47 protein-coding genes (1 of these 47 running past the window's edge) are annotated in these 57671 nt (G+C 44.1%); 16 read left to right on the forward strand and 31 right to left on the reverse strand.

Annotated elements, in window-relative coordinates; genetic code table 11:
- Positions 1–453: 453 nt before the first annotated feature.
- The gene (gene tdh / locus ACED59_RS00005) at positions 454–1485 is read right to left on the reverse strand and encodes an L-threonine 3-dehydrogenase (protein ID WP_009845596.1); all 1032 of its coding nucleotides are present in this window, start codon (positions 1483–1485) and stop codon (positions 454–456) included.
- A gap of 109 nt (positions 1486–1594) precedes the next feature.
- Positions 1595–2788 carry a glycine C-acetyltransferase gene (locus ACED59_RS00010; RefSeq protein ID WP_017098369.1) on the reverse strand — a complete coding sequence of 398 codons (1194 nt, stop codon included), beginning with the start codon at positions 2786–2788 and terminating at the stop codon, positions 1595–1597.
- A gap of 504 nt (positions 2789–3292) precedes the next feature.
- Here ACED59_RS00010 and ACED59_RS00015 point away from each other — a divergent pair.
- Together ACED59_RS00015 and ACED59_RS00020 are read left to right on the forward strand one after the other, a co-directional pair.
- Positions 3293–4225 (forward strand): LysR family transcriptional regulator, encoded by a 933-nt coding sequence (locus ACED59_RS00015; RefSeq protein ID WP_017098370.1) that lies wholly within the window; start codon positions 3293–3295, stop codon positions 4223–4225.
- Positions 4225–4608 carry a VOC family protein gene (locus ACED59_RS00020; protein WP_017098371.1) on the forward strand — a complete coding sequence of 128 codons (384 nt, stop codon included), beginning with the start codon at positions 4225–4227 and terminating at the stop codon, positions 4606–4608. The genes ACED59_RS00015 and ACED59_RS00020 overlap by 1 nt, the downstream gene beginning before the upstream one ends.
- A gap of 113 nt (positions 4609–4721) precedes the next feature.
- On the opposite strand, the gene ACED59_RS00025 is transcribed toward ACED59_RS00020, so the two are convergent.
- The 4 genes from ACED59_RS00025 to ACED59_RS00040 form a co-directional block, all read right to left on the reverse strand.
- Positions 4722–6257, reverse strand: a complete 1536-nt coding sequence (locus ACED59_RS00025; protein WP_017098372.1) for a PepSY domain-containing protein — start codon at positions 6255–6257, stop codon at positions 4722–4724.
- Positions 6258–6368: 111 nt separating this feature from the next.
- Complete coding sequence (locus tag ACED59_RS00030; RefSeq protein WP_012600384.1) at positions 6369–6719, reverse strand: hypothetical protein; 351 nt, start codon at positions 6717–6719, stop codon at positions 6369–6371.
- Between the two features lie 346 nt (positions 6720–7065).
- Positions 7066–7461: a cytochrome b562 gene (locus tag ACED59_RS00035; RefSeq protein ID WP_012600383.1), complete on the reverse strand. Its 396-nt coding sequence runs from the start codon at positions 7459–7461 to the stop codon at positions 7066–7068.
- A 166-nt stretch (positions 7462–7627) separates the two neighbouring features.
- Entirely contained in the window at positions 7628–8374 is a 747-nt protein-coding gene (locus ACED59_RS00040) for a phosphatase (protein WP_017098373.1), read from the reverse strand.
- Positions 8375–8652: 278 nt separating this feature from the next.
- Here ACED59_RS00040 and ACED59_RS00045 point away from each other — a divergent pair, with 278 nt between their 5' ends.
- Positions 8653–11676 (forward strand): HD domain-containing phosphohydrolase, encoded by a 3024-nt coding sequence (locus ACED59_RS00045; protein WP_017098374.1) that lies wholly within the window; start codon positions 8653–8655, stop codon positions 11674–11676.
- 45 nt (positions 11677–11721) lie between these two features.
- Here the strand turns inward: ACED59_RS00045 and ACED59_RS00050 are convergent, their stop codons facing one another.
- Positions 11722–12750: a DMT family transporter gene (locus tag ACED59_RS00050; RefSeq protein WP_017098375.1), complete on the reverse strand. Its 1029-nt coding sequence runs from the start codon at positions 12748–12750 to the stop codon at positions 11722–11724.
- Between the two features lie 91 nt (positions 12751–12841).
- On the opposite strand from ACED59_RS00050, the gene ACED59_RS00055 reads away from it, so the two are divergent.
- Together ACED59_RS00055 and ACED59_RS00060 are read left to right on the forward strand one after the other, a co-directional pair.
- Entirely contained in the window at positions 12842–13756 is a 915-nt protein-coding gene (locus tag ACED59_RS00055; RefSeq protein ID WP_017098376.1) for a LysR substrate-binding domain-containing protein, read from the forward strand.
- An 87-nt stretch (positions 13757–13843) separates the two neighbouring features.
- Positions 13844–14164, forward strand: a complete 321-nt coding sequence (locus ACED59_RS00060) for a heavy metal-binding domain-containing protein (protein WP_004730185.1) — start codon at positions 13844–13846, stop codon at positions 14162–14164.
- A gap of 100 nt (positions 14165–14264) precedes the next feature.
- On the opposite strand, the gene ACED59_RS00065 is transcribed toward ACED59_RS00060, so the two are convergent.
- From ACED59_RS00065 to ACED59_RS00095, 7 genes are all read right to left on the reverse strand, one after another.
- Positions 14265–15521 (reverse strand): peptidoglycan DD-metalloendopeptidase family protein, encoded by a 1257-nt coding sequence (locus tag ACED59_RS00065; RefSeq protein WP_017098377.1) that lies wholly within the window; start codon positions 15519–15521, stop codon positions 14265–14267.
- A 147-nt stretch (positions 15522–15668) separates the two neighbouring features.
- Complete coding sequence (locus ACED59_RS00070) at positions 15669–16508, reverse strand: tetratricopeptide repeat protein (RefSeq protein ID WP_009845608.1); 840 nt, start codon at positions 16506–16508, stop codon at positions 15669–15671.
- Between the two features lie 119 nt (positions 16509–16627).
- Positions 16628–18406, reverse strand: a complete 1779-nt coding sequence (locus tag ACED59_RS00075; protein ID WP_017098378.1) for an ABC transporter ATP-binding protein — start codon at positions 18404–18406, stop codon at positions 16628–16630.
- Positions 18400–20163 carry an ABC transporter ATP-binding protein gene (locus ACED59_RS00080; RefSeq protein ID WP_017098379.1) on the reverse strand — a complete coding sequence of 588 codons (1764 nt, stop codon included), beginning with the start codon at positions 20161–20163 and terminating at the stop codon, positions 18400–18402. Before ACED59_RS00080 ends, ACED59_RS00075 begins: the two co-directional genes overlap by 7 nt.
- A gap of 226 nt (positions 20164–20389) precedes the next feature.
- On the reverse strand, positions 20390–20923 hold the full coding sequence (locus ACED59_RS00085; RefSeq protein WP_017098380.1) for a hypothetical protein: 534 nt from the start codon (positions 20921–20923) through the stop codon (positions 20390–20392).
- A gap of 12 nt (positions 20924–20935) precedes the next feature.
- The gene (locus ACED59_RS00090) at positions 20936–23047 is read right to left on the reverse strand and encodes an LruC domain-containing protein (RefSeq protein ID WP_017098381.1); all 2112 of its coding nucleotides are present in this window, start codon (positions 23045–23047) and stop codon (positions 20936–20938) included.
- Between the two features lie 504 nt (positions 23048–23551).
- Positions 23552–24070 (reverse strand): NUDIX hydrolase, encoded by a 519-nt coding sequence (locus tag ACED59_RS00095; protein ID WP_009845614.1) that lies wholly within the window; start codon positions 24068–24070, stop codon positions 23552–23554.
- Between the two features lie 370 nt (positions 24071–24440).
- Between ACED59_RS00095 and ACED59_RS00100 the strand changes: the two genes are divergently transcribed.
- Positions 24441–24695, forward strand: coding sequence for a DUF333 domain-containing protein (locus ACED59_RS00100; protein WP_009845615.1), 255 nt, complete (start codon positions 24441–24443; stop codon positions 24693–24695).
- 211 nt (positions 24696–24906) lie between these two features.
- Here the strand turns inward: ACED59_RS00100 and ACED59_RS00105 are convergent, their stop codons facing one another.
- Positions 24907–25785, reverse strand: coding sequence for a YdcF family protein (locus ACED59_RS00105; RefSeq protein WP_017098383.1), 879 nt, complete (start codon positions 25783–25785; stop codon positions 24907–24909).
- 375 nt (positions 25786–26160) lie between these two features.
- On the opposite strand from ACED59_RS00105, the gene ACED59_RS00110 reads away from it, so the two are divergent.
- The 4 genes from ACED59_RS00110 to ACED59_RS00125 all read left to right on the forward strand — a co-directional run bounded on the left by ACED59_RS00110 (position 26161) and on the right by ACED59_RS00125 (position 32814).
- On the forward strand, positions 26161–27531 hold the full coding sequence (locus ACED59_RS00110; protein WP_017098384.1) for an L-serine ammonia-lyase: 1371 nt from the start codon (positions 26161–26163) through the stop codon (positions 27529–27531).
- A 408-nt stretch (positions 27532–27939) separates the two neighbouring features.
- The gene (locus ACED59_RS00115) at positions 27940–29418 is read left to right on the forward strand and encodes a peptide MFS transporter (protein WP_371704954.1); all 1479 of its coding nucleotides are present in this window, start codon (positions 27940–27942) and stop codon (positions 29416–29418) included.
- 268 nt (positions 29419–29686) lie between these two features.
- The gene (locus ACED59_RS00120; RefSeq protein ID WP_017098386.1) at positions 29687–31849 is read left to right on the forward strand and encodes a collagenase; all 2163 of its coding nucleotides are present in this window, start codon (positions 29687–29689) and stop codon (positions 31847–31849) included.
- A 182-nt stretch (positions 31850–32031) separates the two neighbouring features.
- On the forward strand, positions 32032–32814 hold the full coding sequence (locus ACED59_RS00125) for a siderophore-interacting protein (protein ID WP_017098387.1): 783 nt from the start codon (positions 32032–32034) through the stop codon (positions 32812–32814).
- Positions 32815–32928: 114 nt separating this feature from the next.
- Here ACED59_RS00125 and gntR read toward each other — a convergent pair whose 3' ends face one another.
- The 13 genes from gntR to ACED59_RS00190 form a co-directional block, all read right to left on the reverse strand.
- On the reverse strand, positions 32929–33930 hold the full coding sequence (gene gntR, locus ACED59_RS00130) for a gluconate operon transcriptional repressor GntR (protein ID WP_029223991.1): 1002 nt from the start codon (positions 33928–33930) through the stop codon (positions 32929–32931).
- Between the two features lie 310 nt (positions 33931–34240).
- Positions 34241–34972 (reverse strand): dipeptidase PepE, encoded by a 732-nt coding sequence (gene pepE / locus ACED59_RS00135; protein WP_029223992.1) that lies wholly within the window; start codon positions 34970–34972, stop codon positions 34241–34243.
- A 476-nt stretch (positions 34973–35448) separates the two neighbouring features.
- Positions 35449–36957 carry an NADP-dependent phosphogluconate dehydrogenase gene (gene gndA, locus ACED59_RS00140; RefSeq protein WP_371704955.1) on the reverse strand — a complete coding sequence of 503 codons (1509 nt, stop codon included), beginning with the start codon at positions 36955–36957 and terminating at the stop codon, positions 35449–35451.
- 3 nt (positions 36958–36960) lie between these two features.
- A complete protein-coding gene (locus ACED59_RS00145) occupies positions 36961–37458 on the reverse strand; it encodes a gluconokinase (RefSeq protein WP_009845623.1) in 498 nt (165 codons plus the stop codon).
- A 118-nt stretch (positions 37459–37576) separates the two neighbouring features.
- The gene (locus ACED59_RS00150; RefSeq protein ID WP_017059512.1) at positions 37577–38899 is read right to left on the reverse strand and encodes a TRAP transporter large permease subunit; all 1323 of its coding nucleotides are present in this window, start codon (positions 38897–38899) and stop codon (positions 37577–37579) included.
- Positions 38892–39449, reverse strand: coding sequence for a TRAP transporter small permease subunit (locus tag ACED59_RS00155; RefSeq protein ID WP_017079674.1), 558 nt, complete (start codon positions 39447–39449; stop codon positions 38892–38894). The genes ACED59_RS00150 and ACED59_RS00155 overlap by 8 nt, the downstream gene beginning before the upstream one ends.
- A 65-nt stretch (positions 39450–39514) precedes the next feature.
- Complete coding sequence (locus tag ACED59_RS00160; protein ID WP_017098391.1) at positions 39515–40531, reverse strand: TRAP transporter substrate-binding protein; 1017 nt, start codon at positions 40529–40531, stop codon at positions 39515–39517.
- A 200-nt stretch (positions 40532–40731) separates the two neighbouring features.
- On the reverse strand, positions 40732–41634 hold the full coding sequence (locus ACED59_RS00165; RefSeq protein ID WP_017098392.1) for an EamA family transporter: 903 nt from the start codon (positions 41632–41634) through the stop codon (positions 40732–40734).
- A gap of 137 nt (positions 41635–41771) precedes the next feature.
- Positions 41772–42476, reverse strand: coding sequence for a phosphonate utilization transcriptional regulator PhnR (phnR, locus tag ACED59_RS00170; protein ID WP_010428770.1), 705 nt, complete (start codon positions 42474–42476; stop codon positions 41772–41774).
- Positions 42477–42544: 68 nt separating this feature from the next.
- Positions 42545–44254, reverse strand: coding sequence for a putative 2-aminoethylphosphonate ABC transporter permease subunit (locus tag ACED59_RS00175; RefSeq protein WP_371704956.1), 1710 nt, complete (start codon positions 44252–44254; stop codon positions 42545–42547).
- Between the two features lie 21 nt (positions 44255–44275).
- Positions 44276–45385, reverse strand: a complete 1110-nt coding sequence (locus ACED59_RS00180) for a putative 2-aminoethylphosphonate ABC transporter ATP-binding protein (protein WP_102481483.1) — start codon at positions 45383–45385, stop codon at positions 44276–44278.
- Between the two features lie 227 nt (positions 45386–45612).
- Complete coding sequence (locus ACED59_RS00185; RefSeq protein ID WP_017098394.1) at positions 45613–47034, reverse strand: FAD-dependent oxidoreductase; 1422 nt, start codon at positions 47032–47034, stop codon at positions 45613–45615.
- Between the two features lie 184 nt (positions 47035–47218).
- On the reverse strand, positions 47219–48229 hold the full coding sequence (locus ACED59_RS00190) for a putative 2-aminoethylphosphonate ABC transporter substrate-binding protein (protein WP_017094998.1): 1011 nt from the start codon (positions 48227–48229) through the stop codon (positions 47219–47221).
- A gap of 349 nt (positions 48230–48578) precedes the next feature.
- On the opposite strand from ACED59_RS00190, the gene phnW reads away from it, so the two are divergent.
- The 4 genes from phnW to ACED59_RS00210 all read left to right on the forward strand — a co-directional run bounded on the left by phnW (position 48579) and on the right by ACED59_RS00210 (position 53437).
- Positions 48579–49682: a 2-aminoethylphosphonate--pyruvate transaminase gene (gene phnW, locus ACED59_RS00195; protein ID WP_017098395.1), complete on the forward strand. Its 1104-nt coding sequence runs from the start codon at positions 48579–48581 to the stop codon at positions 49680–49682.
- Complete coding sequence (locus ACED59_RS00200) at positions 49682–51121, forward strand: aspartate aminotransferase family protein (protein WP_017098396.1); 1440 nt, start codon at positions 49682–49684, stop codon at positions 51119–51121. Before phnW ends, ACED59_RS00200 begins: the two co-directional genes overlap by 1 nt.
- Positions 51122–51205: 84 nt before the next feature.
- Positions 51206–52024: a phosphonoacetaldehyde hydrolase gene (phnX, locus tag ACED59_RS00205; RefSeq protein ID WP_012600354.1), complete on the forward strand. Its 819-nt coding sequence runs from the start codon at positions 51206–51208 to the stop codon at positions 52022–52024.
- A 351-nt stretch (positions 52025–52375) separates the two neighbouring features.
- Entirely contained in the window at positions 52376–53437 is a 1062-nt protein-coding gene (locus ACED59_RS00210; protein ID WP_009845636.1) for an OmpA family protein, read from the forward strand.
- A gap of 143 nt (positions 53438–53580) precedes the next feature.
- On the opposite strand, the gene ACED59_RS00215 is transcribed toward ACED59_RS00210, so the two are convergent.
- On the reverse strand, positions 53581–53979 hold the full coding sequence (locus tag ACED59_RS00215; protein WP_017098397.1) for an OsmC family protein: 399 nt from the start codon (positions 53977–53979) through the stop codon (positions 53581–53583).
- Positions 53980–54175: 196 nt separating this feature from the next.
- On the opposite strand from ACED59_RS00215, the gene msrB reads away from it, so the two are divergent.
- The gene (msrB, locus tag ACED59_RS00220) at positions 54176–55318 is read left to right on the forward strand and encodes a peptide-methionine (R)-S-oxide reductase MsrB (protein WP_017098399.1); all 1143 of its coding nucleotides are present in this window, start codon (positions 54176–54178) and stop codon (positions 55316–55318) included.
- Between the two features lie 123 nt (positions 55319–55441).
- Here msrB and ACED59_RS00225 read toward each other — a convergent pair whose 3' ends face one another.
- Both ACED59_RS00225 and ACED59_RS00230 read right to left on the reverse strand, forming a co-directional pair.
- Positions 55442–56809 (reverse strand): TrkH family potassium uptake protein, encoded by a 1368-nt coding sequence (locus ACED59_RS00225; RefSeq protein ID WP_017098400.1) that lies wholly within the window; start codon positions 56807–56809, stop codon positions 55442–55444.
- Between the two features lie 20 nt (positions 56810–56829).
- Positions 56830–57486: a TrkA family potassium uptake protein gene (locus tag ACED59_RS00230; RefSeq protein WP_017098401.1), complete on the reverse strand. Its 657-nt coding sequence runs from the start codon at positions 57484–57486 to the stop codon at positions 56830–56832.
- A 183-nt stretch (positions 57487–57669) separates the two neighbouring features.
- Here ACED59_RS00230 and ACED59_RS00235 point away from each other — a divergent pair, with 183 nt between their 5' ends.
- Positions 57670–57671: a 2-nt sliver of a mechanosensitive ion channel family protein gene (locus tag ACED59_RS00235; protein ID WP_017098402.1), read on the forward strand. The gene runs 1111 nt beyond the window's last position; just 2 of its 1113 coding nucleotides fall inside the window; only part of the start codon is in view: it crosses the right edge, with 2 bases visible at positions 57670–57671; its stop codon lies beyond the right edge, outside the window.

Here is a 57671-nt window from a genome sequence, read left to right on the forward strand (position 1 = left end):
GATCAGATCGTAGGTTCTGGATTTAGTTCCACTGAATTACGCAACAAAGCCCCTCAATCCATTAGAGAATTAATGGCGACAAAGTGGCGGTAGACACTGTAAACGACCGTTATTTAGCTGTTTTATTCGTAAAAAAGGCGACAATTTTCACTGTCGCCTTTTGCTATTTAGAGCCTAATTTTTCTATTCCCAATCAAGGAAAACCTTGCCAGAAAGCCCCCTACGTATAGCATCGAAGCCAGCTTGGAAATCATCAATTTTAAAGTGATGAGGTAATGATTGGTGATAGGTCTAACCCTGATTGAATCAAACTTGCCACTATATGCGAAATAAAAAATAACCAATAAATATCAATTAGTTAAATTATTTATAAATTAAATATGGCTACAGAGTGGCGATAAAAAAGGCAACAGTTTTACCTGTTGCCTTCTAACATTCAAAACTGGTAGTAACCTACTCCCAGTCTAAAATTACTTTACCTGACATACCAGAGCGCATCATGTCGAAGCCTTTCTGGAAGTCGTCCACTTTGTAGTGGTGAGTAATGATTGGTGTTAGATCTAGGCCTGATTGAATCAAAGAAGCCATCTTGTACCAAGTTTCGAACATCTCACGACCGTAGATACCTTTGATAACCAAGCCTTTGAAGATGACTTGGTTCCAATCTACTGCCATGTCTGATGGTGGAATGCCTAGTAGAGAAATCTTACCGCCGTGGTTCATGTTAGTCAGCATGCTGTTGAACGCAGATGGGTTACCAGACATTTCTAGGCCTACATCGAAGCCTTCTGTCATGCCAAGATCCGACATTACGTCTTCAAGCTTCTCTTCCATCACGTTTACTGCGCGAGTCACACCCATTTGACGAGCAAGATCTAGGCGGTATTCATTTACGTCAGTGATTACAACGTGACGAGCACCAACGTGCTTCGCAACAGCAGCAGCCATGATACCGATTGGACCAGCACCAGTGATTAGCACGTCTTCGCCTACTAGGTCGAAAGAAAGCGCTGTGTGTACTGCGTTACCAAACGGGTCAAAGATTGATGCTAGATCGTCAGAGATTTCTGCAGGGATCTTAAATGCGTTGAACGCAGGGATCACAAGGAACTCAGAGAACGCACCAGTGCGGTTTACGCCAACACCTGTTGTGTTACGACAAAGGTGAGTACGGCCGCCACGACAGTTACGACAGTGACCACATGTGATGTGGCCTTCACCAGATACACGGTCGCCGATTTCAAAACCACGAACTTCTTGGCCGATGCCAACAACTTCACCCACGTATTCGTGACCTACCACCATAGGTACTGGAATTGTGTTTTGTGACCACTCATCCCAGTTGTAGATATGTACGTCTGTACCACAAATTGCAGTTTTCTTAATACGAATAAGAAGATCATTATGACCCATTTCAGGTTTTTCAACCTCGGTCATCCAGATGCCTTCTTCAGGCTTAAGCTTAGAAAGTGCTTTAATTTTCATAATGTTATCCAGTTCATCTCGCCTAACAGTAAGGCGAGAATCAAAAATCTATATGTTCTATTGGGTGTTGTTCTATCTAATCAAAGGATGCAAAGGCACCCCTTTAAAATTAGATGATAGCCATGTCTTTACCAACTTGGATGAACGCATCAATTGCGCGATCCAGTTGCTCACGAGAGTGCGCAGCAGACATTTGCGTACGGATACGAGCTGCGCCTTTTGGTACTACTGGGAAAGAGAAACCTACCACGTAGATGCCTTTCTCTAGTGCGCGCTCTGCGAATTCAGCCGCAACTTTTGCATCACCCAGCATGATTGGGATGATTGCGTGGTCAGCACCGCCCATAGTGAAACCAGCTGCTTCCATGCGAGTACGGAAGTGAGCAGAGTTTTCCCATAGTTGAATACGTAGGTCGCCAGATTCCGCTAGAAGATCTAGAACGCGGATAGACGCCGATACGATTGCAGGTGCAACAGAGTTAGAGAATAGGTATGGACGAGAACGCTGACGTAACCAGTCGATTACTTCTTTCTTACCAGAAGTGTAACCGCCTGAAGCGCCACCCATTGCTTTACCAAGCGTACCTGTGATGATGTCGATACGGTCAACAACGTTGTGGAACTCGTGAGTACCTGCGCCGTTTTCGCCCATGAAGCCAACTGCGTGAGAGTCATCAACCATCACTAGTGCACCGTACTTGTCAGCAAGGTCACAGATAGCAGGAAGGTTAGCAACTACGCCGTCCATTGAGAACACGCCGTCAGTTACGATAAGCGTGTGACGAGCGCCCGCTTCTTTAGCTGCGATAAGTTGCTGCTCTAGCTCTTCCATGTTGTTGTTCGAGTAACGGAAGCGCATTGCTTTACACAGACGAACACCATCAATGATAGATGCGTGGTTTAGAGCATCAGAAATGATTGCGTCTTCTTTGCCTAGAATCGTTTCGAATAGGCCAGCGTTTGCATCAAAGCAAGATGTGTAAAGGATAGTGTCTTCTTTACCAAGGAACGTAGATAGCTTTTGCTCTAGTTCTTTGTGAGAGTCTTGAGTACCACAGATGAAACGTACTGAAGCCATGCCAAAACCGTGCTGATCCATACCATCTTTAGCTGCTTCGATAAGAGCTGGGTGGTTAGCAAGACCTAAGTAGTTGTTTGCACAGAAGTTTAGTACTTCTTCACCAGTCGAGATAGAAACCGCTGCTTTTTGTGCAGAAGTGATAATGCGCTCAGACTTGTAAAGACCTTCTTCTTTAACTTCTTCGATTTGAGTTTGAATCTGTTGGTAAAATGCAGAAGACATTGTCTATTCCTTCCTAATTATTATTCAGCAGCATCGCGCGCCGCATTATGTAGGGGATGTAAACGATTTCAATTCGATCATTTACACTGTAAAACTTATACCCCTATTCTAGTTGAACATCCCCTTCTCGATTATCCCTTTAGTTGGAAAAACATTAATGAATCGCAGGCACGAATAATGGTTCATCCCAGTGACACAGGGCACATAAACGCGTCTTACCTGCTCTTTTTAACGTCAAATCCCCTTCCGTTTGTGTCTAATTTCACTTTCATATCAGATCTCTATTTTTCATCTCAGAACGATATGGTGATGATTATCCGCTTCTCTTAGAATGTGCATCAGCAACTCCGCTATACAGATGAAAACCGATGAGATGAAAAGCAAAACACGCCAAGCAATCAGAGCAATCACGCCAAGTGATTAATGAAATTGATTCACAAATCAGAAAAGATCACTCACAATTGTCAATAAGCTCACCGTTGCAACTAGCCCTACTGGACACTTATGATTAACCCAAAACTCATCGCCCTACTTCCCGATCTCGCCTCGTTTATCTTAGTTGTGAATGAAGGTAGCTTTACCGCTGCAGCAAAGCAGTTAGGGGTGACACCCTCAGCGTTGAGTAAATTGATCACACGTCTAGAAAAAGCACTCTCAGTAAAGCTGTTTGAACGTACCACTCGTACATTGATCATCACGCAAGCAGGCCAGTTGGTATACGACCAAAGCGTGGTCATGATTAATGCGGCGCAACAAGCGGTTGAGCTGTCTACCTCCGACCATACTGAACCTGCAGGCTCTATAACGGTAGCGGCGCCTGAGGCGTTCTTGAACTCAGTGCTACAGCCTTTTGTTGTTCCATTTTTAAATCAGTATCCAGAGATTCAACTCAAGCTAAGGGCAGCTGATGGCGACATCGACATATTGCGCCAAGGCATCGACATTGCCTTTCGCCTTACCGACAAACCTGACGAGAGCTTGGTATTGAAAGAACTCGGAAAAACAAACCTCGTGTTATGTGCGAGCCCCGGCTATTTAGATGCCAAAGGAATCCCTCACCACCCTACCGAGCTGTCTGAGCACGACTGCTTATACCTTGCAGAAACAGATAAAGACCACATTTGGGACTTCCTTAAAGGTGATGAGTTTTACACAGTCCCCGTCAGCGGACGTTACGCTGTGAACCACTCTCAGATACGATTGAAAGGTGTTAAAGAAGGGCTTGGCGTGGGTATTTTCCATGACTTCGTGATTCAAGATGCATTGGCTGAAGGCTCTGTAGTGCAAGTATTGGAAGATTGGACCATCAAGAGTAATTACCATGGCGCTATCGCGATGCAGTTTGCTCAAACCAAGTACATGCCCGCTCGATTACGTGTATTCATTGATTACGCGATGGAACACTTGAGTGACAAGCTGGCAGGAGAAATAAACTGATGCTGAAAGGAATACACCACGCCGCCATTATTTGCTCAGACTACGAAGTCTCTAAACGCTTTTATACACAAGTTTTAAAGCTTGAAGTGATTGCTGAGAATTATCGTGAAGCGCGCCAGTCGTACAAGCTTGACTTAGCACTGCCTAATGGCGCTCAAATAGAATTATTTAGCTTCCCTGACGCACCTGAAAGACCAAGCTTTCCGGAAGCTCAAGGGCTAAGACATTTGGCCTTTTGTGTTGATGACGTTCAACATGCCAAAAGCTACTTGGAAGAACAAGGTATTGAAGTCGAACCGATTCGAGTTGATGAGTTTACGGGGAAATCATTTACGTTTTTCGCAGACCCAGACGGCCTGCCGCTAGAACTTTATCAGATCTAAAGCTTTATCAGATCTAGAGCCGTATCAAGTCTAAAGTCTTCTTCACAAAAGAAGCGATCATCTGATTAATAAAACGGACCTTCTCAAATAGAGAAAGTCCGTTTGCATGTCAATTAACTCAACGCGGTCTTGAATCTCTCAACGCGTGAAAACAGTAACCAATCCAATAGCATTGCAATCACAATCGTTGCACCCGCGAGTGGAAACAGTACCGAAATAACAACCACAGTCACCAAGCCTGCTTTCCATAAGCCTGCATCACCAAACTTCGGTGGCGTCCCCAACTTTCTTTGGCCTGAAGGCCTGCGCATCCACCACATCACACCACCAGTCACCGACACCAAAATGAATGCCAAACAAAACAACGCATTTAGAAGCTTGTTGATGATACTGATGTCACCTTGGTGCAGAGAAATACCGACGGCTAAAGTTTTGGCGAATAAATTGTAATCTTGCCACGTCACCTCTCCTAGAATGCGCCCTGAATATTGGTCGAGGTGAGTTGTGCGATCTTGGGTTGGGTCGATGATATCGCCTCCCATAGTATTGGCGGCCACGGTGTAAACACCCGTTTCTGAACGCGGGAAATTGACTTTATATTGCGTAAAACCAAGAGATTGAGCTTTTGCTATCACATCATCAATCGAGAAATCACTCGTAGATAATACATGCTGAGAATGATCCTCACCCATCTTAGAATGATCATGAGCTTCAGACGCTTCTTCTACTTGGTGGACGTGTTCGGCTGGCTTATCTTGAGACAAAGGCAGTGGAGTTTGCTCTAGGTTCCAAGGCATTTCTTCTTCAGACCCGTGATTTAAAGAAGCATGCGTTTCGTTAGACAGAGGAATGTCGTCCCACATTTGAGCAGGAAACGTACTCCATGCTTGCACTAGCTTACCGCCCCAAAAACCTGTCCATGATAATCCCGATAGAATAAATAACAGAAGAATGAATGACAGTGTTCCACCGATATTCGCATGCAGATCACGCATTAAAATACGCGTTCCTGAACCAAATCGAAGCTTAAGAAAACCAGCGCGGCTCGCGTTATCTCGAGGAAGCCATAAGTAAATGCCACTGATGAGTAACAGAATAGACAAGCTTATTGCGACTTCAATTAGGTAATCCCCCCAATCACCAATCAACAAAGTGCCGTGAATGTCATTCGCCAGTTGATACAGACTGTCGCTGCGGGGGATTTCTCCTACCACTTCGCCAGTATATTGATTCACCGTGGCGAAAACGGACGTGCCATCTTCAAGTGATACAGAAAATCGGTTCGCAAGATCAGGGACTTTACTCGGTACAAATTGTGTCACCGTACCTTGTGGGTATTGATTTTGTACCGCAGCTAATTGTTGTGACACCTTGATCGGTTCGCCCGATGCAACAATTTCAATCGCGTCTTGATGGAAAACAAGTTCGATTTCATCATCAAACAGCATCACCAAGCCTGTAATGCTCAGCATTAGCATAAACGGGATAACGAATAGCCCAGCATAGAAGTGCCAGCGCCAAGTGAGGAAGTAGAGAGTTTTATTGCGGTCTTTGCTTTTTATATTGGTTTTCGAACCAGTTGTTGCACTGCTTTTAGACTGCGAAGTTGCTTGTGCTTTCGCAGGGGTTTGAGATTCATTTCTCAACATTATAATTTCCTTTGACACACGCAAACGTACCTTCTGAAAAATCAGAAAGTAATCTGAGCATGTTTAACTTTACTTAATACTTTATTTTTTAATTATTTTAGTGGGTTAGGTTTAAGCAATATCAAAGGGAGGGCCGCGCGGGGCTTGTCTCGTGTAGCGTTCGCTTAGAGCCAAAAAAGCGTAGCTGTCTGAGACAATAGAACTCAATCGAGTTGTCAGTAGTGTAGTTGGAAGATTGTCTTGGTGAAACGTGGAAAAATGGCTAAAGGGACACGGCTTTCCTTTATGAGTATTAGGTTCACCTTCTTCAATTTGAACCAGTTCAAAGCCATTGACCGTACATAACGACGCCCATACTCCCGCACTATTACCATGAGCATTGATAACAGGCATTAATGTCACCAGCACCCAGCTTAATGCTGTAGCAAGCAACATGGAGAAGTTGAACGAGGTTCGGCGCATTATTCCAAATCTTTATAAATTTCCCTTATTATGAGGGACTTGGAATATAGGTAAACGTAAAGATTAACAGCAAGTTAAAAAATTGAAGCTAACGCACACTCTTTTTAGTTAAAAACTGGTTACAACCAAAGAGCCAAAAGAATGTTACGCGTCTATTTAGCAGTAAAATGTCTAGAAAAATAGCAGTAAACTGTTTAGAGAAACGACAATAAAAAACGCCGCCTTACACCTTCCCTTGAAGAGGGTAATGTAAGACAGCGTTTTAGAAATCGAATCTTGAGGTTTTGCTCTTTGTTACGTATCTCTTTGATACGTATCTAATAAGCAAACTCAATTGATTAGAAAATTAACCGAAGATCTTGCTCCAAATGCTTGGATTACGCTTCTCATGGTACTCTTCACGAAGGCCGTCAATAGTACGAAGTTCCTGCTGTGCCGACTCTAAGTCACCTTGGTCTAGCTTCTGCTCAATGCTATCCAATGATGCACTGATTTTTTTGAAACCTTCCATGAAGTTATCTTCTTTCTCTATTGGGTAAACACCCGTTTTGAGCTCTGCCACTAGCGTATCTAAACGAACGATAGGCTTTTGCATCTCTTCAATGCTTTGAGCTTCTGCCGCTTGTTTGAACGCAAGCTTCATTTCTTGCATATTTTTCTTAAGGTCAACATTAGCAAATGCGTTGCCAGACAATACTGAAGCAGCGATTAAGCCAGATAAAAGGATTGAGCGAGTTTTCATTATTTCTCCAAGTGAAGCGGTGTCTTTGAAGATAGCGCCATCGTTATTGTGGCACTTCGACTTTATTATTTTCGGCTAGTGTATACAAAAATCCGTCGGGCACAAAAATTGATTGTGTCGAAATGCAAACTAGCTAGCTAATTACTGACAAGTACCGGGCAAACCATCACTCAAATACCGAAAACTCGTTAATCGATTGACGACCACGTAATGCCAAAAAGGCTAAGAATTGCTGTGGTGAATGGGTAATAACCTTGCTCGAATCCACGCCCACCTCATCAAGTAGTGAAGACACGAGATCTAACCCGCCCACATCTATGCAGAAATGCGCATCGCTACCTGTCGTAATAAACGCACCTTTCGCTCTAGCAATTCTTGCGATTTCGTAACAACGATCAACACTGCCAACGCGGCTATTGCCTTTAAGCGTGGTGTTATTAATTTCGATTGCTACGTTATGTTCCGCCGCACATTGAATCACAACTTCAAAATCGAAATCAAAATTTGGGTTGCCTAAATGACCAAGTGCATCAACACGACCGCCTTTAATCACATTCAACAATGCTTCTGTATGAGTAGCAACATCCGACGGGCGAAAAACGGGCTCGTGGAAGCTGGCAATCACCCAATCTAGATTCTTATCCACACTCGGATGAATGTCGATTTCACCCTGTGTGTTCATGATGTTTGACTCGACACCTCGAATAATAGCGACATCTTCAATAAAACGAGGGAGCACACGTTGGTTACTGAAAAACCAATAGTGTGGCGCGCCCGGCATAGACTCGGAATGGTCGGTCGTACAAAACATAGCTAAACCGTTTTGTTTTGCCGATTTTGCATTCTCGATCAACGTGCTGTAAGCATGACCACTTGCGTATGTGTGGGTGTGGGTGTCTACTTTTAGTTCCATGAATCAATGCCCTCTTCGCTCGGTCAAAAAACGTGCTTAAGAAATGAGTGCTTAATAGCAACAATTCGACCAGTTTATCAGTTGAAAGTGACAATTAGCACCCAAACATAAAGGTTTATTAGGTATTCATTTACACGACACGGGAATACGTGGCTACCAGAAGACGCTAACGCTTTTCTTATCTAAGTAAAATCGATCATACTCGGTAATTACGCCAATTTTTTGCAACCTACCCAAGTTCGTCAATACTTAAACCAGTCTACAAACTGGAGTGTTAGATGAGAAGAAGACGATATCCGCTGAGTATCCACATCACTAGCCTTTTCTTAATTTTGACCACTCTTGTCGGTACCGTACTGATTTCGATAAGTTATCGGCATTCTCAAGAACTGCTTTTAGGCACAGTGCGCGAAGTCAGTAATGAACATCGCGATAAACTGGAATCGGTATTTAAACAAGCTATTGCCCCAGTCATCACAACCTTAAACGTGATGGCAGTGAGCCCGTTTGTTGCTCATCAAACCTCCTCCGTCGAAAAAGAATCTTGGCTTGCTTCGGTCGATATCATCTTCAAACAAAATACCAATTTAGTCGCTCTGTTCTATGGCTCTGAAGATGGTGACTTCAGAATCTTTCGCCCTCTGAGTTCCATTAAACAGAGAGCCGACAACAACGCTCCCGCGAAAGCGACCATGATGGTCAGCAGCACCAATCTAGATGGTGAAAACTTTATTACCTTTCTCGATGGCGCACACCAAGTGATCAGTACCCGACAAGCCGAGAGTAAGTTCAACCCCACGACTCGACCTTGGTTTCGTAACGCAAAGCCTGACGGCTCAATACAGCTCTCTGAGCCCTACCTGTTCTATTTCCTGCAAACCAATGGCATCACGCTTTCTAGACGTTCTTTGGATGGCAAGCATGTCGTTGGTGCCGACTTCACGTTGAAATCTCTCTCTTCCCAGATCAGTGAATTGGCCTACTCTCCACAAACCCGACTCGCTCTATTCGATCAACATTTCAATCTTCTCGGCCAACATCAACTTGATCTATCGATTCCCAAGCTTACCTCCCAGCCTAACGACACAAGTAAAACTGAGAAAACGAATAACCAAACGACGGGGAAACTCTCTGGCAGTGAGCAAGACCAAAGCTTCTTTAATGTGCCCAAACGTGAACAGATGGAAGCATTGAAAGCATCCGTCATAGCACCACTTATCTCCGACGAGGAGAAATTAAACCTCAACCTAAAAAACGTTGAGTACAACTTAAACACTTGGGCATTAACGCTAACGCCTGTTGAGCTCACTCAGAATGTCACTTTATATTTGGCAGAGGCTACGCCACACAATGAGTTGCTCTCTGATCTTATCTCGATGCGTGACAAGCAAGTCGCCGTCGCGATTGGGATGTTGTTCATCTGCTTCGCTATCGTATGGTTTGTTGCTAATAGACTGTCTCAGCCACTCAATACACTGATGCAACTCACCGACAACATCGCACGATTTGACTTCAGGCGAACTCATTATCCCAAAAGCATGATTCAAGAAGTGGCTAACCTCGCCCACTCAATTGAGCTGATGGAACACACGCTTCATGATCTTATTACGCTACTTCGAGACACGGCAGGTAATCAGGAATTTTCGATATTAGCCAAAAATATTGCTCATCAAAGCTATTTAATTACCAAAGCAGAAACCATCGTCCTCTTCACTCAATCAAAAGAGAAAGATGTGTTTGATACGGCCGCGAACCTCGCTATTCTTCCCTTTAAGGCCGACATCAATGACTTCATCAAGCACACCCCTTGGTTGCTGTGCCAGCTTAAATCCGGAGAAACCATCCACTTAAACCGAGAAGACAATGTTCTCAACTATTACCAAGATTCGATCTTCAATTCAGATCTGTACCTGTTTCCACTATTAAACCGTGAGAAGTTGTTGGTGGGTATCGTCGCAATTGGCTATGAAAGACCGATTACCAAGATGCAGGCAGACAAGCACGCCTTCTTACGAGAACTGCTCAGCTTTGCGGAAATAGCCAAAGATAACATTGACCAAATGCAGCAACAGAAAGACATGCTTAATGCCTTTATCGAGTTGATTGCATCAGCGATTGATACCAAATCACCTTACACGGGCGGGCACTGCCAACGCGTGCCTGAACTGACCAAATGGCTGACTCAAGCAACCATTGATGATGACCGTTATTACCCGCAATTCTCATTGGATAGTAAACAGTGGGAAGAGTTAATGCTCGCCGCTTGGCTTCATGACTGCGGCAAGGTGACCACGCCTGAATATGTGGTAGACAAGGCAACAAAACTTGAAACCATTTACGACCGAATCCACGAAGTGCGAATGCGTTTCGAACTGTTAAAACAACAGGCTGAAACCGACTACTGGAAAGCTATAGCGAACGGAGCGCTTCAAGAGGATCAGCTTAAGATCCTCGAACAAAGCTTGTCAGAATTGGATGAAGAATTTGCCTTTGTTGCTGAATGTAACCTTGGTGGAGAGTCGATGACGGACGAACAACTAGAACGCTTAGACCGAATAGCCAAGCGCCAATGGAAACGAACACTCGACGATCAGCTAGGGTTATCTTGGTCTGAAAAAGAGAGATTCAATGAACAACAAGACACGACAGAGAAGAGTGAAGCTGAGCCAGCAAGAAAAGACCAAATACTACCGGTGATGGAACCGCTACTTGCTGATAAACCCGAACATAAAATACCGTGGGATAATGGCTTTAGCCCTGCTGATGTATGGCAAGAAGCGTTTGTGCTTAAGCCAGGAGAGGTCAAATACAACCAAGGTGAACTGCACAACTTGAAAGTTCGTCGTGGCACGTTAAACGATGAAGAACGTTTCATGATCAACGATCATATTATTCAAACCTTCACCATGCTTAACAAGCTGCCTTATCCGTCTTACCTCCAGAATATTCCGGATATCGCCAGCGGACACCACGAGCGTATCGACGGCAAGGGCTACCCAAGAGGCTTAAGCGAAGACCAATTACCTCTACCGTCCAGAGCGATGGCCATTGCTGATGTCTTTGAAGCGCTCACCTCTAGTGATCGCCCGTATAAGAAAGGCAAACTCCTAAGCGAATCACTCAACATCATGACCGACATGGCCACCAGCGGTCATATCGATCCCAAGCTGTATTTGCTGTTCTTAGAAAACAAAATCTACGACAAATACGCTGAGCGATTCCTAGAGACTAAACAGCGTTGCGAGATTGAACCAAACGAACACATCGACCGAGTCAAAGAGTACATACGCTCATTGTTTTAAGCTAACCATTCAGACTAAAGACCATAAGCTTCATAAGCTCAATGGTTAGCTTTTAGCTGCCGAGTCCAATACCGCAACGTCCACTACAGTCGCTACAGCCACTGTGACTCGCGGCGTTTGCTTGGCTTTTGCTTTGCTGTGTCTCTTCGCTAATAGCGTGTTGGTAATGCTCGCCACAACAATCAGATTAATGCCAATCATCTGCTGAGTAGAAAACACATCATCAAAGAACAACCCCTGCCATAAGGCGCTAAACAGCATGTTAGTAAAAATCAGTGGTGCTAACTGGGAACCGCTGTCTGCAAGCTTATAAGCCTTGGAGCGGAAAATTTGAGTATTGATGGTAAACAGTGCGAGTCCAAATGCACCAAGTCCAATCCAACGCAAGTCATCAAACGACAGCAAAGTCGTTAAAGCTCCATACACACTATCCCCCTTAAATACATCTGGTACAGCAGAAACAGAAGTCAACACGAGCATAGGTATAACAAGTATTGCTGCGACTAAAAAGGTCCATGCGTTAAGCTCTGCTGGTGTCAGGCTAGTTTTAGATGCTCGGTACAGACTCACTTGCGAGCCAGAATTAAACACACCCGCTAGAAGCCCGAGCAATAGCGCAGGTCTAAAAAACTCCGAACCAAACTCAAACTGCGACCAATCCCCTGCCATCATCACTACGCCGAAAAATGTAATTGCTAAACATGCGATAGTCGTTGTATGAATCTTAGTTCCGAATATTAATTTTTCTAACAATGGAATAAACAGCGGACCCGTACTGAATAACACCACACCTTCAACCAGCGTTAAGGTTTGTAGTGAAGTAAGGAAACACCACTGACACGCCACCATAAAGATCGCTCGCATCACTAAAGGTTTCCACATATCGAGTGAAGGTTTCGTTATTTTGTAAAACATCAAGAATAAGAATAAGAACAGACTGGGTAACAAAAAACGCACAAAACTGAGTAGCGAGATTGGCATCACTTCAGATAGATACTTGGCCATCAAGCCACTCAAAGACAAACTGAACGTCGACAACAACATGAAAGTCGTCGCCTTGGTAATATCAGACATAATTATCACCTCCTATGACACCTATTTTAGAAGCGTGACGTGATGAAAAATAGCGAGTAATATTAACTATAACTGTAAGGAAAACTTACCAATGAAAAAACTCGTTCCGCTTAAATCCGTTTATGCTTTCATTGCTGTTGCTGAGACTGGCAGCATGACCGACGCCGCTCGCGTGTTGTACGTCAGTCATTCAGCGGTAAGCCAAGCGATAAAATCATTAGAGCAACTGGTCAATAAGCCGCTGATCCAACGTGTGGGTCGTCGTGTTGTTCTAAATGCCGCAGGTAAGCGATATTATCGAAAAGTCGCACCCGCACTGGAACAAGTAATAGAAGCCACAGAAGAACTCGCCAAAACGCCTAACGACCACCGCATCACCCTCAACATGGTGAACTCACTCGCCATGCACTGGTGGATCCCGCGAGTCTCGGAATTCCAAAGCTTTGCCCCCTCTCTTGATATTCGTATATCCACGCTAACGGGCACTTTCGACATAGAACAAGAAGGTGTGGACATCGCGCTGGTGCACGGTAAACCGAGCGAGTGGGACCGATATTACAGCGAAAAGCTCGGTGACGATGATCTGGTATTGGTGTGCAGCCCAGCACTATTGAAAAACCAAATGGGATTAAGCGTTGAACAACTGGTGAAACAAAACCCAACCATTGGTGTCTTCAACCCAAGAAGACAGCATGACTGGCAAGTGTGGTGCGATCATTACCAAACACCCATGCCGACGTTCCACAGTAACTTGACGTTCGATGTCTCGATTCAAGCCGTACAGGCTGCCATTCGTTCGCTTGGTGTATTAGTCACTCACCGCTTGTTTGTGAAAGATGACATCAGCCATGGCATGTTGGTCGAAATTAGTGAGCCAGTGGCTAACCCCCATCAAGATTTCTATTTCGTTTGTCCAAAAAACAAATTAAAACAAGAAAGTGTGCTAAAACTGAGAACATGGTTGAGGCATGAATTCACTCGCTCAGAGACAAAACTCAGCAAGTAACTAATCATCAAATAACTAATCAACTAGTAACAACTCATCTAGTAACCAATCATCTAGTAACAACTTATCTAACTTACAGAGGCCATTATGATTATTACCACCACTCAATCTGTTGAAGGCAAACGCATTGTCGACTACAAAGGGGTTATCGCCGGAGAAGCCATCCTAGGGGTTAACGTATTCAAGGATATGTTTTCAGGTATTCGCGACTTCGTCGGTGGACGTTCTGGCACCTATGAAAAGGAACTGGAGAAAGCACGTAACTACGCATTCAAAGAGCTGGAGCAGAAGGCGATTGAAGCGGGTGCAAACGCAGTGGTTGGTGTCGATATCGATTATGAAGTCTTAGGAACAGGTAATGGCATGTTGATGGTATCAGCGAGCGGCACGGCGGTTGTCGTCGCTTAATCGAATCTGAAATTATTTGATTCAATAAATGCTTATTCCAACCTTCGGTTTGTTTATCACCAGAAGGTTGGAATAAGGATAAGCCGTGGCTGAAGTGAATTTAACTCGTTCTGCCTTCTTGCTCAGAGATGATCTCATCAAAAGAGGCAATTCGAGCGAGGAACGCCCCCTTGTCTTTCGGTAATATAGAGCTTGCCAAAGGCAGGTCAGCCTTCATCGCGTCGACCGCCCTTCCACGTACCAACACTTCAAAATGTAAGTGAGGCCCTGTTAAACGGCCTGTTGCACCCGACAACGCAATTTCCTGCCCACGCTTAATCTGTTGCCCTTTCTTAACCAAGAATCGACTCAAATGCAGATAACGAGTTTTGTAAACACTGTTATGTTCTATCACTATGTATTTCCCTGCGTATGGATGGTCACGAAGTGCCACAACCCTACCGTCTCCCGTTGAATAAACGGGTGAACCCACAGGTGTGGCGAAATCAGTACCATTATGCGGCGATACACGTCCAGTCACAGGATGCTTTCGGAATGGGTTGAATGATGAAGTGATTCTTCGGAATTGTTTGTCTATTGGGTATCGATTGAAAGCTTGCTCAAGGCTATTCCCTTCTCGGTCATAGAAACGTCCATCCGCAGCAAGAAAAGCCGCCACTTCCCTATTTCGTAGCTTGATAGAGACCCCTTGCACTTCAGTCTTACCCGTTAAGTGATCTTCCATGTATTGCTCTTTAACCAAAACATTAAAGCTGTCGCCAGCTCTGAGATCTTTGGAGAAGTTAATTTTATCTTTCAGCGTTCGTGTGATATTGGCTATCTGGGCACTGGTTAAACCGGCCTTGTAAGCTGACGTGGAAAAACTACCCTGCACCGCACCTGCGTACAGCTTTTCTTTCCATTCCCCAGGAGTCTCGATGAACTGATAACTAAAACTACCGTCATCATTTTCTGTGTAAACAGCCTGCTCAACCAAGCTCTCATGGTAAATCAATTCGACTAGCTGCTTAGAGTCACTATCCAACAACAACTCTAGATGATCACCAGGCTTGATCGTGTCCAGTTTCAGTGATTCTAGATCGGCCTCAAGTATCTTTTGAGCCGTTCCGTAAGGGAGTTTCCAAGAGGTAAATACATTACTGAGTGTATCCCCAACTTTGACAAAATAATGAACTCTTACCAGAGAACTTGACTCAACGTCTGAACTCGATGGCTTCTCATCAGCCGAAACCACACCTTGGTAAGGTGTAATTTTGATAGCGATGTCTTCTGGTGGTTCAGGAGAAAGAGAAAGATATAAAGCAAGTGAAAATGCGCTGATAGCAGTCACTATCAGGCCAGTGCGGAGGAACTTCATAAAAATACTCAACGGTTATCACAATGAACTTTTCAAATGTTATAACATAACAATTAATTCAATAAAATAAACGAAATGTAAGAAACCGTTCCGTAAAAATGATTAAAAGCATAGTAAGCGTACGAAGCTCACCATGCCATTAAATAATTACTCTTCACAAAGCGCTTCAAAACGATCTAAGCCGCGTAGCATCTCAAAATCTGGCTCTTCAGCTAGCAACTCTCGCATTGAGCCACTGGCTTCGATAGAGCGCTCTAAGTCGTCGATTGCCTGACCTTCAGCACCTAATCTTGCATACGAACAAGCTCGTTGGTACAAGGCGTGAGCATTTTGATCATCCACTTCCAATACACGGTTACATAAGCTCATTGCCCAATGGTATTCCTGCATGTCCATTGCGGCATCAGCTTTATAAGTGAGCGCCTCTAAATCACCAGGGCGGACTTTTAAGATCTCATCGTAAATTTCAATTTTTTGCTCGGCGGTTTGAGCATTTTGCGCTCTCAACCATAAGTTGTGTATTTCATTGATGATTTCAATTTCTCGGTTGTTCTCTGAGATAATTCGAGTCTTACGCTTTAGATCCCTTTCAAGAACGTTAAACTTCTTCTCGTACTCTTGAGCGATAGAATTCAATCGCTGGTCAGCCATCTCTTTGGTTGTGTGCTTGAGTTCTTTAAGCGATTGCCACCCAACTAATGCGATAAGTGAAGCGACACCCGCAATAATGTAGAAAAAATAGGTTACAGTCACGTTGGCGTAATTCAGCGATTTGTCCGCCACAGCGAGCTCACGGTCGGTCATCTGAATAGTCAAACGTCTTTCAAGATCTTGTTGGTCCATTCTTAGCTGCTTCAATTCATCCAAGATATAGCGTTCCATCAACGGTCGATCTAAATAGTCCAATTCTGAGTACTCAACCTCTTCGCTTGCAAAACTCATCGTGCTGAACACCGAGATAACTGCAATCAATAAGATTCGAAGCATTATACATTCCTTATATGTTTCATCTTTAGGCTAACTGTATCTTGTAATAGTCATACAAGCTAGGAAGTCGACAAGTTTGGCTTATTCGTATTAGTTAATAGTTATTTATAGCTCGATAGTCACTCACTTCTACAATCGATTCCTCCAACCACGGACTCTTCCAACAATCCTGCATAAATTCCATTGTGTGCTATTAGCTGTCGATGATTACCTTGCTCAACAATTTCACCCTTTTCCAACACCAAAATCGTATCTGAGTGACGAACGGTACTCAAACGGTGTGCAATCGCAATCACGGTTTTTTCCTTGAAAAGGCGCTGCATTGCTTTTTGAATTAGGTCTTCGGTGATTGAATCTACCGAACTGGTCGCCTCATCAAGCATCATCAATTGACCACCCTGTGCAACCGCTCTAGCGAACGAGATAAGCTGCGTTTGCCCTACAGACAAGTTGGATCCGTTCTTTTCCAAGTGGAAGTCATAACCTTGTGGCAATTGTTCAATAAACTTATCGGCATAAACATAGCGCGCAGCCTGTTCAACCTCAGTTCTAGATAGATGCGTTTTACCCAGCGCGATATTGAATTGGATGGTCTCTTCAAATAAGTGCACGTCTTGCATCATCATTGAGAACAAATGAGCAGAGTCTTCGCTTGAGATCTGAGACAGCTCTATTCCATTCAACAAAATGCTGCCTTCATAGTCTTGGTAGGTTTTAGAGATCAGACGCAGAACCGTCGACTTACCCGACCCCGTCGAACCCACAAGCGCGATTTGATGCCCTTTCTCCAATACAAACGAGACATTCTTTAGAACATATGGAGAGCCGTCTTTGTAACGGAAGCTCACGTTCTTAAACTCTAGGCTCACAAACTGTTCGAGCTGTTTTTCAACCTTGTTAGATGGCAACAGGTTGCGTCCTTCCTCTTCAGTCGGCTCAACAAACAACTCTTCAATATGGTCAAACGCTGCAAATGAACTCTGAATCGAAGCGATCTGCGAAGTAAAGTCACGGATCGGAACAAACACTTTCTCTAAAGTGTTGATGAACGCAATCAGCACACCCAAGGTGAGTGCCCCTTCTATCACTTGCTCAGAGCCATACCAGATCATAATCGCGATGGTGATAGAGGTGATGCCAGAGATAAACGAGAACAAAATCGCATCGTATTTATTGATCTTCTTCTGCGCTCTTAAAAACTCATCAGTATAGCCTTGATAGCGTTGCTCGACTTGCTCTTCCGCTCGGTACATCTGAACGGTTTTCATGCCAAATAAGACTTCTTGTAAAAAGCCAATACCGCGAGCCAGCGAAGAACGAGTCACCTTATACAAAGCACGAAGTCGGTTTCTCACATACACCGTCAAATACATCACCGGTGGCATAATGATCAATACAATCATCGTTAACTGCCAATCAATGAAGAACATCATCACCAACAGAGCAATGGTATTGATACTGTCTTTAACTAGCCCCACAACCGACTGAACAAACGTCTCGCCAATGGTTTCCAAGTCACTGGTTAATCGTGAGAGCGTGACGCCAATCGGTGTGTTATCAAAATAGCTGCGCGGCAGTTTAAGCACACGAGCAAACAACACTGAGCGCATGTCGGTTATCGTGTACTGCCCCGTTTTACGTAGGTTATACGAATAGGTGGTATCCACCACATAGCTCGCCACCAGCACAGCAACTAGATAGAAGACATATTCGAGCAGCCCATCCATATCACCATGACTTAAATGAACATCGATCACTTGAATGATCAGCCAAGGAAACAATAGGCTTGTAATGACAGAGAGCGGAAGCATAGCAATGCCCAGAATCGCAGAGCGTTTGTATTTCTTAGCAAACTTAAAAAAGTGCTTGAGGTACTTGAGATCAACACCTTTTAACATGCTGCTGCCTCCGTTTCATTCTGCTGTAACTGCCATGTATCGTAATAGTAATCGCACGTTTTCAATAACGTCGCGTGGTCGCCCTTCGCAATCACCTTACCTTCGTTCAACACGATAATTTCATCCATATATTCAAGGGCATTAACACGGTGTGAAACCACAAGTACCGATTGATTTTCCAAGCGCTTAAACAAGCCCTCTAAAATCTTACGTTCTGTTTCATAGTCGACAGCCGATAGAACGTTGTCCATGATGATCAGGTCGGTGGGTTGCAATAAAGATCGAGCAATGCTCAAGCGCTGTTTCTGACCACCCGACAACATGATCCCTTTCTCACCGACTAAGGTTTGGTCGCCATGCTCAAAACGTGTAACGTCATTGGCTAACTGACTCAGTTCTAAAACCTCATCAACCTGACTCTTTGCCAAGTCAGTATCTAAGCTACCGAAGCGGATATTGTCTTCGACGGTTGCAGAAAACAGATAAGGGTCTTGCGTCACGGTTTTCACGTAACGGCGCAAATCACTGCGTGAGAAGCTAGTGACATCTCTTTCGCCTAGGAAAACCGAACCTTCTGGAACATCCAAGTGATGGTTCAAGCAATTAACTAATGTCGTTTTACCCGCTCCGATTCCGCCTAGCACACCCACTTTCTTACCTGCTGGAATGTCAAAGCTGATGTCATCGAGAATCAGACGTTCTTCACCTGAATAGCTGAAGCTGAGATTGCGAATAGAAAACGTTTTTCCCTTCAGAGATTCAACATCTAACTCAGTGAGCTTATCTTCATCAAGATCTGGAATTTTTGCATTAAGAATGGTTTGTACACTTTGAATACCTACCATGCCACGCTGATAAATGGTCGCGATTCTGCCAAGCTGCATCAATGGCATAGCCAGTAAAACCGAGTAAGTTAGGAAAGCAGTAATTTCACCGAGGGTTAGCTCTTGTCTCATTAACATGTAGCCACCAAGCCCAAGAATGATGATTTTCATCAGGTCATTGGCGTAGTCGAGTACCGGCATAAAGAAGACTTGAATACGTGTGATTTTAAGGCGGCACTCAAGCAATAACTGGTTAAGCTTTTCAGTTTCGGTTTTCACCCAAGGTGACATCTGCTGGCTCTTAATCAAATCAATCCCAGACAGGTAACTCATTAGCTGAGCAGACAAGTTTTGTAGACGTTTCATGTGCTCTAAATGCAGTGTTTTCATACGCTTGAAGCCCACACGGAAAATCACAAAAGCGATTGAGATAGGAATAATCGAATACAGTGTGAGTTCTGGCGATATGCGCCACATGTAGAGAGGCGTCAGCGACAACGCAAGCAACGCATTGAAGAACTGAAGAAACCCCACACCAAACATCAGTCGGATGCCGCTAAGGTCATTATTCATGATTGAAATTAGCCGACCAGATGCAAAACGTTCATGAAAGCTGCTCGGTAAGCGATTCAGCTTTTGTAGAAGTGTACTCTTTAGTGCTGCTTCTGTAATTCGCCCCGGATTAAGCGCATAGATACGAGACAGAATTCTCACCACCACCATGGCAACCGACATGCCGACCACGATCCAAACATAGGTTTGAAGCTGCTGATGGCCCGTTGTTGAAGCATCCTCAATAAGATCGATGGCAAGTTGGATATAACGAGGTATCTCTACCTGTAACCAGTTAACGAGAAAAATGAACACAATCGCCAGTAAGTACGAGGTGCGATTCATGCGCAAATAATGGGCAACAAACTGTCTTTTATTCATAGTCTTCTTTGTTTAGGGCAGGCTCACCGAGTTTTGGTGATTTCGTAAAGCTAGAAACGAGCGTCACTTAAGTAAAGATACACCTAAAACACCGGATTGATAATATCACTCCATTCATTTTATACAGGTTATCTCAGGTCTCGATGTTAGAAAAATTCACAACAAAAGCGCCTAAAACAACGTTACCGCCTAAATAGCGGTAACGTTGTTTGGTAGAAGATAAAGATTAAAGAATCACGTCTACATTATCGTCCTCAATATTTACAAGGAGTTTCACTTCACTTCCCATTGCCGACGGATACCAGACTTCAACCCATACTTTATCTACATGATTGGGTAAAAGGAGAGTTGTAGAGAACTCAATATCTTGATTGATTGGGCTCCTCAGCACTTGTGAGGTGTAATCGACAACATCACCATTGAATTCTGTATAAATACTCATAAAACCTCGAGAACTTTGCGAGCTTGCTACGTCAACGTTTACAGACACTTCTCTCTCCGTAGAAAAATCAAAACCTTCCGGTATAGATAACTCAGATGATTTAATAGACTGCGGTATCACTACTGGAGCAGGTGTCACCACGTTATTGCTACCAACGGTCGAATTACTCGGAGGAGTGACGGGGACCGGAGCCGTAGTATTGCTCGGAGGAGCGACAGCACTTGGAGATGAAGCGGTACTATCACCTCCACCTCCGCCGCCACAAGCTGAAAGGAATACAAAGCCTACACCACTCAAAATTAGTTTGATTGTTTTCATAAATCCTCCTGATTAATCTTCCGTTGACCAAGTTTTGTTGGCGTTAGGGTTTTGGTACCACGTTGGTTTTGAAGCACCGCCTGATGTAGCCCACTCAGCAAATTCGGGGTACACCTCACTAACATCAATGTATTCTGATGGATGATTCCAAGGTGATGAAATTAAGATACCCCAAGGCATGTTTTGTGTCGTTCGGTAATATTTATCACTAGACGGGTCTGAATCATCTTGTGCAATACCATAGAAATCACTCACTAACGTGCCACGCGACGTTGGTGGGAAGTCCGCAGTATGGATTTCTAAGTCTTTCCCTGGCGATGTAGAGAAACTGTCACCATGGTAATAACCCGCTCCCGCACCAAAGATGAATGGGTCGAAGCCACTTAATGGCATCAGTGAACTCGCTGTGGGCTCGTTTCCAGAAGCAAACGGCAGAGAAATACTGAACGTCATTTGGTCAGCTTCTAAAGTCGGACTACAAGAAGGGTTAGTGCGGTGGAACATACACTCACCGTTAATCGGCAGATCATTTTTTAGGTTCAACGACGCGACAACAACGAGGTCTCCTCCTGGCGATGCAACACTTTTGTCTTCACCCGTAAACGGCGAAATATTTACCCGAGTCGCGCCATTCTTTTGCACTCGAGCCGTTTGAAGATCGACATCTGACTCATCGAAGCCATCAAGCTTCCATCCCAGTCCATTACCATAAGAAGCACCGTAGGCCATTATGGTTCCCGTAATATCCATTCGAAGCACTGCGTCCTCTTTACTTAAAATGGTGGTGCGGTAGTAAACCACAACGTCATTTAAGTCGAAGTCACCAACTTCTGGCCAATTATCTTCGAAGGCCGCTGTATAGTAATTCGAATGTTGAACCGTTGTGCCAGGATCCGTAACGTTAAACACGTAGTCCTCAACTTCACCATCACCAACATAACCGTCACTCGGAATGTTAGGGCTACTCGCTAAACGGAATCGAGTTTGTACGCTCCCAACGACAGCATCATCACCCACTCGAATAGGGACGACTTGGCTTCCATCTACAACAGAATGATTTTTTAATATCTGCTCGTCATCCTCAAAAGATCCATTCATATCCCAGTCAGCCCAAGCTTGCAGATAACCACTCCCCACAACGTTGACATTAATTAAACTGTCTAAGCCGACTTCAAGATTCGTCAACAGTGCAATTCCGTCATCATCATTTCCGCCAACATCCAAATCATCGCCGTTGGATGATGCACCAGGTTGGCCATCTGTATCGGCATCAACACTAGCACCTAAGTACAGTGTGGAAGATATCGCATGCTCAGCACCGTTACTCGCCTGCAACGTTCCATAACTATCAGGAGCGTCACCAAAATCAGATTCATCTGAACTTTCTATTGGCGTAGTAAATCCAGATAAGTCCCAGTTACCGTCAAATGCCGAGAAAATCGGGTTGGGGAAACTACTGCTACTGCTCGTAACCGTTTCAAATTGTAGAGTTACAATCGAGGTATTCTTGTAGGTGAATTTTACAGCACCGGAAGTGTCGGTTTCCGAATAGTTCGTACCTGGCCCGGTGAATAGAACCGACGTTCCATCGGCACTCTCTTCCGCCGTCAAACTCGCGCTAGCACTACCAAGTTGATAACTGTAGAAACCTTCACTTTTAAACACTCTTACTTGCTCCGACTGCACGGGTTCGCCATCAATGTCATAGCCAATCATGTCAAATTCGGGAAGTGTATAAGGCACTGAGAACGTACCTGAAAGTCCATCCGTACCATCATAAAATTCAAAGGTATAGGTTAGACCTGCAGAGCCCGCAGAGTTAGTTTGATAGAGAAAACCAATATCTCCTGAGGGTTGTGTTGCACCAACTTTGTAGTTAGGAGCATGAAACAAAAATGTCGCATCACCGAACACACTACTAGACACTTTGGCATCTATTGTTTTTCCATCATGTGTACCAACGTTGAGGAAGTGCATCGAAGATCCATCATAGGTTGGCCCAGCCCAGGAACTGCTGCCGTTCGTCGCCTCTACATGATTTGAAAAGTCCAAATCTACCGTCGTTGCATAGACAGGGGCACTGGCAACGGCCGTCATAAGATAAATAACTTGCTTGTATTTCATAGTAAACCTCGACTTCTTCTTCGCATGAGCGATTTCCTTGAAAAGTGTGTGAACTCTGAACGGCAAGTTAAAGAAGCGTCTCAGTTAACTCTGAAACAAACTATTCGCATCTTTGTTTATTATGTTGGTGCCGATAAAGCGAGCTGCTTAATACAAATAAGCAAAAGAGAAGCCAAGTTTCCGATCATTTCAAAATCACCGTATAACATTGAAAAATAAGACTTATTTTTCCACATTGAAATTACAGTCAGAATGAAACGGTCTTTTCTTCAAAATAAGAATCAATTTGATGAGAGGTTAGTCAACTTGAAAGTCTGTTAGATAAAGAAACGTTCTATGCTGGTTGGAAACGGATAGGTTGTTTACGGACTGGAGGCGTTTTGCTTAAAACTCAAATTACGATGGGTTAGCTCAACTAAAGGAGGGAGGAATTATTGTTGGTTCATGGTGAACAAAACTGTTTAAAACATTCTACTTTTAAACAGTTTTGATTTATCAAAAGGGTTACAGCATTTCCTTTGCGATTAGATGCAGCAAAAAGGTTTCACGTTCAATGCTCATGCCTTTTTTAGGGCTCTCAGCCATGGTCTTTTCGTTGTGAGCGATCGCTTCATGGATATTCATCCACACCGGTTTCATCCCGTTTTTCACTTCGTAGTCTTCGTAAGCTGTTTCGCCAAGCTCACGATCAATCTTGCATGAGTAGCAGTAAGAAATCATGTGCATTATATCTGCATCATCTTTATACCAAGGACGAAACTCTTCAAAAATACCGAACGGTTTAATACTGTGAATGTTCTTCGCACCCGTTTCTTCTTCAAGCTCACGGACCATACCTGCGATCACATCTTCACCGTCATCCAAACCACCACCAGGAATGGTGTAGTCGTGATAACGCTCTGTATAAAGCATCAAAATGTCTTCGCCATCTAACACAATCGCACGTGCAGCATTGCGCTTATATACCGTCTTATTGTCTAGGTGATCGATATCAGGGTGAATAGTGGTTTTTAGGTGTCTCATGATTCTGACTGCTCTACTGAATTTGGCGGCATCATATCATAATCATCAATAGATTCGACGTTCTCCGTCCCCTGAAAGAACACATAACCTCTGCTTTTGATCGCTGTTCCCCCACTGCTATCTAGTAGAAATAACCATCAAGTAGCACTTTATTGACAGAGACCGTTCCTGTTAGAGCACCAGCTATGCCAGCATGATCAAACACTCAAAAAGCAGTTAAAAATAGCGAAATATCAACCTATTTCAATATCTTGACCAAATTAGAACAACCTTTTCTGAAATCTAAAATATACTAGTTTCATAGAGCTTCTAATCTGGTTCTGTAGAACTTAACGCATTCGATTATAGAGTTATCACGTAGGAGATAAACATGAAGAAAATTGGTTTGATGGCTGTATTTGCCGTTGTGTTGGGCGGTTGTGCAAACGACTATGCAGAATATAGCGAAGGCCAACGTGTTTCAGTGGCTAACCCAGCTGCGGTTTATTGTGTTCAACAAGATGGTGAATTAGACACCGTAACTGAAAACAATCAACGCACTACTTATTGTGTATTTGATGACGGTGAACGTATCGAACAGTGGGAATACTACCGCAACAACCATGAGCAAAAAGAAGAAAGCTAAGCTGCGACATCGTGAACTGTTGACGTCACACCTATACACGACGTTGACCCTTCACTAATGCCACCCTGTCAAATGACATGACATTAGGTAAACTGTTCGCTATCGAGCGGTCGGTTTACCTTACTATACACATCAACTTTGTACACACATCACCCTCATACACAAAGCACCTTTTGGCTACCTACCTGTATTACTAATATTGGTGTTTTCGCTATCTCCACCAGCGATGTGTGTGATCTGATTCTGGATCTAAATAACGATTCAATAAAGTCAGGTTAGTATCGAGCAATGCTAGGTACTCCTTAACTATTTCTATGTCGATTCCGACTGGGGTATTTTGGATGCAGGTCTCCAACACTGGAAGCAAGCTTTCTACGATATCAAAATGAGATGAACGCCCGACTAACTCCTTTGCCGCTAACAAGGCTTCCAAAGACAACCTTTCTGGCTCTCGTCTTACTGAATCCAAATCCCTCTTAAATGCACCCACAGAGACACCTTCAAGATAGACTCGGTAGGTCGTCAGAGCATCCATTAACAGAAACAATTGCCCTTGCTCTGTTTGATGAGGGTATGGCACTGCGACATGAGCCTCTCGCTGAGGATCTATTTGTAGTTCCACCCCAAGTGCAGAGCACTTCTCGACCAAAACCTTAAGCAAACCTTGCTCGTCCATCAGCGATTGAATCTCGAAGATACGTTGTAAGTGGTAGTCATTAGAAACGAACGTCACCGTCACACTCTGCCCGCGTGTAAACAGCCCACTTTCAATCATCTCTGAGGCCAAGTTTTGAATGTTCTCAACCGTATTTGTCGAATGCTGCTCAAGTAAAACCGCCCCTATGGGAAACGGATACTCACGTTGATTTTCAAGCTCTCGAAAATACTCGTGCATCATATCGGCTTCAGAAACGGTTTGGCCTTGTGTCACCCCACCACAGAACGCCACAGCCGTTTGCTGGTTCGACTCTTCAGCCAAAGGCCCAGCCAGATACTCAACTAAAGCATCAACTCGACTGATTCCTTCATTAGTCAATTTATTCTCATTAAGTCGCTTACCTAGCACAATAAGGAGGTGAATAATGCTCATTTTATGTTCAAGTCTCGTTTTAGTGATTAGATGGAGTGAATTATGTATACAATACTTATTAACAAAAGTATTTTGAAATTCTTACATGTTGCTCTCAATAATGCTCACTATTGATAGCAACATCTCGGGTCATACAAGAATAGACGTGTCGCTTTAAAGCAAACATAGCACGCTCTTGTATTTCATCGCTCTATGCTTGTTAACACGAGTTTCAATAAAAGAGACCTTTAAAGCAAAGAACCAGCTCAATCGAAGTACTGTTTCAGCCAAAGAGCTGTTTCAGCCAAAGAACTGCTTCACCCAAAGAAGTGGAACTAACGAAATACAAATTTTACACAGAGTTCGTTCATCGAACCGTCTTCACAGGAAGTTACTATGCTGTCTATTTTTGATATCTACAAAATTGGGGTTGGACCGTCCAGCTCCCACACAAATGGACCAATGATCGCTGGGTTTAACTTTACCCAAAAAATTGATGCTCAGCTTACACAAGTAGAGCGTATTCAAATCGACTTATACGGCTCGTTGTCATTAACGGGTATTGGTCACCATACAGACAGAGCGACCTTATTAGGTTTACTCGGCAACCGCCCCGACACCATTAAAATTACCAGTGCTAACAAAGCAATGCGTAAAGCAATTGAAGATAAGTCTCTACTGGTTAGCGGTAACCATGAAATTCACTTCGACGTAGAAAGCGACTTGCTGTTCCATAAAACCAATCTTCCGCTGCATGAAAATGGCATGACCATCTCTGCTTTTGACGCAAGCGGTAGTCTTTTAGAGATGGAAACATATTACTCAATTGGTGGTGGCTTTATTGCAACCGCTGATGAGCTACAAAACGGCAAGCAAGAAGCAGAAACACAAGTTGAGTTCCCTTTTTCTTCTGCCGACCAACTACTTGAATTGTCAGAGCAGCAAGGGCTTAGCCTTGGTGGCTTAATCCTGCGCAATGAAGTGTCTTTTCAAGGCATGGACGTGATTGACCAGAAAGCCGACCAAATCTGGAAGGTGATGTCTCTGTGCATGCAGCGAGGCTTCGACACCGAAGGCATACTAGATGGCGGTCTAGAAGTGACGCGTCGAGCCCCTGCTCTTTTGAAAAAGCTTGAGGCCAATGCTTCGATTGAAAACGATCCAATGGAGATCATGGATTGGATTAACCTATTTGCCTTTGCTGTAAGTGAAGAAAACGCTGCGGGTGGACAAGTCGTAACATCGCCAACTAACGGAGCGGCTGGCGTTATCCCTGCGGTACTAATGTACTACCACCGCTTCATCAAAGAGCTAGACACCAAGCAGTTGAAAGACTTTTTAGCAGTCTCTGGCGCTATTGGCATCTTGTACAAAACCAACGCTTCGATTTCTGGTGCAGAAGTGGGTTGTCAGGGCGAAGTTGGCGTATCTTCATCAATGGCTGCAGCAGGCTTAACCGCCCTACGCGGTGGTAGCAACGAACAAATCTGCATCGCAGCTGAAATCGCTATGGAACACTCACTAGGTATGACATGTGATCCAATCGGTGGGCTTGTTCAAGTGCCATGTATCGAGCGCAATGCAATGGGCGCAATGAAAGCCATCAACGCATCACGTATGGCGCTGAAACGCACCAGTAAGTGTCTTATCTCGTTAGACAAGGTTATCGCAACCATGTACCAAACAGGTAAAGACATGAACAAAAAGTACCGTGAAACGTCCTTAGGTGGCTTGGCCGTGATCCACATGGCTCCTCCTTGTGAATAACCGCTAAGAACACGAGTCGAGAAAGCCGCTGTAGAGACAGCATTCTCGTAAACGTCGTTTTCGATACCCAAACAGAGCCAGCCACCAAGCTGGCTTTTTATTGGCTAAAATCCAACAGCTAATTGAAAGTGATGCTCACTTGAATATTTTACAAGATTACCACCTGTAACTTTCCTTATTTGGCTTGCGGATTAGCAACAAATAAATCTGACCGACATTTACACAACCATCCACCAGCAAAATCTAATATTGCATATTTAATGCATGAGAAAAATGAATCGCCCGATAAGAAAAGATATAGAGAGCAAAGTAACGAACACAGCAAATGTTTCATTTTATGTATTGCTATTAATGATATTATAATTGGGTAATTACACTACATATCAACACAAATGTGAGAATAAAATAATGTGGAATAGATTAAACAAATCAATGATGTTCTGCCAAATGATGTTCGGACTTTCGTTCTATGGCGTCATGGTGATCTTGACTCGTTTCTTCCTTGAAGATCTGAACTACAACGAAGCCGACACCATGATGGTTGTTGGTGCTTTCTCTGCAATCGGACCGCTATTTGCTATCGCAGGCGGTTTCATCGCCGACAAATTTTTAGGCGCATACCGATCATTGACCATTGCCTTTCTCGGATTCGCAAGTGGTTACGGTCTACTGGTACTCGGTGCCGCAGCGACTAATGTTCCAATGGCATTATGTGGTATTGCTTTAGCGAGTTATGCGCGTGGTTTGATGTCCCCTTCTTACCCAAGTCTTTACAAACGCACGTTCAAAACTCAAGAAGATTTCGAAAATTGCTACCCAATCAACTACTCAGTAAACAATATTGGTGCTCTATTAGGTCAATACCTGTTCCCAATGCTAGTGCTAGTTGTCGGTTTCCACGGTGGCTTCCTTCTTTCAGGTGTTCTAGCAGGTGCTGCACTTCTGATGATGCTCTTTGTTCGCAAAGGCCTTGTTGAAGCAAGTGCTGAAATCGACCAAAAACCAGTTAGCACAAAAAACTGGGCTGCGTTCCTCGGTCTTTCTGCTGCAATGATTGGCTTGGTATTTTTCATGTTCTCTAACATGGATATTGGTCAGAACATCGTTTACGCGATCGGCGCGGCAGCAATCATCTACTTTGTCTCTTTGATGATGAAATCGAAGAAATCAGACATGCTGAAAATGGGTACTATCTTAATCATCACATTTCTGACGACATGCTTCTTCGTGTACTACGGCCAAATGATGACGTCGATGACAATGGTAGCGATCAACACAATGCGTGGCGATCTACTCGGCTTCATCCCTGTAGCCCCGGAAGCTTCAATGGCAATGAACCCACTTTGGTGTATGGTTGCAGGCCCTATTATTACGGGTATCTTCTCTAAGCTAGAAAAGAAAAATATTCACTTCTCTACCGCAACCAAAGTAGGTTTCTCTTTCATTCTGACGGCGATCGCTTTCGGTATCTTAACGATGGCAGTAACGACCGTAGGTGAAGACATTCTGATTCGCCCTGAAGTGTTCTTAGCAATCCACTTCTTCCTAGCATTTGGTGAAGTTATTGTTGGTTCTATGGTTGTAGCCTTCATTCTGTCTGTTGCACCTAAGCACATCGAGAACTTCTCAGTAAGCTTATTCTCTGTAGCAATCGCAATGTCAGGTATTGTTGGTGCCGTATTCTCAACGTCTATTGCACTTGAGAAAGGCCAAGATATCACACAAGAGATCGTTCAAACGGTTTACGGTGATTACTTCCAAATGCTGACTGTTCTAGCGGTTGTAATGGTGGGTATCGCAATGGCAGCATCGTTCATTATTCGTAAGATGCTAGACGCAGCGAAAGCCGCAGATGAGACGATTGAACTAGAGCAAGCAAACAGCTAATTCTGCTCACGTTAAATAGCTATAACACTTCAAGCCCTCTAGTTTTCTAAAGGGCTTTTTCTACTCAGATCCCCAGAAGTAATTACATATTCAGGAATCACAGCCACCGAACCCAGTAAACACAACGTCAGTATCCTGAGCTTGTCGAATGTTGGTTGTCTATAGAAAGGTAATGAAATGCATTACATACCATTACATTCTGTATATTTCATATCCTATGACTTACCTATATGTTGGAGGAAGGAAAATTTAGTCAGAGGATAGAGTAATGAAAATCAAGTACTTGCTCACCATTATTGTGAGTATCTGTTTCGCATCATCCACATTCGCCAAATTACATCACGGTTTAGAAAGCGAATTACCCCCCCCACTCTCCCCTACTAAGCTAACAACCCCCAAACAAATATCACGAAGTGGCTCTCCCTCTTGTGATATCGAAAAGCTTATCACTCATGACAGCCAAGCGTTTCTAAAAGAAGTTCAACGACAAGGTTATGACTGTATCAATAACTTTCAAGATATAGGTACAACATTAGAAACCAAAATTTATACGCAAGAGCATGTACTTGCAGCAGCGGCGCAAGCAGCGAACCTATCGCAAAACTATCTTGGCAAAGGTGATTCGCACCTTGCAACTCTGTTTTATTTTATGAGAATCGGATATTACGTTGAGTTTTATAACAAGCAGATTACGTACACTAAATCTGCGCAAGCAGCAGCCAAACTGGCAATTGATAGCTTTGTGAGTAATGGCCATTTTTATAACAATAGTGATGAACATGGCACTGTACTCACAGAAGTAATAACGCTAATGGACAGTGCAAAGCTTCAACATGAGTACATAGATATTGCGACGCAGTGGCTTAAGCGCTGGGACAGGAGCTATGCCAAATCTGCACAAATGAGAAATGCCCTGAATGGTACTTTTTACCTTCTGTATCGAGGCCTATCATACGCGCCGTATAAAAATATTATTGGACAGAAGACTGACCTCGCCCACGCCTTAGGTGATTTCTCGCTTCAAACCTCGTTAATTGGGACCCAAGAAGAAATACTATTAACCAACGCAGCACGCGAACTCGCTCGACTAAGCTCTATAAAGAATACCCCCATAACACCAATAGTGGACAATTATTTAAAAAAGCTATTTTCAAGCTACCCTCAAGTTGGGGATGGTGGCTCTGTATGGCTAGCCGCTGCTGAAGTTGTCTCTTTCTACAAACGCTGTGGTGATTTTAATGTCTGCAATTATCAAAAAGGGTTGTATGGGAAGGTATTTACACGTTCATCGCCTTGTCAAAACAACATCACCGTTGTATCTCAAGCTATGAATACAGATCAGGTGTTGAACGCATGTAAAAACCTTCAAAACAACGAGATAAAATTCCACTCTCAACTTGAAACCAATCGCACCCCTGTAAAAAACGATCTCAACACGCGCTTGCAGGTCAATGCATTCAAATCAGTTAATGAATATGAGAAATACGCCAGGTTGCTCTTTGGTATCGATAGCAATAATGGTGGTATGTATTTGGAGGGAACCCCTAGCAAAGTTGGAAACCTTGCAAAATTTATTGCTTATCAGTCTCCAGATACCAAACACGCTCACAAAGTATGGAACTTAGAACATGAATACATCCATTATCTTGACGGTCGATACAATCTACATGGCTCATTTACCGCCCCGACAGAACCAGTGGTATGGTGGGCAGAGGGATTAGCTGAGTACATCAGTAAATCAGATGCAAACCCAGATGCAATATCCACGCTACAAGACGGATCCACTTATACGCTCAGTGCTGTTTTTGAATCAAACTACGTTAATTATAATCTTGACCGCATTTATTACTGGGGGTATTTAGCCGTTCGATTCATGCTTGAAAAACATAAAGATGAGGTTAATAAAATGCTCATCAAAACCAGAACAGGCGATTGGAAAGGCTATAAAAAGATAGTCGATCGATGGGCAACTCAATTTCAAGCTGAGTTTGAACAATGGCAATGCGACAAAATTGATTTGAGTACAGGTAAACCCTCCGTACATATAGTCAGCCAGCAAAGTGGAAAAGTTGGGGAGAAGCTCCAATTAACTCAGCGTTCATGCTCTTCCAATGGATTTACTCCAGTTAGCTACTTATGGACATTTAGCGACGGAACGGTGAGCAAAGAAGCCACACCTTCTCATAGTTTTAAAACTGGCGGCAAAAAAACGGTCACATTAAGAGTTAAAGACAAATCTGGTGAGCACGCATCTTCAACAACGGTTATCAATATTATTGGCGCGAAAAGTGGAGGCGGAAAGTCCGGAGGTGCCATCGACCCTCTTGTTGCTCTTTTACTTATTTTTGGAGCGCTAATTAAATGGAAGCTTCCTAGTCGTTTCGGTACTAAATTGAATGGTATTTTAAAAACAAACACCTCTAAAATTTAGTGCATACGAGGAATAACCACCAAGATTTAAAGTAGAACCTCTGAGTTTCATTTAGACACATCAATATGATGGCTGACAGTCGAGTATTAAGTCGTCAGCCATCATTAAATGATAACTATTATTATTGAGTGTTTTTATGTTCGGGATTATGATGTAAAAATCACAATCTAAGAGAGCCTTATATGAGCAAGCCTAGCCCTATCACATTAACTGTTACTCAAACCTCAACCATTACACCGAACATGCAGCGTATAACGCTTAGCGGTGAAGGATTAAGTAAGTATCCAACCGAATGTGCCGGCGGCTACATCAAACTTTTGTTCTCGCCACTCGGCACCACTGATTTAAGCCAACTGAACGAAGGTGAGCGCCCAACCATGCGCACTTACACCGTTCGTCAGTACAACCCTTCAGAGAAGTTTATTGAGGTTGATTTCGTTCGCCACATCACTACAGATTTGCAGTGTGGTTTTGCAGCAAGGTGGGCAATGAACGCGAAAGTGGGTGACACAGTTTCAGTGGCTGGCCCAGGTTTAATTCAAGGACTTAACCTAGGGTCAGACTGGTTCTTCTTAGCTGCAGACATGACATCCCTACCTGCGCTTTCTGCAAAAGTAAAATCGCTTCCAGAGCACGCAATAGGTCACGCCGTCATCCAGATCAATTCAGCAGCAGATAAACAAACGCTTGAAGCACCTAAAGGTATAAAAGTCACTTGGTTGATTGAAGATGAAACTGAAGAAACACTTTCACAAACGGTTCGCAATTTAGAATGGTTAGACGGTCAGGTTTCAATTTGGGCAGCGTGTGAGTTTGAAAGCATGCGCGAGCTGAGACAATACTTCCGCAACGAAAAAGAAGTCGCGAAAGAGAACATCTACATCAGCAGCTACTGGAAACGTGGCGTCACTGAAGACGGCCACAAAGTGTTGAAGCAACAAGATGCTCAAGCTTTAGCGGGTTAAGTCTGTTACTACATACATCTTTTTGCCAGATAAATAAAAACGCCCTTAGCGAAGTTCATCTCGTTAAGGGCGTTTTAGTTTGAATCCAATGAAGAGCAAAGCCGAAGTGTAAGATTAAATACTCTCTCCCACTTCAATCTCGTAACCGAGATCCAGCTTCGCCACCCATTCTTTGTTGCCTTGTAGACGCGCTACAACTTGCTGTGCAGCGACTTTACCGATCTGCTCCCTTGGTGTTACTACAGTCGCTAAACGCGGCGTCATCGCCACTGTGATGTCGTGTCCGTGGAAACCCGCAATCGCCATCTTCTCGGGTACTTGAATACCACGTCGTACGCATTCGTAAAAAGCACCAATGGCCAAATCATCGTTAGTACAGAAAATACCATTCACTTCAGGATGCTTATCAAGTAACTCACCAATCAGTTTTGCGCCTAAAGTAAACGAGGACGCGTCTTCCGTTTGCAGCGTTACTGGCGTTTTGTCGGCTTCTTGCATCGCATGCTCATATCCCGCCATTTTCAAGCGAGTACGTTCATCCATTCGAGCAGCCAAATAAGCGATATTGGTACGCCCTCGATCGATCATGGTTTTGGTCATCGCTCTAGCCGCTTCAAAGTTATCAAAGCCCACCGCTTGTTCAATACGGGGAGACACCGAATCCATAATTTCAATCACAGGGATAGAAACAGTCTGCAGCATTTTACGCGCTCTATCAGTGTGCACATTTTCTGAAAGGATAATCGCGTCAACGTTGTAAGAAAGTAGCGAAGCGATGCTTTGCTCTTCCAGTTCAGCGCTATAGCCATAGTGGGCAATCATGGTTTGGTAGCCCGCAGGCGCGGTGACTTGTTCAATGCCACGGATAACTTCGGCGAAAACTTGGTTAGTTAACGAGGGAACAAGAACACCGATAGCATTGCTTTTTGCGTTAGAAAGAATGTCTGGCGCACGATTAGGGATGTAACCTAACTCGTCGACTGCAGCGCTGATCTTATCTCGCAGTGCTTCTGATACCTGTGAAGAGTCTCTTAGACAGCGACTGACGGTCATTTTGGTGACACCAACTAGGTTGGCAACATCTTGTAATGTGGGACGTTTTTTCTTACTTAGCATACTGACAGCATCATGGTTACGATTAATGTTACTGGTAACATAGTAACGAATTTCGACTACTTTAGAAGAACTAAACACCTAAAACTTGATATCAGATCATAAACACACACGTCGCTTTGCCACCAATAAAACTAACAATACTTATTTTCGAAGACGATGTTCAATAAGTTCTCAACTTACACTTGATGTGTATATTACGTATTAAAAACCCCAACCTTGGATGATCAAGATTGGGGCTTGGTTTAACCCATTGCAATTGCGTACATAGCCAACCCCTATTAAGAGGCAGTAGCCTGTCTCTATTCGTTACCTAGCAACCGATGTCCATCAAGAATGCAAGATCGCTGTCCGCCGTGAACGTTTCAGCAAGTTGACCATGCTTAAAGAGCTTCATTGGCTTGCCTGTCGCGGTGTGGTACGTTAATTTTCCTTCACACACTTGCAGCATCGTCCCTTCAGGGATACCAACAACGACTTCACTTGGGTTCATGCACAAGAACTCTTCAATACGTTCATCACGTGTTTCGCCCATATGCCCAGAAATGGATGCTTCTATATAGTGAGGGTTAATCTGAAATGGCACAAAATTAAGCGCAGGCAAGATAGCAGCACTGACAATTGGCATATCATTAGTAGTACGGATCGTTGGGGTTGCGACATTTGTTCCCGCACTCCAACCAATAAACAGCTTACCTTTGTTGATCACAGCATCACGCATCGGTGTTACCAAGCCTAGGTCGTGAAGCATACGGTTAAGTACCCACGTATTACCGCCACTAATGATGATACCATCAACCTCTTTCAAGGCTTGCACTGGGTCTTCGGCTTCATGAATACTCACCACTTCGCAATCATATTCATCGAACACTTGCTGCAATTGCTGCATGCGATCTGAGTATTGCCCTCGAATCATTGCGAATGGAATAAACAACATTTTTTTAGGCTGAGTCTTTTCCATCATTGGACGAATCCACTCTTTACCATACTCTAAAAGTGATGTGTCACCTGGTAACTTACCGTTACTAAATAGCATTACATTCATTACAACCTCACTACAATTTGCAAATTTACTATATATTATTTTGATATTCTCTTGAACTACAGCGCTTGCTGCTTTCAAAGACTCTACGGGTAAGTATTCATAAATTGAGGGGAAGTAATGTGCGCCAGTAAACAAGTTCGGAAAAGGAATGACCTTTTGAAATAAAACAGTCCCGTCATAACCATAACGCGAAAGAATTGAACGCATTTCTATTCCAGCATTATTGTAATAATCGAAATCATTAAACATCTTTTCAATTTGGGGAAAATTTTTCTATAACAACCATGAAGTAATCAAGGGAATCTATTATCCCCACAACCAAAGGTGCGCAACCTATGATAGTCATGTTGAGATGATGGTCATACGTTATGGTGACGTCAGTAGTTAATAGATTTGTTCAACATTGTTCGACATGTTTGTTTTGGTTTAAAACGAATAAAAATAACGCCCTCTTATTTGAGGGCGTTATTGATTGTTTAAGCGTTCACTTTTACTTCAGCTCTTGGAGACTGACTCCAAGTCACGTGAAACTTTTCAGCTTCATCTCTATCGACTCGCGAATAAGTATGAGAACCAAAATAGTCACGTTGCGCTTGCAGCAGATTTGCAGGCAACACCTCACAACGTAATGAGTCGAAGTAACTCAGAGCAGAGCTGATTCCCGGCATCGGCACACCATACAGAGCTGAGTTCGCTACCGCGATGCGCCAAGCCAACTCGCGCTCTTCCACTTGTTTGATGAAAGCCTCATCAAACAATAGATTCGCTAGCTCACTATTTTGTTGGTAAGCCGATGTGATACTTTGCAAGAAAGCGGCACGAATAATACAACCCGCTCGCCAAATCTTAGCAATTTGAGTGAAATCGAGATTCCAACCCTCTTTGTCTGACGCTGTCTTCAATAAATCAAAACCTTGGGCATAAACAGACAGTTTGGCGCAATATAGGGCATCGTGAAGCTCAGAAATAACCTCTGTTTTATCCAGCTGACTCTTATCCACAATATTGCCTTTCAAGAGTTTACTACCCTGAACTCGCTGTGACTTTTGGCCGCTCATCGCGCGTGAATAAACCGCTTGAGCAATGGTTGGGGTTGGACACCCTTCTTGAAGGCTGTTAACTGCCGTCCACAAACCCGTGCCTTTCTGCCCTGCTTTATCAAGCACAACCTCAACGAACGGCTTACCCGTTACAACATCTTCGTGTTGAAGAATATCGGCACTGATTTCCATCAGGTAACTATTAAGTACACCGTTGTTCCATTGTTCAAAGACTTGTCCAATCTCTTGAGCTGGCATTTCAAGCACATCACGCATGAACTGGTACACTTCGCAAATAAGCTGCATGTCGGCATATTCAATACCATTATGTACCATTTTCACATAGTGCCCTGTACCAGAAGGACCAACATACGCCGCGCACGCTTCACCCGCTTCAAACTGAGCAACCGGTAGTCCATTCGCATCCACTTTAGCAGCAATCGCTTCCCACATCGGCTTTACATACTGCCAAGCTGATTGGTCGCCACTGGCCATGAGCGCAGGGCCAACACGAGCGCCTTCTTCACCACCAGAAACGGCGGTGCTAAAGAAGCGCAGTTTGCCTTTGTAATTCACTTCACGCGCCTCGGTATCTGTCCAAAGGCTGTTACCCGTATCGATAACAATGTCGTCATTTTCTAAGCCAGCATCAAGCAAGCTATTCACGACGATATCGACAGGTTTTCCAGCAGGAACCGACAAAGCGATTACACGCGGCTTCGCTAGCCCTTGCAGCACATGCTCAAGGCTAGTCCCTTGTGTGAACTGACCTTTACCAGTAAACGATTCATTAAGCAGCTTTGCTTCTAAACTGGCGCGATCAATATTGTCTGTATTCAAGTCAAAGCCAGCAACGTTAAAGCCGTTATCCAGTAGGTTGAGCGCAAGGCTTTTGCCCATCACGCCTAAACCAATCATCGCGATGTCATTTTTTATCTGAGTCATGGTTTAACCTATCTGCTTAATTTGTTTGAGTGCACTTTCTACGACTTGCTCAACATCTTGCGATATATCGACAAATAGCGCTTCATCTAGCTCAGGTTCAACCAAGGTTGCGAATTGGCTTTTCAACATTTCTTGACCATTAAAGTAATGGTTTTCACGAGCTTTATGGCGATTCCAAATCGTATCGAAACTGCCCTGAAGGTAAACAATCACTAAGTCTTCATTGTTCTCTCGCAGAATCTCGCGGTATTGAGGTTTCAATGCAGAGCATGCAATCACAGCACTTGGTTGTTCGATGTATTGCTTATTCAGTGTTTCTAGCCATCCTTGACGATCTTCGTCAGTCAGCGGGATACCTTGACGCATTTTTTCAACGTTGCTTTGCGGATGGAAGTCATCGCCATCAAAGAATTGAAGTTCTAAAGCCTGCGCGATACGGCTGCCAATCAGGCTTTTTCCGCATCCAGATACGCCCATCACGAGTATTTTTTTGCTTTTCATAAGGCAAGCCTTCCCTAAGCCCCAACCAAAACAGGGGCTGACAATCGAATCTAATAGTTAAACTTGTGTTGCTATTGATAGGTTCCTGAACGTTAAACTCACTCAGGAACCTTCGCTGTTATTGCCACCAAAGCGCGAGCTGAGGGAAGATAATAACCAGTGCCAGAACCAATACTTGAAGTGCAATGAACGGCAGTAATGAAGAGAAAATCTCACCTAAGCTGATGTCTTTTGGTGCTACTGATTTCAAGTAGAATGCCGCAGGACCAAATGGTGGTGACAAGAACGACACCTGCATGTTTAGGCAGAACACAACACCGAACCAAACTGGGTCGAACCCAAGGCCAGTGATGATCGGAACGAAGATTGGCATTGTTAGAAGTGCCACACCTACCCAGTCAAGGAACATGCCTAGAACCAGTAAGATAGCCATCATGATTAATAGCGTTACTGTCGCGTTACCGCCACTGAGCGCAAGGATGGTTTCTTCAACAAAATCAATGCCGCCCATCAGGTTGTAGATACCAACCAATGCGCTTGCACCGATACCAATCCACATGATCATGCCGCAGGTACGCATGGTTGCGATGGCACTCTCTTTCAACATGCTGAAGTTCAGTTCACCACGGATTAGCGCACTGATCATGATACCAACCACACCCAATGCAGACGCTTCTGTTACTGAAGCGATACCCGTGTAGATACTGCCTAGAACTGTTGCTACAGAAAGCAGTGGGAAGAACAGAGCCTTGAAGTAGCTTGGCTGATTTGCGATATCTTCTTCTGTCTCATCATCACTCGGAAGAGGAGCCAGAGAAGGATTCAGCTTACAGCGAATCAATACGTAGCCGATGTAACAGCCCGCAAGGATAAACGCTGGCAAGAAAGACGCTTTGAACAGGTCTCCAATCGATACACTCGCTGTCATACCGTAAATGATAAGTACGATACTCGGTGGAAGCATAGTGCCAAGTGCACCACCTGCACAGGTTGTACCAATAGCAAGCTTACGGTCATAACCTAAACGAAGCATTTGTGGCAGAGCAAGAATACCCAGTAGTACCGTTTCACCACCTATAACGCCTGACATCGAAGCCAATAGAACCGCGACTAATAAGGTTTGTACCGCCACACCACCACGAACTTTACGGCCGACAGATTTCATTGCATCAAACAAATCGCGAGCAATGCCCGAACGGTCTAGTAAAGCGGCCATCAATACAAACATCGGTACCGCGAGGAACACATAACCAGAAGCAAAACTGTAGGTACGGCTTGCGATCAAAGGCAGGGCATCAGGACCAAACCAACATAGAGTGAAGAAAATTGCGACAAAGCCTGTTACGAACGCTAGCTGCATACCGGTCAGTAGCAAGCCAATCATCATAACCAGCATGAGCAAGCTGCCCCATGCGATACCAATAGAAGATAAATCAAACATCGTCATTCTTCCTTAGACCCATCAACTCTTGGATTAGGTGCAATACAAACTGGACAACAAGAACACACAAAACGACAAAAATCAGGCCTTTCAGCAGCGCAGGATAAGGCGCGTTTAACACTGAACCTGATGTTTCAAGGCGGAATTCACCCCATGGTGCAAACCACGCTTCTTCCGCAGTGAAGTAAGCTGCATAAGCGAGCATGCCTGCAAAGGCCAAACCCACAATGTGGTGAACAAGATTAAGATATTTGCGTGCTTGGTTAGACACTGAATCGTAGATAAGAACCACACGTACATGCTTATTCGCAGCAAACGCGTAGATACCACCAATAATGAATAAAGAACCACCGATGAAAGAAGCTGTTTCATGTACCCATGTGGTCGGGGCATCGAATGCGTAACGCATCACAACTTCATAAAATGAAATCAATACAGTAAAGATAAAAAACCAGCTCACGAGATTACTGAACTTTATAACAAAACGATCAAGCGCATTTCTTGGTTGCTCGTCGTTTTCAGCTGGGGCATGGGGAGTTTTGTCTGTCATGGGCCAAATATCCTGGGAGAATACGGGAGAGCAATGCCCTCCCCCGTCAGTAAACTAAGTTTAAATTACAGTAAGCCGTTTTCTTCTAGGAACACAGTCACTGAGGTGTAAACTTTTCCTGCGTTATCAGAACGCTCTGCAAATACTTTCCATTGACCTTTCGCGATTTCACGGAACTTTTTACGTTCTTCTTGAGACCAATCATGGATAGTGATTTCTGGGTTCGCTTGAGCTTCTTTTAGTGCCGCTTGGTCAGCCATTTTCAGCTGAGTTGTCATGTCGTAAGAGAAGTCACGCACTGATGTTTGCAGCATTGTTTGTAGATCAGCTGGCATCTTGTCCCATTTCTTCTGAGAAATAGAGATATCGATAAGCGGTAGTGAATGGAAACCCGGTTGAACTGGGTGTGTTGCAATGTCGTTCATGCCCGCTTTTTGGTTGGTAGAGAATACCGTGTAGTCCGCTGCATCAATTACGCCTTTGCTTAGGCCAGTAAATACTTCAGAACCTGGCAGGTTTACTGGAGTCGCACCCGCGGCTGCAAATACTTGTTGTACTAGGCCTTCAGGCGCACGCAGTTTAAGACCTTTAAGATCCGCTACAGCGTCGATTGGCTTTTTAGAAATGAATGATTCAACGCCGGTTGTTGAAGCACCAACGAACTGAACACCGTAAGGCTTGTACAGTTCAGTCATTAGCTCATTACCACCACCGTAGTTCATGTACTGAAGCAGCTGTGTTGTGTCTGACCATGCACCAACCATGTTACCAATTAGGCCGAATGCTGGATCTTTACCAGAGAAGTAACCTGTTGCAGTGATGTGGCCATCTAAGATACCCATTTTGATCGCGCCTAGCGTTTCTGTGTGCTTAACCACAGCACCAACAGGAAGTAGATCGATGTCGATACGTCCATTAGACATCGTTTCTACGCGCTCGGCCCACTTCTGCTGAACCTTGAAGTTCAAATCGCCAGACGGATCTGAAGATTGAATCTTAAGTTTAAAGTCTGCAGCCATTGCTGAAGTAGCAAATAGACCAGTGAGGGAAGCAGCAATCAGCGTTTTAGTCAGAGCTTTCATTTGGGTATCCTTATGAGTTTCACAGAGTCCGGCTTGTTATTGTATGTTACCGGTAACGTTGAAGTGGATGTTACCGGTAACTTTACAGCCTTGTCTATGAGAAGGATCACATCTTTAACATTAGTAAAACGTTTGCTATCAATAAGGGCAATGCGACTAAAAAGTCACATTATAGGTTGGAGGTAGAGTTTAATTTCTTTTTAAGTCAGTGAGATAACTAAGCCAGCAATGATAAACATGACGCCTACACCACGTGTAACGTGCCACTTTTCCTTTAAAAAGTAGATCCCCATCACTACGCCGAAGATGATACTTACTTGCCTTAGAGCGACAACCAAGCTGACATTTTCAGTCATGGTCATCGCAAACAGCACCAAGCCATAAGTCGAAGCCATCATGATGCCAGCAAGTGTTGCTCTTTTACGCAATAACCAAGCATTATGAAATTCGATTTTTTGATTCGACACGAGCAACCACAGGCTCAGTGGAATCACAATCGCCCAAAACTGAATGCCCAGATAGAAGATCGCTGTGTGCTTGTTAGTTATAACTGGTGTGCTCAAAGGATCGAGTAACAGAAGCGCTTCTTTATCAATAATGGAATACCCCGTGGTACCGATGGCGGCGATCAACGCCCACAGTACGCCAAGGTTGAGATACGCTTTTAACCTAAGATCTGAAAACTGCTTAAGTGGTACAAACAAACAACCCAAGGTAATCAAGGTGAACCCAAACCATTGATTAGGTGACAGCTCATAGCCTATCAACACCGTGCCTAAACCCACCATCAACACGGGCAGTGCTCTTGCCATTGGGTAAATCACGCCGATATCAGCCTGTTTATAGGCTGCGCCCAAGCCGATCAAATAGATGATTTGGCAAATCCCGCTCAAGAAAACCAGTTGCCAAAATGGAAGTAAGATATTTGACAGTCCAACGCTGTGAACATACCAGATCAAGTAAGGCGTCAATATCGCTGCGGCGGCAAAGCCAGAGGCTAAGAAGAATGACGAGCCCGAGCCTTGATTAGATTTACCTAGAACGTTCCAACCCGCGTGAAGCAGAGCCGAAATGATCACGATGACAATGGCAGAGAATTCCATTTCATTCCTAAATTATTGATGAATTAGCACAACGGCTGACAACAGGTGATAAAAAAGGCCTCCGAATAAGAGACCTTTGAGCGTTTCAATTGGGCAATCCTGCATAATTGCAGGTATGCCAACGTTATAACGTACGATTAGCGCTCTAGCTGTGCGATCGACTCAATGCTGATCGCGTCATGACGCCAATATTCAATATCGCAATCAATCAAATCACCGTCTTGATTGTAATTAACACGCTCAACCACCATAGCCGGAGAACCTGAAGTCGCACGCAGGGCTTGAGCTGTTTCGCCAAGCAAAGACGTTGTGCTCACTCGGTAACGGATCTTCTGATACACCACGCCAAAGTGCTCACGGTAGATGTCCGTCAACGATTTAGACAAGTCGTAGTCAAGCAAGTTAGGGAACAACTCAGGTCGAATGTAGTTGGTCACATATACAACGGGTCTGTCTTCAAGATAACGAACTCTGTCTACTCGATAAACATCCGAAAAAGGTTGCAGCTCAAGAAGCCTAGTTGCTTCCTTGGTTGCTAACATGCCTTTCGCCGCCACCAACTCTGTTTTCGGCTTACGATTCTGCGACAAAGCCATATTAGTGAAGTTCAGTGTTTGTGTTGGATCGTAACGCAGTGGCGCTGGAGAGATAAACCAACCTCGTCGGTCTTCTCGATAAATTCGTCCTTCCGCTTCAAGTGAAGACAAGGCTTCACGTAACGTAACTCGTGTTGTATCAAACGATTCAGCCAGTTTGCGCTCCGCAGGCAGCTTCTGTCGTGGTGTTAACATCCCCGACTCTATCTGCTCTACGATGACATCTTTGATTTTTACGTACTGCACTTCATTTCCTTTTATTCTTGTTCTTGTCGTCAGCCACTCCTTGGCCAACTGCAATATAAAATAGTTCGCTAGCGTTTACGCCAAGCCTGGGTGCGCTTCTCGAATAACTTGTTGATTAACATATGAATCAACTTCGCGCTCGCTGCCGATATCATGATCATCACCGCCATGGCTGCTGCTGCACCCGTTTGTCCCGCATCATCCATATTCAGTACTGAAACTGACGCAGGTATCGTATCGGTAGAATACAAGAATACTACCGCAGATGTCGTGGTAAGTGCATTAATAAACAGGTATGTCGCAATATCTAAAATCGCAGGCAGACATACAGGTACCGTCACCTTAAAGAACAGCTTGTATTGCGGTAGGTTAACCGAAGCCGCCGTCGCTTCTATTTCCTCAGGCAACTGTTTTAATGCGGTTAACGCTGTCATGTGGCCGACTGTGTAGTAGTGAACCACCGTATTAATCACCAAGAACGCCATCGTGCCATATAAGAAGTTGAGTGGGTTACTCAAATCATTAAAGTAGAAGATATACCCCAAACCCAACACCATACCCGGAACGGCCATCGGTACCACACTGAGCATCTGCATTGCTTGACGAACAGGACCAAATGCTCTGCCCTTCTCAATGCAGTACGCGCCTAAGAAAATCAATACGGTACCGATGATCGCAGTCCAAGCGCCGAGGGTTAAAGAGTTGAAAAATGGCGTCCAACCATAAGTACTCATCTCTGCGAAGTTATAGTTATTTAGCGTTAGCGTTTTATTCCAAGGCCAGAAAGTGACCATAGATCCGTATATCGCCATGCCTAGCACGATAACAACAGCCACTGAAATTACGGTGCAATAGAGTAAACACACGCCATCACGTAGAGTGTTTGGCTCTGGTTGGTAAGCGACGGAGCGAGTATCAAACAAGCTCTTTTGTTTCTTTTGAACCCAGCGGTCAACGGTAAACGCAAGCAACGCAGGCAATAGCAATAGGATGCTAGTCACCGCGCCCATAGAGAAATTCTGTTGCCCTACTACCTGCTTAAAGATATCGGTAGACAGAACGTTGTAGCTACCACCAATCACCTTTGGCACACCAAAATCACAAACCACCAGCGTAAACACAACGATCAAGGTACTTATCAAACCGTATTTTGCCGCAGGTAACGTCACCATGAAGAAGGTTTTTAGCGATGAAGTATTGAGTGCACGTGCCGCCTCATAAAGACGAGCGTCAGAGGTTCTCAATGAAGTAGTCAGAATCATTAAGGCGTGTGGAAACGTCCAGAATATCAGGCCCAGTGAGATACCAATCAAGCCGTACACCGAGTTACCACCTAAGACTTCTTTAGCGATACCTTGATTACCAAATAAGAAGATCAAACTGATCGCTGGAAGCAATGAAGGAGCCAGAATAGGCGCTGAACCTAGCACTTGAAAAAGCCCCTTAAAAGGCATGCATGAACGAGTCAAAGCATAGGCATAGCCAAACGCTAATACTCCCACGACAACGGTCACTAACAACCCAAGCGTGAACGTATTGCCTACCGACTGCCACAGGCTTTGAGAAGCAAAATACGTTGCGAAATTCTGTAATCCTACAAATTCTCCGTCTGCATTCTGAACGCTTTTTTTCAACATTGCCCACAGTGGCATCAGGATAAACAGCGTCATGAACACAGACAAAAAGGCCAACAGCCCAAATAGGATTACGTTGTCTTTACTTAATCGAGCAAGAAAAGGCTGTACTCGTCGTTGAATTAGCAGCTTAGATTGCATCATTTGAGTCGATTCCATGATTATTTACGCCGCCTCGTCTTTCATCACTTGCAGGCTTTTCGATGGGTAAGCTCTCAGGCCTTCTTGGTCAAACGCCACATAACGAATATCACTGCGACGCAGCTTCAATCGATTGAACTCTTTGACTGATACATCAACGATGATCTCTTTCGCCGTGGAGTCATGTTGCAATTGACACTCAACACGATAAAACGCCCCTAAGAATTCGCTTGATACGATTCTCACGGGTAATGACTCACTAAAACGATCCACAAACTGGATTTGCTCTGGACGAACGGCAATATCGAAAACATCACCCAGATTTGGCGTGAGGTTATCTAAACCCGGCAACGGTAACATCGACTCAGCAATACGTATCTTGCCTTGCGCTGCGACAGAAGCTTGAATGAAGTTCATGCTGCCAACAAACTCAGCCACAAAACGACTGACGGGTTTTTGGTAGATCTCTTGTGGGGCACCTACTTGCTCAATGACACCATGGTTCATCACCACAATTCGGTCTGCCATCGTTAAGGCTTCATCTTGGTCGTGCGTCACCATGATAGTGGTGATACCCAACTTGCGTTGCAGTTGGCAGATCTCGTCACGCAGATGTGTTCTTACCTTCGCATCCAACGCAGACAGCGGTTCATCGAGTAGCAACAAACCTGGAGAAAGAGCCAATGCGCGAGCCAAAGCAACACGCTGCTGTTGTCCGCCAGACAGTTGATTCGGATACTTTTGGCCAGACGTTGGTAAACCAATCGTCTCTAACCAAGACTCAACAGTCTCAAGGGCTTCTTTAGTCGACATGCCTTGGTTTTTTAGACCAATCGCAATATTTTCTTCCACAGTGAGATTTGGAAACAAAGCGTAAGATTGGAACACGATGCCAAAGTCGCGCTTTTCTGGTGGCAAGAAGGTCGTATCATTACCGTTCTGCTCAATAGAACCTGAAGTTGGCAAGTCTAGACCTGCAATCGCACGTAATAAGGTGGTTTTTCCACAGCCAGATGGGCCAAGGAAGCAGACGAACTCGCCTTTATCTATCGATAGGGAGATGTCTTTTAACGCTGTAAATTGGCCAAATTGCTTTACAACGTTTTCAATATTCAAATAAGTTTGGTTGCTCATACTACAGCACTCTCTATATGGTATATACCAAATTTAAACTGAGAATATTGCAGTTGAGTGACAAATTTATAGAAGCTAAATGACAGTTATATTGCAGATATAATAAGCATTAAAGATTGCTATTTGTTCAGCTTTAAAAGTTAGTTCAACGTTGAAAGCCCTCAATGACGAACCAAAAAGTCACTGAGAGCCTAAATGTAAACTTCTAATTTAAACGCTAGATTAATCTATGATTCAACCTTGTCGGCTTTGCCCGCCGCACCTGCGAGTTTGGATAACTGTTTATCCAGCCACAATGGCGTGTTACCAGAATCTTCCGCGTTCTCTTTTCTTCGAACTGCATCTCTAACCATCATTGCTCCAACCCAACGAAATGGCTCTGGTGGGAAATAGCCTCGTGGACCGCTAGTTAAGCCACTACGTGTCCATTCGTTATCATATCCTAACACCATTGAAGACAAAATTTTTCCGCCCATACGGGTTTGAGCAACGCCATTGCCTGAATAACCAAGCCCATAATAGATGTTGCTTTGGCCTTTTAGGTTACCGAAAAATGGCAATCCGGTGACCGAACGATCTGAGCCTCCAGACCAATTGAAATCGAATTCACTTTGTTCCAATTTAGGGAACAGTTTTTGAAACGATTGATTGAGAATCGGCAGGTAGTTAGTCGTTTGGTTGAACATGCTTTCAACCTGATTTGCAAACGAGAATTTATTGCCGCCTTTGCCCAACATGAGTCGTCCATCCTCAGTGTCACGGTAGTAATGAACAAAGATACGTGAGTCCACTACCGCCGCTCCTTTTTCGGGACCAAACTGCTTGAGTTTTTCTGGAATAGGCTTAGTCACTACCATGTCAGACGAGACAACCACAATGCTGCGTTTGAACTCCTTAAAGTGATCGAGCATCCATGCATTGAGCGCTAAGATCACTCTATCGGAAGTTATCGTCCCACCCTCAGTTTGGACGCGAACTGGTGAGCCGTAATCAAGAGAAGTCATCTCTGTATTTTCGTAAATTTCGACACCCAATTCGATCGCAACGCGGCGTAAGCCTCTCGCCAATAACGCTGGCTGCACACTACCCGCAGCTTCTGAGTAGTAACCCTCAATGTGGCGATCAGATCCCGCTTTATCAGCCAAAGAATTGTCGCACTTCTTCCAGCTATTGATACCCTGCTTAACCAGCTCATTAACGACAGGCTTCATTCCGCCCTTTTGAGATTCATTGGTTGCCGTGTAGTAAGTGCCACTTCTATAAAGATGCGCATCGATTTTATGCTCGTTGCAGAACGCTTCGATCTCGTAAATGACTTTTTCAGATTCCTTAACCAGCCATTTGGCTTGCTCTTTTCCATAGAGTTTTTTCAGCGTTGGATATTTGGTTGACCAAGTCAGCATACACCCGCCGTTCGCGCCAGAAGCACCGCTGCCACACAAGCCTTTTTCAATCACGACAACATGTTTTTCGGGCTGTTGTTGTTTGATTGAAATCGCAGTCCATAAACCAGTGTAACCACCGCCGACAATGGCGATATCACAGTTAACGTCTTTTTGAAGCGGTTTAACGGATTCTAGCCCCGCATTGATGCTACCAAATTCCTGTTCCAATGCTTGCTTGAACCAATATGAGTAGTGCTTTTTCATTTGTTGTACCTTACTAAAAACCTAAAGGCGTAAAACTAAAAAAGGAAGACCGAAGCCTTCCTTTACTGATTCCTAACTTCTAATGAGCTGCATATCTAATGGACTACGTGTCTAATAAACTATGTGTCTAATAAGCTCAGTAGATAATTAACTAAGGAGCTCATGAACTAAAAAACTCAGCAGATTAAGATTTTGGCTCTGATTTAGCGTCAAACTTCTCAGACCATGTTTTAAGAACGTCTGCACGTTCACTGCCCATGCGAGCGAAGTCCATTTTTGCCATGTTCTTTTCTACATTAGGGAAGTTCTCTGCTTTGCCTGTCACATCTTGGTGACCAACAACTGGGTACATTTCGATGTAAAGCTCGTTTGCCGCTTTAGAAATAGACCAATCGATAACACGTTGTGCTGCATCAGAAGGCTTAACAAGGCCTACCGCTTCCGATTCCCAGCCGATGCCTTCAGGCGTAATCACAGAAAGTGGAGCGCCTTGAGTTTTCAGCTTAGCGCCACGGCTCGCCATAGAAATACCGATAGCGACTTCACCCATGCCCGCTTGAACACATGGCTTAGAACCAGAGTGCGTGTAGTGAGCAATGTTTTGGTCTAGCTTCTGCATGTAGTTCCAACCTTGGTCTTCACCCATGTTTTGTAACCAAGCCGAAACCTGCATGTAGCCCGTACCAGAAGATGCTGGGTTTGGCATAGCAATGTGACCTTTATAGATAGGTTTCGTTAGGTCATCCCAAGACTTAGGCGCCGGTAGGTTCAATTGCTTAGCCACCACTTCGTTAAAGCAAACTGCATTAAAGAATGCATCATTGCCGTACCAAGCTTGAGTAGATTGCGGGTCGTTGAGGTTTGAACGCAGTGCTTCTACACCTTGAGGTGTGTAAGGCTTGAGAATGCCCTCTTCTTTAAGCAAAGCCATAGAAGAGCCCGCAAGACCCCATACTACTTCTGCACGAGGGTTGTTTTTCTCGGCCAATAATTTTGCCGTCATGATCCCAGTTGAGTCACGAACCCATTTGATGTTGATGTCTGGGTTTTCACTTTCAAATGCGTTTTTGTATTTCGCTAAAATGTCAGTTTCAAAAGCGGTGTAAACCGTCACTTCCTGTGCTGCATAAGCATTACCCGCTAATAGAGTAACTAATGCTGCGAGTGATCCTTTCATAAAACGGTTTTTCATCATTTTCTCCAGTCAGGCCCGATGCCAAGGTTAGGAATTGCCAAGGTTAAAGTTGTTAAGGCTAGAAGCTCCATCTAGAGGCTTCTATATCCATAAATTCATTTAGGTTGTGAGCACACACTTTTATTTGGTATGTACCAGATAGCGAGTATTAACCTAATCGACTTTTATGACGATTAAATGAACAAAAAATGGCAGTTTCAAGATCGGAAAATTTCTCAACATCAGTGACAAATTTGAATATGAAGCTTTTGTGAAAATAACGTTTTGGCTATTTACGACCGTTTAAATTGGTTGTTAAAGTAACTGCAAATATTGGTATAGTCCAGAATATAAATCACGAGAATTAAACATGAGAAACGAATACCTACTACTGACACCGGGTCCTCTATCTACTTCTGAAACCGTTCGCCAAGCGATGCTAAAAGATTGGTGTACGTGGGATGATGAATACAACAAAGACGTTGTTGAAGTGATTCGTAGCAAGCTAGTGACTTTTGCGACTAAGCAAACGGGTTACACGAGCGTACTAATGCAAGGTAGCGGCACCGCTTCAGTTGAAGCAACAATCGGTAGCGTTATTTCTAAAAGCGGTAAGCTTCTTGTTGTTGACAACGGTGCGTATGGGGCTCGGATTGCTCAAATCGCAGAATACTTAAACATTCCATGCCATGTCGTTTCCCAAGGTGAAACATCACAACCTGACTTGAACGAAATGGAAACGGCATTGGCCATGGATTCAGACATTACTCACGTGGCGATTGTCCACTGTGAAACCACCACTGGCATGCTGAATCCAATTGAAGAGATTGCCAAATTGGCAAAACAGCACAACAAAACCGTCATTCTTGATGCTATGTCGAGCTTTGGTGGCATCCCTATGGATATTGCTGACTTAGGCATCGACTACATGATCAGCTCTGCAAACAAGTGCATTCAAGGGGTACCGGGGTTCGGCTTTGTTATTGCTAAGCAATCAGATCTCGAGAAGTGTAAAGGCCAAGCTCGCTCATTAAGCCTTGATTTGTTTGACCAATGGCACTGTATGGAAAGCAACCATGGGAAATGGCGCTTCACCTCTCCGACTCATACAGTGCGCGCTTTCTACCAAGCTCTACTTGAATTGGAACAAGAAGGCGGCATCGAAGCTCGTCATAGTCGCTACCAAACCAACCAAACCACATTGGTTGCAGGTATGCGTTCTCTTGGCTTTGAACCACTGCTTAATGATGACCTTCACTCACCTATCATTACCTCTTTCTATTCTCCAACTCATAGCGATTACCAATTCAAGGAGTTCTATGACCGTTTGAAAGAACAAGGGTTTGTGATTTACCCGGGCAAGGTTTCAAACGCAGACTGCTTTCGAATCGGTAACATCGGTGAAGTTTACCCGTCAGACATTGAAGCTCTCATTGGCGCTGTAGAAAACGCTATGTACTGGGACATCAAATAATGACGATGACCAATCAAGAGCCGATTCTAAAGGCCACACACTTTCGAAGCGAAGGCGATGTGAACACCACGCCAGCACGCGAAAAATGGAACGAATCGCTAAACGATGATGCGACTCAAGCAATGTTAAAGCGTGACTCTGACGTGTTTCTTCATCAAGCCATGTCAACACCTTGCCTAGACACGCTTGAAGCTGCAGAAGGCATCTACATTCAAGATGCGACGGGCAAGAAGTACATGGACTTTCACGGCAATAATGTTCACCAATTAGGTTATGGCCACCCACATATTATTAATAAAGTGACTCAGCAAATGGCGTCATTGCCGTTTTCACCGCGTCGCTTTACCAATGAGACTGCCGTTCAGTGTGCTGAAAAACTCACACAGATCTGCGGTGGTGATTTGAATCGCGTGTTGTTTGCTCCCGGGGGCACATCCGTTATCGGCATGGCGCTAAAACTTACTCGACATGTCACCAACAATTTCAAAGTAGTGTCATTGTGGGACTCATTCCATGGTGCGTCACTCGATGCAATTTCAGTGGGTGGCGAAGCTTGTTTCCGCGAAGGCATGGGGCCATTAATGGCTGGCGTAGAACGCATTCCACCAGCCGTCTCTTATCGCGGTGCTTTCCCGCTTCGCGATAGTTTTCCATTAAGTGGGAATAACGCTAGCGATTCAAACGAGACTGCATGTGATGTGCACTATGCCGATTACCTAGAATATGTGATTGAAAAAGAAGGCGGTATTGGCGCCTTCATTGCAGAAGCGGTTCGTAACACAGACGTTCAAGTGCCAAGTAAGGCTTATTGGAAGCGCATCCGTGAGATCTGTGACAAACACAACGTCATGTTGATCATCGACGACATTCCAAACGGTATGGGTCGCAGTGGCGAATGGTTCACTCACCAAGCGTTTGATATCGAACCTGACATCCTATGTATCGGTAAAGGTTTTGGCGGCGGCTTAGTACCAATCGCAGCCATGATCACTAAAGACAAATACAACACGGCAGCGCAAGTATCTCTTGGTCACTACACCCATGAGAAAAGCCCAATTGGTTGTGCGGCAGCACTCGCGACCATGGAAGTGATTGAGCAAGAAAACCTACTTGAAAAAGTACAAGCGGACAGCGCATTCGTGCGTGAACAGTTGCTTCAAATGAAAGAGAAGTACCCAGTCATTGGTGATGTTCGCGGCATCGGCCTGCTCTGGGGGGTGGAGTTGGTCACTGACCACATCACCAAAACCCGAGCTTTCGATGAAGCAGAAGCCGTGCTTTACCAGTGTCTAAACGATGGCCTGAGTTTCAAGGTGTCACAAGGTAATGTGATTCAGTTGAGCCCACCATTGATCATCAGTCGCAGCGAACTAGAAGTCGCTCTGTCTGTATTCGAAAAAGCGATAGCAAAAGTCTGCAAAGACTTTGAATACCTTTAAACCATCATTTAGCCAATAACTTAAAACAATCATTCATCTCCCAGAACAACCTGAGCCGGGAGAGAACAGAAATAGGACACTATTATGAACACAACATCACCTATCCAAGCGGTTATCTTTGACTGGGCTGGCACTATCGTTGATTTTGGATCATTTGCTCCAACCAGTATTTTCGTTGAAGCATTCAGACAAGGTTTCGACTTTGATATCGACTTAGCAGAAGCGCGAGAACCCATGGGGATCGGCAAATGGGACCACATCCAAGCAGTTGGTCGAATCCCAGCTGTTAACGCTCGTTGGAATGCTCAATTCGGACGCTCGATGACCAGTGAAGACGTTGATGCGATCTACGCGGCATTCATGCCTCTTCAGAAAGCAAAAGTAGCAGACCACGCAGCACCAATTTTAAACGCGATTGAAGTCGTGAATAACTTAAAAGAAAAGAACGTAAAAATCGGCTCTTGTTCTGGTTACCCACGAGAGGTGATGGACGTACTAATTCCAGCTGCAGCAGATTACGGTTATCTTCCTGACAACGTAGTTGCAACTGACGACTTACCGCAAGGCGGTCGCCCTGCTCCATTCATGGCACTTAAAAACGTCATTGACCTAGGTGTGACGAACGTCGCTGCGTGTGTGAAAGTGGATGACGCTGCACCGGGTATCGATGAAGGTCACAACGCAGGCATGTGGACAGTAGGCCTTGTACTATCAGGCAACGAAGCAGGCTTAACCTACCAAGAATATGTGGATGCCGACGAAGCGACACTTGCAGCTGCGCGAGAAAAAGCAAGCATTAAGCTAAACAAATCAAACCCGCACTACCTGATCGATACCATCGCCGACTTACCTAGAGTGATTGCAGATATCGAAAAGCGTTTGTTAGCCGGTGAGCGTCCGTAACAGCTAAGCCTCCGCTCCACCTTACAACTCAGGCTATGTAGCCAAATAATCCGTTCACACAAAAAGATGAAACCTCATATCGCCTTAAAATGATACGAGGTTTCATCGTTTCCAACATTTAAGACAACAATTGATCAACAAAAAAGCTATAAATAGCGCCTTGAAAACTATGAATACCAACAATCCGATTGACTATCATACGCAATCAGACTAACAATACATTAGTAGTTCCTTAAAAGTTCTACCTGAATCAACGCCTTGATTTACTTACGGTCGCAGTGTCTTAGCCAGTAAGTTATCGCTTTACAGGTCAGTTCAGATAACAATAAAAATTAATCCAAGGATAAGATTATGAAAAAACTTTCTAAAATCATGTGTGCTGTCGTCGCAGCTTCCGGCTTAGCGGCAGCTCCTTCTATTGCTGCAACCACTTATGTTGGTGCAAAAGTGGGCATGGGTTGGCTAGATAGTGCCTGTGTCGATGGCGTTAAATGCGAAGATGATTCTGTTGCGGGTGGCCTTTACGGTGGCTACAACTTTTCTGACAAGTTTGCTCTTGAACTGAGCGCAGACTACCTAGGAGACTACGATACAAGCTTTAATAGCACAGGAACTTTGAAGCAATATAGTGATTCAATCGTCGCTATCTCTCTGAGCCCTATGTATCGACTCGCTATCCAACAAAAATTTGATATCTTCTTCAAAGCCGGCCCGGCTTACATCATGCACGATGACGAAGATGACGTAGTATTGTCTCTTGGTATCGGTGCTGAAAAGCAATTTGCTGAAGACTGGGCACTGCGTGTTGAATATCAATACTTCGATGATTTCGATGATAAATTCGTGCAAGACTTAAACTCTAACCTTGTTACCGTTGGCCTTAGCTACAACTTTGGTACAGGTAACACAACGGCTTCAGCAGCAGCCGCTTCTGCAGCCGTTATAACACAGGCTCCTGCAGAGCCAATTGCCGAACCAGAAGTCATTGTTGTTGAAGAAGAAGTTGTGGTTACTAAAGCGAAAACTGAAAGCTTCTCTCAAGGTATGTTTGAGACAAACAGCACTGAATTATCTTCAGAAGGCAAATCTGCATTAATGCCATTAGTTGAAGTACTGCAAGCTCACCCTCAATCATCAGTTAATGTTGTTGGTCACACTGATTCAACAGGTGCGGCAGAGTACAACATGATGATCTCTAAGAAGCGTGCTGCTGCTGTAGCCGCATACATTGAAGAGCAAGGCATTGAAGCGGACCGCATTACAGCTTCAGGTGAAGGGGAAGAAAACCCTGTAGCATCAAACGCTACAGCTGAAGGTCGTGCGCAAAACCGTCGTGTTGACGCAACGATCCCAAGCTTCGAATACCAAGAAAAAGCGCAAATGGAAGAAGTTATCGTAGAAACTGCTGAATAATAGCACTCTACCTTAATTAAAATAATAAGGGCGGAGCACTTTCAAGTGCTCCGCCCTTTCCTTTATCAGGCTCTCCCCATATGCCGTCAGCTATAAGTAGAAGCCGTAAAAATCAGTCTACCGCCAAGCTGTACAATCAGAGACTAGACTATTTCCCAGCTGTGGGTCATCTCTACACCAGCACCCAGCATTAAGCATACTGAACAGTACTTTTCTAATGAATCCGCACAGACCTTAGCAACCAACTCAGGATCAAGATTTTCACCCGACACTTCAAAATGAATGTTAATCACAGTAAAGATTTTTGGTGCCGTTTCACGACGTGTGGTTTCAAGTTTTGCATTACAGCCTGTGATGCTTTGGCCTGCAGATTTCAAGCCATCAACCACATCAACAGAGCTACAACCGCCAGCAGCCATTAGCACCATTTCCATAGGGCTTGGCGCGGTAGCACCGCCACTGCCATCCATAACGACAGAGTGACCTGATTGAGATTGACCTAGGAATTTAAAGCCTTCGACCCATTTAACTTCTGCTTGCATGTTGTTCCTTAGATGTACGGAAACCGCCATCATTATCTATTATATCAATAATGGACACCCTACTACTGGCAGCATTTATGAGCAAGATTTTCTGTTTGAGATATTTTTTCATGAATAGTGTAATTTTTTCCATCTAAACCCTGTCTCTATTCGTACATTCAAAATCGAATGAGAAAAACGTCAAGATGAGGTATCTATGAATAAATTATCTAAAATATTGGTATCACTCGTGGTTGCACTACCACTGACTTCGCTATTTGTAAGCCAGACTGGCACTGCCAATACAATGGATAAAGCGATGGATTCAGGTAAAAGTGAAATCGCGACACTGGCTGGTGGTTGTTTTTGGTGTACAGAATCCGACCTAGAAAAACTGACCGGCGTCACCGACGTTATCTCTGGTTATTCCGGTGGTGAATTAGAAAATCCAACCTACAAACAAGTTTCCTCGGGTAAGTCTGGACACATCGAAGTGATCAACGTGACTTACAATCCCGATGTGGTTAGCTATGAGCAGGTACTTGACCAATTCTTCAGACACATCGATCCTACCGATGATAAAGGCTCATTCGTAGATAGAGGTCCTCAATATCGACCTGCTATTTTCTATCATAACCAAGAGCAAAAAGACGTTGCTCAGAATTTCATGATGGAAATAGACAAAGCTCAGATCTTTGGTGAGCCACTAAAAACAGAGCTGATTAAGTTTGAAAAATTCTGGCCAGCAGAAGAATACCATCAAGATTATTACAAGAAGAGCAAGGTTCGTTATAACTACTACCGCTACGCTTCTGGCCGTGACCAGTACCTAGATAAAATCTTCGGTGATGATAGAAAAGAAAATCCGAAAACGATCCGCCAAATCATCGATGGCAAAAATGCGACAGATAATGCTAAAACATACACCAAGCCGTCTGATGCAGAGATCAAAGCATCTCTAACTTCACTGCAATACGATGTCACACAAGACGACGCAACAGAGCGCCCATTTGACAACAAATACTGGGATAACAAGCAAGAAGGTATTTACGTTGATATCGTAACGGGTGAGCCTTTGTTCTCTTCAAAAGACAAATACAAGTCAGGTACAGGTTGGCCGAGCTTTACACAGCCAATCAGCGAGGCTTATGTCGTAACGACCACTGACTACAAGCTGCTTTACCCAAGAACAGAGGTTCGTAGTAAATTTGGTGACTCTCACCTAGGGCATGTATTTAAAGATGGTCCAAAGCCAACAGGTTTACGCTACTGCATGAATTCAGCCGCTATGCGCTTTATCCCAGCAGATAAATTGGCTGAGGAAGGCTACGAAGAATATATGGAAATGTTCGAAGGCTAAGTGCAAAGAAACTAGTGCTACACCTATGCCAACAAAGCCAGCATATCGCTGGCTTTGTTTTTCTAACACACTAACAAGAACTATAAATCCTAACCTGTTAGCATTATTAACCCGTTAACATTATTAGCCCGTCAACACCGTATCTTCTGGGTACTTCAACAAAGAAGGTTCTGGACGAGCTAACATGTACGCCAAAGTCAAAGGACCAATACGTCCGATTACCATCACCACAATCATAATGTATTTGCCCGGCTCAGTGAGATTTGCAGTGAGTCCAGCTGTTAAACCGACGGTTGCAAAAGCAGAAATCACCTCAAACATAACTCGATCAAACGCAGCCTTTTCAGTCAGCATTAACAAAAACATCGCGGTGGTTAATAGCGCTCCACTGACCACAATAATGGCCAATGACTTTGTTACCGCTTGCCAAGTCACGGTGCGCTTAAACATCACGACATGCTTTTTCTGACGCAAGAATGTCCAAGTTGCAACAAACGCAACCGCGAAAGTCGAGACCTTAATACCACCACCAGTGGAAGTCGAACCAGCACCAATCAACATCAGTACTATCATCACCAATAATGCCGGTTGCGTATATTGAGACAAATCGACACTATTGAAACCAGCGGTACGAGCACTCGCAGACTGGAAAAATGCCGCTAGCCATTGCCCTTGTGTCGACAAGCCCTCCATCGTCGCTGAGTTATTTCTCTCCAACAACCAAAACATCACCGTGCCCACCAACAATAACGTCGGTGTCGCCGTTAGCATAATCTTGCTATGTAAGTGCAGATGTTGGAAACCTTTACGCCAGTTACTCGATAAGTCGCCGACGACTGTAAAACCAAGTCCACCAAAGATGAACAAGCCCGCTAAGGTAAAGATCACCAAAGGATCATCAACAAAACTCATCATACTGTCTGAGAACAGCGCGAAACCTGCGTTATTGAATGCAGATATAGCGTGAAAGAGTGCATAAAAGCTTCCCGTTGCCCATCCCATTTCTGGAACCCAACGGAAACAGAGCAACACAAACCCAACAAACTCCGCCACCAATGCAAAGATGATGATCTTCTTCACTAACTTACGAAGGTTAATCTTACGATCTTGTCCAAGTGCTTCTTTTGCCAATGCTTGTTGTTTAAGGCTTAATCGGACACCAAACATATAGAGCAGTACCGCAGACAGGGTCATCTGCCCTAACCCACCAACTTGCATCAAGAACATCAGTAAGATTTTTCCTGCCAAGGTGAAGTGCTGACCAGTATCGACAACACCTAAACCTGTCACACTGATCGCTGACGTGGCAGTAAACAGTGCATCCGTAAAGCTTAGCCCTGTCACCGAGAACACAGGCAGCGTCAGCAAGATTGCTGAGGGGATAAGAACACCTAAGAAGCTCGTAAGGATAATCTTAGGTTCAGAGCCTTTGCGTGGCTTCTTATCACTTTTAAGGGTGTAGAAAGTACCTTTTCGTTTTACCGAATTCATACTGTTACCTTACTTACCAATTACCAATTGCGTAGCTTTCTAGATAAAGTCTCTTTCGGCCCAGCGATGATCACCACATCCCCAATTTCTAAACTCACATCCAGTTCTGGTGCTTTCGTTAAGTTCGGGCCTCGCTTAAAGCCAAGTACCTCAACACCATTTTCTTTACACAGCTTAAGGTCACCAAGTTTCTTACCCAACAAATTAGAACCAATAACGATTTCCGTCATCGCTAAGCCACTGCCAAGGTCGATAAACTCAAGAACGCGTCTATCCAACATTTTACGCGCGACACGAATACCCATGTCTCGCTCGGGCATAATGATGTGGTCAGCACCAATCTTAGAGAGAATCTTGCCGTGGAACTTATCATTCGCCTTCACCCAGACTGCTTTTGCGCCTGATTCTTTAACGACCAACGTTGTGAGAATACTGGAATTAACGTCAGATCCAATCGACACCATCACCATGTCGTATTCATCGAGCCTTAACTCTTTAACTGTCTCTTCGCTTGTACAGTTCGCAACAATCGCTTGAGAAACAAAAGCCGCCGCATCTTTCACTCGCTCTTCATCAATATCAACGGCGAGTACCTGTGAGCCTGAACTTTGTAGCTCTTTACAAACAGAGAGACCAAAACGTCCCAAGCCAATAACTGCATATTGTTTGTCACTCATTTATTACTCCACTTACAAAGCTACGTAGCATCGAAAACAAATAATAAAATTGTCTTCATACAAAAAACGACTATATATCCATATAGAGATACAATTGTCAGCTAATCGCTTGATTTATAAAGGTAGAGAACAAAAGTGATTTCTGCTAATTTCTAGCCCACTATTTCTGCGGCAGTACACACAAT

It is taken from the genome of Vibrio sp. FF266 (genome assembly GCF_041439695.1).
GTDB lineage: Bacteria > Pseudomonadota > Gammaproteobacteria > Enterobacterales > Vibrionaceae > Vibrio > Vibrio tasmaniensis_A.

Excerpts from the sequence above, each read along its gene's own strand:
- ACED59_RS00095 (WP_009845614.1), bottom strand. The coding sequence starts at position 24,070 with ATGAGACACCTAAAAACCACTATTCACCCTGATATCGATCACCTAGAC.
- ACED59_RS00145 (WP_009845623.1), bottom strand. The coding sequence starts at position 37,458 with ATGAAAAGCAAAAAAATACTCGTGATGGGCGTATCTGGATGCGGAAAA.
- ACED59_RS00200 (WP_017098396.1), top strand. The coding sequence starts at position 49,682 with ATGACGATGACCAATCAAGAGCCGATTCTAAAGGCCACACACTTTCGA.
- ACED59_RS00210 (WP_009845636.1), top strand. The coding sequence starts at position 52,376 with ATGAAAAAACTTTCTAAAATCATGTGTGCTGTCGTCGCAGCTTCCGGC.
- ACED59_RS00125 (WP_017098387.1), top strand. The coding sequence starts at position 32,032 with ATGAGCAAGCCTAGCCCTATCACATTAACTGTTACTCAAACCTCAACC.
- ACED59_RS00055 (WP_017098376.1), top strand. The coding sequence starts at position 12,842 with ATGAAAAAACTCGTTCCGCTTAAATCCGTTTATGCTTTCATTGCTGTT.
- ACED59_RS00215 (WP_017098397.1), bottom strand. The coding sequence starts at position 53,979 with ATGCAAGCAGAAGTTAAATGGGTCGAAGGCTTTAAATTCCTAGGTCAA.
- ACED59_RS00085 (WP_017098380.1), bottom strand. The coding sequence starts at position 20,923 with ATGAAAACAATCAAACTAATTTTGAGTGGTGTAGGCTTTGTATTCCTT.
- pepE (WP_029223992.1), bottom strand. The coding sequence starts at position 34,972 with ATGAATGTAATGCTATTTAGTAACGGTAAGTTACCAGGTGACACATCA.
- tdh (WP_009845596.1), bottom strand. The coding sequence starts at position 1,485 with ATGAAAATTAAAGCACTTTCTAAGCTTAAGCCTGAAGAAGGCATCTGG.
- ACED59_RS00015 (WP_017098370.1), top strand. The coding sequence starts at position 3,293 with ATGATTAACCCAAAACTCATCGCCCTACTTCCCGATCTCGCCTCGTTT.
- ACED59_RS00155 (WP_017079674.1), bottom strand. The coding sequence starts at position 39,449 with ATGACAGACAAAACTCCCCATGCCCCAGCTGAAAACGACGAGCAACCA.
- ACED59_RS00020 (WP_017098371.1), top strand. The coding sequence starts at position 4,225 with ATGCTGAAAGGAATACACCACGCCGCCATTATTTGCTCAGACTACGAA.
- ACED59_RS00190 (WP_017094998.1), bottom strand. The coding sequence starts at position 48,229 with ATGATGAAAAACCGTTTTATGAAAGGATCACTCGCAGCATTAGTTACT.
- ACED59_RS00070 (WP_009845608.1), bottom strand. The coding sequence starts at position 16,508 with ATGCTTCGAATCTTATTGATTGCAGTTATCTCGGTGTTCAGCACGATG.
- ACED59_RS00225 (WP_017098400.1), bottom strand. The coding sequence starts at position 56,809 with ATGAATTCGGTAAAACGAAAAGGTACTTTCTACACCCTTAAAAGTGAT.
- ACED59_RS00075 (WP_017098378.1), bottom strand. The coding sequence starts at position 18,406 with ATGTTAAAAGGTGTTGATCTCAAGTACCTCAAGCACTTTTTTAAGTTT.
- ACED59_RS00040 (WP_017098373.1), bottom strand. The coding sequence starts at position 8,374 with ATGGAACTAAAAGTAGACACCCACACCCACACATACGCAAGTGGTCAT.
- ACED59_RS00025 (WP_017098372.1), bottom strand. The coding sequence starts at position 6,257 with ATGTTGAGAAATGAATCTCAAACCCCTGCGAAAGCACAAGCAACTTCG.
- ACED59_RS00160 (WP_017098391.1), bottom strand. The coding sequence starts at position 40,531 with ATGAAAGCTCTGACTAAAACGCTGATTGCTGCTTCCCTCACTGGTCTA.
- ACED59_RS00185 (WP_017098394.1), bottom strand. The coding sequence starts at position 47,034 with ATGAAAAAGCACTACTCATATTGGTTCAAGCAAGCATTGGAACAGGAA.
- ACED59_RS00180 (WP_102481483.1), bottom strand. The coding sequence starts at position 45,385 with ATGAGCAACCAAACTTATTTGAATATTGAAAACGTTGTAAAGCAATTT.
- ACED59_RS00030 (WP_012600384.1), bottom strand. The coding sequence starts at position 6,719 with ATGCGCCGAACCTCGTTCAACTTCTCCATGTTGCTTGCTACAGCATTA.
- ACED59_RS00060 (WP_004730185.1), top strand. The coding sequence starts at position 13,844 with ATGATTATTACCACCACTCAATCTGTTGAAGGCAAACGCATTGTCGAC.
- ACED59_RS00010 (WP_017098369.1), bottom strand. The coding sequence starts at position 2,788 with ATGTCTTCTGCATTTTACCAACAGATTCAAACTCAAATCGAAGAAGTT.
- ACED59_RS00105 (WP_017098383.1), bottom strand. The coding sequence starts at position 25,785 with ATGAGCATTATTCACCTCCTTATTGTGCTAGGTAAGCGACTTAATGAG.
- ACED59_RS00175 (WP_371704956.1), bottom strand. The coding sequence starts at position 44,254 with ATGATGCAATCTAAGCTGCTAATTCAACGACGAGTACAGCCTTTTCTT.
- ACED59_RS00080 (WP_017098379.1), bottom strand. The coding sequence starts at position 20,163 with ATGAATAAAAGACAGTTTGTTGCCCATTATTTGCGCATGAATCGCACC.
- ACED59_RS00065 (WP_017098377.1), bottom strand. The coding sequence starts at position 15,521 with ATGAAGTTCCTCCGCACTGGCCTGATAGTGACTGCTATCAGCGCATTT.
- ACED59_RS00050 (WP_017098375.1), bottom strand. The coding sequence starts at position 12,750 with ATGTCTGATATTACCAAGGCGACGACTTTCATGTTGTTGTCGACGTTC.
- phnW (WP_017098395.1), top strand. The coding sequence starts at position 48,579 with ATGAGAAACGAATACCTACTACTGACACCGGGTCCTCTATCTACTTCT.
- phnX (WP_012600354.1), top strand. The coding sequence starts at position 51,206 with ATGAACACAACATCACCTATCCAAGCGGTTATCTTTGACTGGGCTGGC.
- ACED59_RS00230 (WP_017098401.1), bottom strand. The coding sequence starts at position 57,486 with ATGAGTGACAAACAATATGCAGTTATTGGCTTGGGACGTTTTGGTCTC.
- ACED59_RS00100 (WP_009845615.1), top strand. The coding sequence starts at position 24,441 with ATGAAGAAAATTGGTTTGATGGCTGTATTTGCCGTTGTGTTGGGCGGT.
- ACED59_RS00045 (WP_017098374.1), top strand. The coding sequence starts at position 8,653 with ATGAGAAGAAGACGATATCCGCTGAGTATCCACATCACTAGCCTTTTC.
- ACED59_RS00110 (WP_017098384.1), top strand. The coding sequence starts at position 26,161 with ATGCTGTCTATTTTTGATATCTACAAAATTGGGGTTGGACCGTCCAGC.
- ACED59_RS00165 (WP_017098392.1), bottom strand. The coding sequence starts at position 41,634 with ATGGAATTCTCTGCCATTGTCATCGTGATCATTTCGGCTCTGCTTCAC.
- msrB (WP_017098399.1), top strand. The coding sequence starts at position 54,176 with ATGAATAAATTATCTAAAATATTGGTATCACTCGTGGTTGCACTACCA.
- ACED59_RS00150 (WP_017059512.1), bottom strand. The coding sequence starts at position 38,899 with ATGTTTGATTTATCTTCTATTGGTATCGCATGGGGCAGCTTGCTCATG.
- gntR (WP_029223991.1), bottom strand. The coding sequence starts at position 33,930 with ATGCTAAGTAAGAAAAAACGTCCCACATTACAAGATGTTGCCAACCTA.
- ACED59_RS00090 (WP_017098381.1), bottom strand. The coding sequence starts at position 23,047 with ATGAAATACAAGCAAGTTATTTATCTTATGACGGCCGTTGCCAGTGCC.
- ACED59_RS00120 (WP_017098386.1), top strand. The coding sequence starts at position 29,687 with ATGAAAATCAAGTACTTGCTCACCATTATTGTGAGTATCTGTTTCGCA.
- ACED59_RS00115 (WP_371704954.1), top strand. The coding sequence starts at position 27,940 with ATGTGGAATAGATTAAACAAATCAATGATGTTCTGCCAAATGATGTTC.
- ACED59_RS00035 (WP_012600383.1), bottom strand. The coding sequence starts at position 7,461 with ATGAAAACTCGCTCAATCCTTTTATCTGGCTTAATCGCTGCTTCAGTA.
- gndA (WP_371704955.1), bottom strand. The coding sequence starts at position 36,957 with ATGACTCAGATAAAAAATGACATCGCGATGATTGGTTTAGGCGTGATG.